The following is a 57,671-nucleotide window of genomic DNA, read 5'->3' on the forward strand; positions in this document are numbered from 1 at the left end:
CGGGGAGCCGGTGGCGGTGCCGGCATCGAAGAAGGTGACCTTCAGCGCCGCAAAGGGCTTCAAGTCCAGGCTTAGAGGCTGACAGACGTCCGATCTAAATCGACCCGATCCTTTTCACGGCACCTGGGTGAGCGCGAGAGCGCCCAGCCGAGCCTGGCGACGTCGCAACGCCTCGCCCCGCTCCGCTAAACGATCTCAGTTCATTGACGACTGAAGGAGCTTCTGCCTCACCATCGCCAGCGGCGTCGTCTCGGCCCGCGCCCTCTCGCGTTCCGCCTGCCTGCGGCAGAATACCGGATTGTCCAGCATCGTCGGATCCTCCCGATGCAGGAATGCGCGTCCCATGCTCCGGTTGCCATTCCCCAGATGGATTTGGAAAATTCCTGCGTGAACGACATCCGTCTTGCTCTTGAAGCACCGATCATGCTGTGGCGACGAGAAACGCTGACTCAGGCAGTTCCTCTTTCCTACCTATTCAGCAGCGCCCGCACCTGCTTCGCAAGACAAAGCGGATCGAACGGCTTCGCGATGACAGCCACCGCCCCGACGTCTCGATATCGGCGTTGATCATCCGCACGTACGGAGGCCGTGATGAATGCGATCAACGGGGTTGGCGACACTCGGCGTCCTACCGCCTCCGCGAGAGAGACCCCGTCCATGTCGGGCAGTTGATTGTCGATGAGCATGAGATCGGGAGGAGGAGCGCGTTCAAGCCTGCGCATCGCATCCCGCCCGCATCCGACTTCCATGATCTCGAGAGTTGGATCAAGCATCAGCGCGAGCATGGTGATCGCGCGGATGTCAGGATCATCCTCCACCAGCATGACGACAGCTCGACCGTTCGCGTCCGACATCCATCCCGCCTTTATGATCGAAGTCTTCCTCATGCTCCGCGCCGAAAGGGCATTTGGTCAATCATCTTGTCTTAGACTTGGATCAACTCCTCACTTTAGTATGGCGTCCTCGAGCGTCCCATGAGCCCCCGCATTCCGGATCGGCTCTTCTCCGCGGCCGCCTGCGTGAGCCTTCCTCGTCCATGTCGCGGCGAGGCGGGCAGCCATGCACTCAGCTTGAGCGCCGCCTTGCGCCGAGCGAGTAGTCGCGCGCAGGATGTTTTATGGCTCGTCACAATCGCGACACACGTCCATGACGCATGGCCGGCGTAATCAACCAGCGCTGACCCCAGGCCGCATGGCGGCTCGTCCGACGGCGTCGACTGATCGGCCGCGCTTCTACCGATCGGGTCGGCTCACCCCGGCGACAACTCTCGCGATCCGCGGTGCGGCGGTGCTGGCGCTCGTGGGAGTGGCGCTTGGCGGACACTGGATCGATCGCGCAGGTCTGAGGGACAACACGGACGGCGTGGTCAGCTTCCTCGACGTCGTGTACTTCACCGTCATCACGGTGACGACGGTGGGCTACGGGGACATCGTCCCGGTGAGCGACTCCGCCCGACTGTTCGACACGTTCATCGTCACACCCATCAGGATCTTCGTGTTCCTGATCTTCCTGGGAAGCGCGTACAGCTTCATGCTGAGGCAGGGATGGGAACGGTGGCGCATGGGGCTGATCAGGCACGGATTGAAGGACCACATCATCGTCTGTGGCTACGGACGTTCCGGATCAGCCGCAGTCGGCGAGCTGCTCGAACGCGGTCACCCGGCGGAGGACATCGTCGTCGTGGACGAGGATGCGGCGCGTCTCCGTTTGGCCGAGGAGCGGGGCGTTGCGACCGTCGAAGGTGACGCGACACACAACAAGGTGCTCGAGATCGCCAAGGTCGAGTTCGCCAGGAGCGTCATCATCTGCCCTGGCCGCGACGACACCGCCGTGCTCGTCATCCTCACCTGCCGGCGGCTCGCACCAGATGCCGCCATCGCCGTGTCGATCGCCGCGATCGAAAACGAGCTACTCGCCCGAGATGCAGGCGCGAGCGTCATCGTCAATCCGGTCAGCTTCGGCGGCCAGCTTCTCGCGCAATGCACGAACGGCCCACACGTCGCCGACTACGTGACAGATCTCGTGACCCGGGGTGGTCGGATCGAACTCCGCGAACGCGCGGTGAGACCCGAGGAGATAGGCTGTTCGCCCCGTGACGTCGTAGGATGCCAGATCCTGCGCATCTACCGCGGCAGCGGCTCCATCGAGGTGGCACGCTCGCTTGCGGAGCGTCTGCGGGAGGGGGACCGGGTCATTGAGCTTGTCGAGGACGATTCACCTTCGGGAGGTGCGGCTCCGGCCAGGGAGAGCCGCCGCTCACGATCGTGAACACGCCTTCGTGTAGGGCGTCGCCTTGCTGCGAAGCCCGATGACGGGACGAGGGACAGCGGCCGCGATGTCGATGGCGGGTCGTAGACCATGCGGCTCCCTCGCGTCCGCGGTGCAGGATCGCATCGAGTGGATCCATGCGCGTCGAGGCGGATGGTCGCCGATGGCGCGACATGCGGATGGGACCCATCCGCTGGTCCCGCCGACTCGCGTCTTCGCCGAGCCCGATAGCCTCTCCAACTTCAGCCAGGCCGACGCTCTGCGCGCGAGCGTCCGGCAACCGCCAGCATCACGCGCGTCATCTCCTTCCACAAGGCGGACCGGTCGCCATCTTGAGCGTAGAGCTGTGACATGCTGTGCGTCGCACCGGGAACGTAACGGACGTCGGCGCGCACGCCTGCCTCGCGCAACGCCGCCTCGAATCGACGAACCGATCCATCGAGATAGTAGGAGTCGGCATCCCCCACGATCACGTGCAGCTTGCCGTCGAGCGCTGCGCGTCGCCGCCGCGAGGCGCGCTCGATCTGTCGCGCGAGATCATGGTGTTCGATCCAGTAGCGCGCCACGTGCGGGTTCACGACGCCACTGGCGCGATCGAAGAGCGCCACCGGCAGGCCGTCGGCACCGCGCGGCGAGAAGACCCACTCGAACGAGCGCAACTGCCCGCCCTCATGGCCGAGCATCGCCTCGAGCTGCGCCGCCTGCTCCACGGTCTGCCGCACCGCGCCTCCCGCACGCTCCAGGGGCCGCGCTCGCCCGGTGTCGTCGCGGTAGAGTTCGGCATGTGCGGCATAGAGGTCGGCGCCGAGGAAATCGTGAAAGTCGACCGGGTCGGGCGCGCTCGCCCAACTCGCGCCGAACAGCGTCGGGTGGCGGATCATCGTCGCCAGCGCGAACCAACCGCCCGAACTGTGCCCAGTGAGAAAGCGTCCGCTCGGCCGGGCATCCATGCGATAGCGCGCCTCCAGCGTGGGGATCACCTCGCGCATCAGGGCCGCGTCCCACGGCCCATCGTTGGCACTGTCGACGAACTCGGTGGTGCCGGTCCGCGTCGCATAGTCCAACGCCACCCAGATCATCGGCGGGATCTCACCCGTCTCCATCAGGTGCCACTGTCGCGACAGCTGCTGGGCATCGAGCCGGTGCGTCGCTCCGAAGCCGCCCGCGGTGAAGACGGTCGGATAGGTTGTTCGTGCGCGCGGATCATAGCCGGGCGGCGTCAGCACCCAGGCACGCACCGCCCGCGGCGTGCCGTAGAAGCGGGACAGCAGAGGTGAGTCGATCACCTCGTCGTGCAGATGCAGCCGCGACGCCTGGATCTGTGCCGCCGCGACCGGCGGCAGACCCTCAGTGTCGAAGGGGCCGGTCGCGGGTGGCAGCATGTGGTCGAGCGCGATCTCGACCGGCGCGGTTAGCGGCAACCGCAGCGTCAGCGCGCGCGACACCAGATCGCCGCTGCCGCGACCGGCATAGCCGTAGTCGCCGTCCTGATCGAGCACCACCTGGACACCGTACGTCCCCGGCGGCAGGCTCTCGAGACCGACCGGCACCGCTTTCGCGGTGTCGATCTCGGCGCGGCGGTCACGACCGAAGCCCGCCACGTCACTCCCCGCCACAACGACCCCGGCCGCGTCCAGGTCTACCATGCTTGGCGCGTCCGCGCCGGCGCGCAGCGGCGCGGCGAACAACAGCAGGCGCCCGCCAGCGTCGGCTGCGAGTGCCCGCGGCAGCGTCACCGTCACGCGATCCGCGGGCTTCGTCGCACCGATGAGTGCCATCGCCGCCAGAACGAGCAATGATCGCAGCCGGGTCGGGATCATCGTGTCGCTCCCCAAAGCCGGCGAGGCACCACAGCGTCGCCGTCAGCGCGCGTTGGATCGCGCGAGACACGGCATACGTCGCTACGCTCGCTATACCAAGTGGACGCGCGGAATGGCTCCCCGTCCCGCGTACCTGGTCCGCCCCGAACGCCTTACGGCGCACGGCGGCGTTGGGATCGAATTCCCTCCCCAGCAGCAGCCCTACTGGCGCAACGGATGGACCGAGGTCCATGTGCATGTGACCTTGGGGCGGCATGGACACGACCCGACGAGGGACATGACGCCGCCTGTGCCGCTCACAGCATGCTTCATCGACTCATCAGGAAGCTGTCGCCGCCCCACTCTCGCCATTCGCTAACCTAATAGGTCAGCCGCGCGGTGATGCTGACGCGGCGGTCGTTGAGCACCGAGGACTGCGGGCGGCTGGCGACGCCGTAATAGGTGCGGTTCTCGGTGTTGGTCAGGTTGGTGCCGTCGACGGTCAGGCCGAAGTTGGGCGTCACGGTGAGGGTCACCGAGGCGTCGAGCTGCCCGCGCGCGTCGTTGAAGATCGGCAGGTTGCCCGATCCGTTGCCGCGCGTGGTGACAACATATTTCGAGCGCCAGTTATACGCGACCCGCGCCGACAGCGGGCCGCGATCGTAGAAGCCGATCAGATTGTAGCTGTACTTTGACAATTGCTCGAGCGGCACGGTGAGCTGCGCGCCGCTGGTGTCCTGCGCGTCGGGCGAGGGTGCCTTGCTGTCGACATAGGTGAAGTTCGCCTGCGCGCCGAAGCCCGACAGCCAGCCCGGCAGGAAATCGAGGAAGGTGTTGCCGCCGACTTCGAAGCCCTTGATCTTGCCGTCGTCACCGTTGACCGGACGGGTGACCTGATAGACGTAGTCGACCCCGTTGAACGAATAGGTCTCCGGTGCGGTGATGGTCGCGATGAAGCCGTCGACCTTCTTGTAGAAGCCCGCCGCGTAGATCGATCCGGTGCGCGAGAAGTAATATTCCAGGCTGGCGTCGAGCTGGTCCGCGGTGAGCGGGCGCAGGTCGGCGTTGCCCGAGGTAGCGGTGCGCTGGCCGTTGGTGGGATTGTTCTCGAAGATCGTGATGTTCGGATTGAGCTGGTCGAAGCCCGGCCGGGTCAGCGCCTTGGACGCGGCGAGGCGCAGCTGCAGCTTGTCGGTGAAGTGAAACGCCAGGTTCAGGCTCGGCAGCGCCTTGGTGTAGTCCGAGTCGACGTTCACCGGATTGAAGGTGATTGGGCCGTTGCCGTAGATCGGCGCGCCGGTGATCGCGTCGGTGCCGGTCTGCACCCGCGGCGACGAGCCGACGAAGCCCGCGGTGCTCACCTTGGTCTTGATCAGCCGCACGCCGATATTGCCGTCGATCGGCACCGCGCCCCCGCTGCCGAAGCGCGCCACGCCGTACGCGGTATAGGTCTTCTCGCCCTGCGTGTTGCGGTCGGACGGCGCGTAGCCGACGCCGGCGAGCAGCGCCGCCTGCTGCGACGGATCGACGAACGGGGCCAGCGCCTGCCGCGTCGCGCCATAGTCGAGCACGGTATCGCGGTTGAAGAACACCGCGCTGGTGGGCACGTCCTGGAAGCCGCGATAGAGGTCGCCGCGGAACAGCCGCTGCTCATAGAGGTCGGGCGAGAGCGCGCGGGTGAGGCCGTAATATTGATAGGTCGAGCTGTCGGTCACCGCCGAGCGATCGGTATAGCGCAGGCCGCCCGCGAGTGACTTCAGGAAGCCGCCGTCGATCTTGTACTCGGCGTCCAGGCGGCCGGCATATTCGGTGCCGACCGAATGCTCGATATGATCGAGGTAGCCCGCTCCCGAGGCGTAATTGGCCGGATCGCTGACCAGCCCGTTGCCGTTGGCAGGATCACTGTCAGGCGAGATGATCATCGACGGCACGCCGCTGCCGACCGAGGTGGTCAGCCGCTCGGCGGTGGACGCGAGGATGACGATCGAGCGCTGCCCGTCGGTGACGCCGCGGATATACTGGAAGTCGCCGTTGATCGTCAGCCGGTCGCTCGGCCGCCATTTGGCGTTGAGCGAATAGTCGTTGGTGACGGAATGGCGCTGTTCGAGGCTGGTGTTTGCGTTGATCGGCACGTTGACGAAGGTGCCGCTGCGGAAATTGCCCTCGCTGTCGTAGGTGAACGGCTGGGTGAAGTCCGGCGTGATCGGATTGTCGCCGGTGTAGGCGAAGAAGCTGTAGTCGCCGTAACGGAATTTGTAGTCCGAGCGAACATATTCGGCGGTGACGTCGATCGTGTCGGTCGGCCGCCACTGCACCGCGGCGTCGATGCCGAGGCGGCGGCGATCGCCGAGATATTGGCCGATGCCGACGCCGTGCGAGAGGTACGTCGGCTGGCCGAGCCGGCCTAGGCCCTGGGCGGTGGCATAGTCGGTCGCGTTGACCGGCTGGCCGCTCGCGTTCAGCTGGTCGTTGAGCAGGTAGAAGGGCTGGCTGGAGATCTGGTCCTGGCGGAACGCGGTCTCCTGATAGGCAACGTCGAGCAGCACGCCGATCTCGCCGACGCCGGTCTGCCAGCGATCCGACACGAGCAGGTTCGCCTGCGGCTTTGTGCCGTCGTACAGGTCGTAATAGTTGGCGGTCGCGCTCGCGGAGAGCTTGAAGCCGTCGAAGTCGAACGGCTTGCGCGTGCGCAGGTTGACGAGGCCGCCGATGCCGCCCTCGATCAGATTGGCCGAGGGATTCTTGTAGACGTCGACCCCGGCGAGCAACTCGGAGGGCACGTCCTCCAGGCTCAGCGTGCGACCGTTGTTGGCGGTGAACACGTCGCGCCCGTTGATCTCGGTGCGCACCTGACTGAGCCCGCGGATCGCGATCGAGCTGCCCTCGCCGAAGCTGCGCTGGATCTGGATGCCGGTGATCCGCTGCAGCGCTTCGGCGACGTTGCGATCGGGCAGCTTGCCGATGTCCTCGGCGACGATCGAGTCGACGATCTGGTCGGCGTTGCGCTTGATCCCCTGCGCGCTGCTGAGGCTGGCGCGGACGCCGGTGACGACGATGTCGCCGCCGCTTGCATCGCTGTTCCCGCTATTAGGATCGACGGTTCCTTGGTCGCCGCTCGGCGCGGTGACGCCGCTGCCCGTGCCCGGCTGCTGAGCCGTGGGAGGGGAGCCTTCCCGCGTCTGCGCGTGCGCGGGCGCGCCCGCGAGCAGCAGCGCCGTCGCCGATGCCGTCAGCGACAGCCGCGCGCGCGCGCCGCGCGCGATCAGACCGTTACCCGTCACCATCCTCATCCTCCCTACGCCGGCGGGAAGCTACGCCGGCCAGCCCTTGACCTGCGGACGTCTCGTTTCACCTCGGCGTCCTGAGAGCGTTCTCTACAGCAGTGCGTGCCACATTCATATATGAATTGCTTGCCTGAGGTGATCGGCCCATTGTGGCTCTGACGAGGGGAGAGGCGGAATGCGACGCATCGGAAAGTGCCTGCTCGGCGCTCTCGCCGTCACGGCGACGTCAGGGATCTCAGGAGCCGCGAGCCCCGCCGACGAACCGGTCCATCAGAGCTCGCCAGAGCGGCGTACCGTTCCGGAGAGAGACTGGGGACCGTGGCTGGGACCGTTCCGTACCCTGCTGGTGCCGAGTCTGATGCAGGATTTCGGCGAGCGGTATCTGTACGCCGACGCCAATCGCGTGCTCGGGCCGCCACGCACGGGCGAACGGAGGGTCGTCTTCCTAGGCGACTCGATAACCGACCGTTGGGATCTGGCACGCTCCTTCCCCGGGAAGCCGTACGTCAACCGCGGGATCGGCAGCCAGGTGACAAGCCAGCTGATCCTGCGCTTCCACCAGGACGTGATCGCGTTACGCCCAGCGGCAGTGGTGATCCTGGCCGGCGTGAATGACGTGCAGGGCTTCCTCCAGCAGGAGAGCGACGAACAGATCGAGTCCAACTGGGAGGCGCTCGGCGATCTGGCGGATCGTCACTCCATCAAGGTGGTCTTCGGTTCGCTCCTGCCCGTCAACGGCGACATGCCAGCGGCTCGCGATGTGCTGCGCGAGCGTGACCCGGCACGACTGCGACGTCTGAACGCGTGGCTGCGGGACCTCTGCAGGAGGCGGGGATACGCGTACGCCGACTACTACGCCGTGCTCGTGGACGCGCGCGGTCTGATGCGTCCCGAGATGACGATCGACGGCGTCCACCCTCTACGCGAAGGATATGCCCGCATGGCTCCGGTGGCGAGCGGCGCCATCTCGCAGGCACTCGCGGCGTCGCGCCCCGCCTCATGAAAGGAGGCCGGCCCGAGATCCTCGGATTGCCTCGCGGTTGCCGCTCCTTGCCGCCCGGCGACAGCGAACCCTCTACTTAATCTTTCGGTGACGTATCCAGTCGTAGCCACGGCGCATGAACGATCTTTGGCGCATGGCCGACGAGATGGCGGCGACGCTTGACACCTTCGAGCCTCTCGTCCTCGGGGAGGTACCGGCCGAAACCCAGATCCTCGTCAGGGCCCGGGTCACTCTCGTCAGATGCGTGAACGCGTACATCGGCTGCCTGTCGGACCGCGTGCGCGCAGCGGGTCCCGATCAAGGCACGTTGCGCCTGCGGCGCATGCATGACGACGTGGTCGAGCTGCGTGCCAGGTACTCCACTCACATCGGCAGGTTCGACGCTCGCACCATGCTCTCGGATTGGAGTGCCTACGGACATGCGTGCAGCGATCTCGTCGCCGCCATGCGCCGGCACCTGGCCGAAGTGCGCAATCATCTGTCGGAGGACGGGGGCCGCGTCATGGCGGCTCACGCATGGCGCCACGAACGCTCGGACAGGACCGGCTCCGATCAAGCACGCGCTCGACACGGTGATCAGGTCGTCATCAGCTGAGCGACGATGGACGATCGCCACACGGCACCGGACGCTCCTGCGCGATCACCCTGTCCCGTCACGCCATTCGCGACGGGCAGAAGACGATGCGCGCGGGTTCGCCGTCCTCCCGCGCGGATCACGACCATCCGATCGATGGGCAAGGCACCGACGCTCGTTCCCTGACCTGAACCGGAGCGAGCGAAATCGCGCGTCCTGAGTGATGGATGATTTCGGGCGCTCGTCCGCGACATACAGGGTGAAGCGCTCCGGGCAGCCCTAGTCACAAGAGCGAGATCACGAGCGTGCCGATGGCTGGCCATCCCGCCTCCTGTGCACATGCGCCGGCCATGCCCGACGCGTACGACCAGACGTCTATCCAAGCGACAAGCGACCCACTAACGAGCCGCGCGAGATCGGAGTTCACGTGCGCCTACCCTGGAATGGAGGATGCCCTCCGGTCATCATACACCGCGCTCGAGACGAGGTCTTCGGCCACTGGTGCTACAAGCTGGCCAAGCACCACGGCGACGAGAAGCGTGCGCTGCTTCTTTGTGAGAAGCTCCACCGCGAGGAGGCACTCGAGAGGATCTACGATCAGACGTTCGGAACGGATCCGCGCCCGTTCGTCGTGGCGCCCGCACGTCCCTTGGGCGGAACGAACAACGCGCTCGGCCGCACGTTCGCGCGCTACGTCGCGCAGGAACTCGGCCTTGGTGTCAGCAATGCCATCTTCCAGACCAATGCGGTCAGACGGGACTCGATCAGAAGTCCGTTCTTCAGACTGTCCCAGTCCCCGACTTTCGACGGCGAGGTGGCTGCGGGAGCCAACTACCTGCTCGTGGACGACGTCTTCACCCTTGGCGGAACGCTGGCCTGTCTGCGCGGGTTCATCGAGAGCGCTGGCGGTCGTGTGGTTGGAATGACGGCATTGGCGGAAAAGGGTGGACGGGATGTACAGGTTTCACTTGCAAAGGGCACGTTGGATGCGCTTAATGGAGCGCACGATGGCGCTCTTGCAGCTCTCATTCAACAGCGGGCGGGTTTCGCGCTCGACTGTCTCACTGAGCCTGAAGGTAGATACCTTCTCGAGCAGCCGTCCCTTGACGACATCAGAGCTGGCTTCGATCGCGCGGCAGACGGCCGACCTTGACGCCCGGCTAGACCGCCTGTTCGCCTCCCGCAAGCCGAGATCGGACTTCTCCTCCCGGCGCGGGTCCACCCAGCCTTCCACCTGATCGGTGCCGATCGCCGATCGGAAGGTGTTGGCAGCGCCGGGTCTTGGCGGCCGCATCGCCGGTTAGATGGATCCTGCACATGCCCTCTACGACCCGCGGCATGTGGCGACGGCAGATCCAGCGTCCCTCTCCCCTCAGATCGTCCTCAGGGTCTCGGCAGCGTCCCGGCTGGAACCCCTCCCTGTACCCGGCAGCCTAGGAGGCTGATCGGACCGGCTGGTCGAACGAAGGTGAAGAGGAGCTGAGCCGCCATCACCTTCGATGATGCCGACGACGCCGCTGCTGGTCGTGCGAGCCATCGATCAACTCCTCGTCGGCCGACCGACAGGCGCATGCTCGATTGATCATGCGGATCCTGCGCGAAAAGGCCGCACGTGGCTGGCAGGATCGCGATCCGCGTTGTCGATGCCCCGCACGCCGCGCGCCGCTCGCACGACGGCAGCTTGGCGAAAGCCATCATGGCCTCCCATTGCTGCGATCGCCGCCCTGATCGTCGTACGACGGACGGTCCGGAGGAGCGACGATGCGGCGACCTCCCGCAAGGCGACTTCCGCTGATGCGCTCATGGTGCGTCGTTTCCAGCGTCGTTCCATGGCCGGATTGGGCGGCGGCGAGAGTACTCCGTCCAGTCGGTGAGATCGAGGATCAACCTGTACTTGTCCCTGAGCCGCTCGAACATGAGCCGCTCCCTCCTCTCCGGTCTGCCATCAGGCACGGGAGGCGACCTGAGGTACCTTCCAAGCACACCCAACAGGAAGTCGGGAACACTGATCCCGAGGTGCGGCTTGTTCACGAACTCCACCCCGACCCCTACCGGCCGCCTGTCATCGCGGTCCTTCAGCCTACGCTGCGCCGTCGCGACGCATTCCTCGATCCCGCCCCGGCCGACCTTGTCGTTCGCCTCGCAGAACACGTAGGCGTACTGGCTCTCCGCCGCCATGAGCCTACGTTCAATCATGGCTCCGAGCAGACGCAGGTATGTTTCCTCGTAGGCAGCCGGATCCGGGAGGTCGGCGAAGGCGACGAAGCCTTCGAACCGCATCGACGCCAGTCTCGTGACATAGGCGAGGCGAAGATCCTCGGTGGCGTCGGCGAAGTGCAGCCCGCGGCGTCTGAGCGCGTCAACGTTCCCGTCGGAGAACGGGTCGGTCATCGCCGCAGCCAGGATGGCCGCACCCTCGCCGGCGATCAGAGGTCCGTGCTGAGTGATCGCGATGCACAGCGCGAGTATCCGCTCTCCATCACGGTCGAATTCGGCTTCGTCTATGAACATGTAGAAGGGTGCGCGGTGCTGTCCCCGCGGCACGAAGCTGGGGCTCATGCCGTTGTCTTTCAGCAGCGCCCGCCATTCCGTCCGAAGGCGCGGCGCGATGCGGGGTTCGTGATGAACGACGAATCGCACCATGCCATCCAGTCGATTGACCTGCTGCTGAATGACCCGATCGTCGTTGACGCCCAGATGACGCAGGTGATCGGCGAGACCGAACTTGCGGGCGTAGTGGAGCTCCTGCCGTAGCCGACGCTTGCGTTCCCGTGGGACATGGGGCCCGACCCCATCGCTGACGCTCAGTCCGGTCACATAATGAGCTTGGCCGATCCTCGAGCGACGCGTCTTGCGCTCCGACAACCCGAAGCCGTTCTCCGCCAGGATCCGACGCACGTCTTCCACATCGGGGAGTTCGTCATCGCTCGAGAAGCTCATGTCGTCGACGTAGCGGGTGTAGACAGCACCGCGCCGAGCGGCGAGCGCGTCACATGCTACGTCAATCGGCAGCGACACGGCGTTCGAAAGCACCGGACTGGTCGGTAGACCGAGCGGCAGCGATCCTCCAATCGTGACGAAGCGCGCCAGCAGCTCAGCCACCGATGTCTCCACGCCCACCTCCGTGAACAGCCGCTCGATCCGCGCGCGCGTGATCGTCGGAAAGAAATCCTGCACATCCACACCGAGCAGATGCCGATGACCGGAATGAACGGTCGCGTTCTCGCGAATGTTTCTGCCTGGCAGGAAGCCGAAGGCGCAATCGTGGGTGAAGCCGGCAAGCGTCAGCCGGAAGAAGGAGTCCAGCCTGCGCGCGAGTGCCTTGTACTCCGATTTGGCGAGAACAGGCTCCCAAGCCGTCCGGAACTCGCCCTTGCGCCTACGCTTCGGTATGTCGTGGCGGAGGAACACGGGAATCTCGAGGACCTGGACCTTCTCCGTCTCGGGCGCTTCCGACCCGACACGCCGAGGAGGCGGCACGAAGTCCAGAACCGCGTCGAAGGTGGCGAGATCGGTGCCGATCGCCGCGATCAGCGCCTCACGGTTCGTCACGCGTCGAAGATCGTATCTGAACGCCACAATCCCATCCATGGAGAGGGCCGGCCGGCTGCAGGAAGCAAGTGGTACTTCAACAAGCAGGCGCGACTCGCGCCTTGAACCTTGTGGACGACCGACCCTCCAGGCAGGAGGGTAGCGTCGGGCCCGTCGAGTGCAATCCCAATCACAGGTGACCGCAAACGCGCCATCTGCGGTCCGCACGTCCGAGCCTGCCATGTTCGACGACGCAATGGCTTTGCAGTTCGGGAGGAGCAGCCGCCATTGCGCAAGCGGTACGGTCGCGAGCCGAGCAGGTCGCACCGCGCAGGCGTGACGTGCCCCCACCCGTCGTGCGTTGACCCAACTCAAGCTGGACGTCGCAGACCTGAGGATGGACCGTACGAGGCGGTGACGCCTTGAGGAAGAGCAGACCATCGCCCCACTGACGCACACCGTCGCGGGCGCGCGGCGAAGAGCCTCCCGCCGGGTTTGGTCCAGCATGCGCCACAGCTGATCGGTTGCGGCGAGCGTCAGGCCTTCATCATTTTCGGCATGGAAACGGCCGCCTGTCGAGATGCTGCCGCGTAGCGATGATGACGCCGTGCGCGCGGCTGCGCGAGCTTGCATCGGATCACCACCGCCTCGAGTACCCCCGCCTCCGCCCTTTCTGGCTCCGAGTGCCACTCGTGAACCGCACGAAGCGGCATCTCGCGCGCGAGAAATTGCAGCGCCGGCCCGCCATCGTCTTCAGCCAGGCCCTTTCATCAATCTTGCAGCCACGCCCATCGTCCATGATCTCGGTGAGCCACTCACCTCTCTGCAAGGGCGTCCGGCCGGGTCGGTCGCAACCGACCGCCGCCGCCGTAGCAACGACTGCATGGCAGCATCACGCGCTGCCTCGCGCGGCCTCGGCGATCAACGCTCTCCATGTCGACGACGGGATCGCCTCCGACTCCGGCCCGAGGTCCCCGGCCTGCCCCGTGTCCGTTTCCTCGAAGGCCTTCCATGTCGCCAGGACATGGTCCGGCTTCGAAGGCCGTCACGGATGATGCCTGCAGCCTCGGCGATCGACCGTCGAATACGCATGCGACCAGCGAAGAAAGGGGCTAAGGGGCACTTCATGGACAGCGCGGTGAAAAGAGACGAGTTCCACTTCCTCGAACTCACGCTCAGCAACGTCCGATCGTTCGGCAGCGAGCAGCGGTTCGACTTCCGCGCAGAGGACGGGGGCGCGGCCCGGTGGTGCGTCATCCTCGGAGAGAACGGCGTTGGCAAGACGACCGTCGTGCAGGCCCTCGCCATGATGCGGCCGGTGCCCGCCTTCGAACGGGGAGCGGATGGCCAGGTCATCCCCCTTCCCGCGAAGAACGACGAGCTGCCGGATCCGGACTGGGTGGAACCCGACGTCTTCGACTACCAGAATCCGCAGATCCTCGATCTCATCAGGCAGGGCGACGGCGACGTGTCCGCCAGCATGGCCGTTTCACTCGTGAGCGCGACGGGTCACCAGATCTCGATTGGCTTCAACAGCGCCTCGCGCGGCGGCAAGCTGACATCCGCCAGCCCACGCCCTCAGAAGAGCGCCCTCACCGGCAAGGGCCCACTCATAATCGGCTACGGTGCATCGAGGCATACCGGATCGCGCAACCTCGAAGACATAGGTGACCAGCGTCCAACCGACGGGCTCTTCGACGACCTCATCGAACTTGCCGATGCGGAGGAGGTCCTCGAGACGCTCTACCGCGATCAGCTCGTCGCCCTCGCGTCGGGGCAACCTGAGAAGGCCGGGAGGATGCAGGCGCTGCGTGACAGGATGGAGGCGGCGATCCAGTCCATGATGCCGGACGTCGACTACGTGGACGCATCCTCCAGCACCAGGAGACGCGGCGGCGTCGCGCCTTCCAATGCGGCGTTCCAGACTCCCTCCGCAACGGTGCCGCTGTCCGGGCTCAGTCTAGGGTACAGGGTCATGGTCTCATGGATCATCGATCTAGCTTGGCGGCTCCACCGATTGCGTCCCGACGACAGGTCGCCGTTCGACGAACACGCCATCGTCATCGTCGACGAGGTGGATCTGCATCTTCATCCGCGATGGCAGCGCAGGATCAGGGAGAGGCTTCTCGAGCACTTCCCGAACGTGCAGTTCATCGTGACCGCCCACAGCCCGATCGTGGCGCAGGAGGCCATCGCCAACGGTGATCCGGTCGCGGTGGTGAGATGGAATGGAAGCTCCGCCGAGGTGATCAACGATCCGCTCCTGCCTCGGCCGTGGCGATACGACGAGATCCTAGGGAGCGTCGCATTCGGGCTCGAGACCGGGGTCGATCTGAAATCGTCCGACATCCTGATCGAACGGGATCAGCTTCTGCGAAAGCGCGACCTCTCCGAGCAGGAGAGAGCGCGCCTCAAGACGCTGAACAGGGTGGTTCACGCCATCGAGGGCGGCGATGCGCCCTACGACGCCGCGTTCGACAAGCTGATGGAGCGCGTGGTGGAGCTCGAGAGGCAGCTCGCGGAACGGGCATGATCAGGATCCACAAGGGGGCGGCGCCGGAGATCCTCACCAGGCTCGGTCCGGGCCACGTCGAGGCGCACAGGCAGTTCTACGATCTGAACGCGACCGAGATCGCCGCTGGCACCAAGAAGATCCCCGTCGCCGAGCACGTCTACGGAGCACCGGAGGTCCGAGACGCCCTCGCTCAGGCGCAACACGGCAAGTGCTGCTTCTGCGAAGTGGAGATCGAGCACCCCTACATGCATAGGCATGTGGAGCACTGGCGTCCCAAGGGTGGTGTCAGCCCGGTCGGCGGTGGACGGGCCACCCCACCCGGCTACTACTGGCTGGCCTACGACTGGGAAAATCTCCTGCTCGCCTGCGTCGTGTGCAACAGCTCGAACAAGGGAACCTCATTCCCTCTCGTCGACGAAGCCGACAGGGCTAGGACCCATCACGATCCGATCGCGGCCGAGCGCCCCCTGCTCATCAAACCGGATGAGGAGGATCCAGCCGGTCATATGGAATGGATCGACGATCAACCTCGCGGAACGACGGACGCCGGTTGGACCACGATTGAGGTGCTCGGCCTCATCCGGCCCGAGGACGTCAAGCGCACCCGCAGGTTCCTCGAGATAGCGCAGGCCTACCGTCGACTCTGGAAGATACACGACGTGGACGATCCAACCGTCCGCGAGATCGCCGCCGACTTGAGGCGGCTGCTCGAGGCCGCCCCTCGCCCCGAAAGCCCGTTCAGCGCCATGGCGACGGCCTTTCTGGAGAGCAGGACACTGCCGCCTGAGGCCTGAAGCCGAGCGAGCCGTATCGATGACGGAATCCCGGACGGCGATGAGGCCGTTGCGGCGCAGTCCGACGTTCAGCCGCTCTCTACAGGGGGCGGGTTCGTTCCCGACCTCGCCGCCTAGGCTTCGAGCCGGACCTCACGCTCGAGCGCCCGGATGTCATGCACCTTCGAGATCCGTCCGCAGCCGCTCGGACATGGACGTGCGATAGGATTCCACCTCGACGGCAAGCGCCTCCAGCGCCGCGGCGGCGTCCTCCAGCGCGTCCCTCATCGATGAAATCTCATATGCGCGCGCGAGTTCGCGATAGGCAGCCGCTTCGGATATGAGGCTCTCGGGATCTCGCTGCATCCGAGCACCGTAGTATCGCCGCGGGTCCACCGCCATCCTCGCGGACGATGCCGGACCTCGGCCTCGCTCAGCCGTAAAGCGTGGCCGTGCGCTGGAGACCGGCTTCTCCAAGGCTGCAGCCACGCAGCATTCGGGACAATCGGCACCGGAGGATCGCCGCACCTGCCGATCGGCGAGGAGGTCAGGGGGTGATGATCGAACCGGATGGGCGTTCCAGATCCCGCACCGGACGTCATCGAGGTACGTTGGCACTCACGTGATTTTCACGCGCTCATGGCTTTCCCGCTTCACCTAAATTTCCGATTGCTCAGGCTCCTATTTCAGCCTTTTGCAATATGTCGATCTGTGTCGAGCCCAAGAGGATCCACCGCCATGAACTAAATCATTCCGGTGCGAACCTGAGTAAGTAGTGTTGTTGCTGCTCAGCGCGCCCGTCCCTCGGGGGCGATACATATTAATTTAGGTAACGTCCGAACCTACCATCCAGTGGCACTAAATCGACGGTAAATCGCCCGTGAACAGCGGAAGCCGCATGGCGGTGCGACCACCACCGGAGCGCGCCATCGCTATCACCCTGCAGCCACGACCCAGCGCGCATCGTGTACCGGAAGATCCGGAACGGCTCCACGTCCTCACCCATCCGATGGCACGCCTCGCAAAGAGCCGCTCGCACCACCCCTGGCATTAATTGCCACTATCTGGTAGATAGGTCGGATTGCTGTAGGAGCGACATGACCCTGCTCATCGAGAAATTGCCTGGTTGGCAGGTGCTCGGCACGGAGGACACGGCGACGCGCGTGCTTGTCCGGGTGCTTGCACCCGAGTCGGAGCACGCCTGTCCGAGATGCGCCGCCGACCACGACGCGCTCATCCGACACGGGTCGCGCGATCAGCAGTTCGTGGAGGCTCCGCTCGCCGGCCGCCGCGCCTCGCTGGTCGTCAAACGGCGGCGTCACAGGTGCGCCGCATGCGACGCGATTGTCGCGCAGCCGCTCCCGCTCGCGCTCGAGGAGCATCGCATCACGGTACGGTGCCGCGATCAGATCGTCGAGCAGGCCACGACGATCCCGCTGCTGCAGGTCGCCGAGCAGGTCGGCGTCCATCGCATGGTGGTGCAGCGTCTCGTCGGCACCGGCCGCAAGCCGGCCGGCCGTGCACGGAACGCCGACACGGCGCACCTCGACGAATGCCAGTTCTGCCGTCGCCGGTTCGAAGAGGTCGGTCTGGAACACCACCATCCCGCGCCGATGAATGCGGCCGCCATCAGCCTTCCGACGATGCGGCTCTGTCGAGAATGCCACCGCCTTGGCTGCGCAACGTGGACCATGGAGAAGACGGGTGAGTGAGGGACACCTCAGGAAGCCGGTGCGGCGTACGCTCAGCATCGTACGACCTCTGCGCAACGACCAGGCAACCGATTGTACCGCGGAGTGGCAGCGCGAAAAGAAGGGCGGCGCCGGCAAGGCTTCGACCATCGAGCAATTCGACGACACGCCGGCGCGCGGCCGGCTTCCACCTCGCACCGGCTCGATGAACGCCGAAAGCGTCGCGGAAGCCGTCGGCATCGTGATCGGGCCGCTCTCTTGGAGCCCGCGATCCTTCCGGCACAATCTCATCGGCGGGACCGACTGAGCGCACGGAACGTCAACAGAGATCGGGACGCGAAGAACATGGCGACGGTAGTTGGAGAGATGGAAGCTGGGTGGGGCGAGGACGCCTCGGAGGCGGTGGTCATCGACCTGGAGCTGGTCGCGGACCTGACTACCGACGTGGCGGCGTCGGAAGGTGAGCGCCGCCGACTCTTCGACTTCCTGCTCGGCAAGGCGATGCTTGGAAAGGGCATCTCCTACAAGGGGGACCGCGCCTGCTACAGCAGGATCTGCGAGCAGGCGAAGATCCCGCGCGGCTGGCGCAATCGCAAGCACGTCGACATCATCGAGAAGTACGGGCCGCGCTTCAAGCCGTCCCGCTACGTCTACCGCAACGCCATGCGGGACGCGCTGCCCGACATACCGCAGCGTGGCGTGGCGGTGCCGACGCGCAAGCTCGTGGCTGAGATGGAGCGGGCGGCGGCCGCGATGAAGGAGGGAGCGCCACTCACGGTCATTCGCCATCTCGTCAAGGTCGCTCAAGGCGACCGGACGCTTCCGCAGTGGAACGGCGGGCCCAACAAGCGCGAGATCATGCGGCAGTCGGGCGCGGACAAGGCGGCCGTGATCAAGTTGACGGCCTGCCATGAGGTCATCACGGCGTGGGCCGGTTTCTTCCGTCTCGCCGACATGCTGACCAAGAACCGGAACGGCACCGTGGTGACCCAGCGCGTGGGCCACATCGCGGTGGCGGAGTACATCGCGGGGCTGAAGGGAGAGAAGCCGCCGCGGAAGCTCTATGCCAACAAGCGGGGCGGCGTCTCGTACGTGGCGCTCAGCGCCGAAACTAACCTTCCCCATACGACCGTCACGAACAAGGCGTGCAAGGACCTGGCGGAGGCGGACGTGGCGGCACGCGGCCTCGGCCCCGTGTGGAAGGGCAAGTCGAGGGCGGAGCGCGACGCCATAGCGGCTCGCAGAGACGAGCTCATGGAACACGTCAAGAAGTGCGTGACGGCCGGTATTCCCCTGCCTGCCAAGTCGACTAGGCGGGACTCGATCGACTTCGACGAGCTCGTCCGGCGCTCCGGCAAGCCCGGGCCATCGCTCGCGGAGGACATCCAGTTCAAGCGGCTCATCTGGAAGGCAGGTGCCAAGGTGGCTCCACTGGACGAGCCCGCCATGGACCTCTACGACTACGACTACCTCATCCAGACGGCGCCCAGCGAACGAAGCGCCCATCTCTCCGGCAACTCGAAGTCGTCATTCAAAACCACGACGAAGAAGGCCATTCAGCTGATCCGCGACTACGTCGCGGAGCGCGATGGTCTGCCCAGGGGCGAGAACCGCCTGGTGCGCGACGATTTCGGCACGACCGGCGAGGAGTTCGAGATGCTCCTGGACGCCATGCTTGAGGATGACGCGTGCGGCAGAACGCCTTCCACCTTCCTGGGTGCGGCCAGATGGGTCAGGAACTGGCTGATCGAGCGGCGTGAGGACGATGGCCTCGGCGACGAGTTCCACGCAGCACTCGCCGAGGCGCTGGAGCGTGATGGCCGACTACCCGAGGTCGTGGCTCAGAAGGCAGGCGTGAACCTGGAGAAGCTCCGATCCTGGATCGAAGGCGAGCATTGGCCCAAGCGGGGTGATCGCAAGGTCATAAGCGCGCTGGAGAGCGTGCTCGAGCTCAAGGACACGCGGCTCACCGAAATCCTCGACCGGGACGACAGCTGGCAGAGGGCCGCACGCCACGCCCGCAGACTACCGCGTAGATGCGGCCCGCACGCCGCCGACAACTGGCGGCAGATGGACGAGGCCGAGTTCCTCGCGATGATCGACTTCATCAGCACCAGGCTGCTGCAGCGCGACACCGCCCATGGGGCCGCCATGCGCGAGAGTGCAGCGCGCCGGGTCAGCGAGGAGATCAGGCGGCAGGAGCTCGGCGAGGACCTCGGCCGCATCAGCGAAACCCTCGAGGAGGAGCTCGCCTATCTCGCCGATCACATGACGAAGCCGTTCGGCACCGACCTGCTGCGGCGCGGCGGCAAGCGGTGGAGGGAGAACACCACCGCACCGATGCGCCTGTCCTCGCTCGTGCAGTTCCTGCGCTGGCAGATCAAGCCGAAGTCAGCCGGTGGCCTGGGGCGGGACCCCGCGCATCTCACCATCGCCGACCTCATCCATCCGCCGCTCGTGTTCGCCTACATCGACCACAAGGCCGGTGAGCTCGCCGACGTGGAATGGGAGGGTCGGAAACGCGGCAAGGTGTTCACCGCGACGCAGGTCGACTTCCTGCGGACCAGCGCCGCGCTCGTGGCGCAGGATTTCGGCTTCATCACCCAGCAGTTCGACCTTGCCGGACGTATCGTTCCCGACGCGCGCGCCCTACCGACGTACGCCTACATCGACGACGAAGGGCGGACCTTCGATGACGACGAGGAGGAGGACGCTCCCGCTGACAGCGGTGTGCCGATCATGCCCGGGCACCTCGCCTCCCTCAACAGTTCCGAGTTCCTGACGTCGATGCGGGCTGCCGAACTCAGGTATCGGCAGGCCGGCGACGACCTCGACCTAATCGCGGACTCCACCCGCGATCCCATGGAGTCGATCTCGGTCGTGCTCGACAGCGAGGAGCCGCTGGAGCTGATCCTGCGCCATCTGGCGTTGGGAGCCGAACGCGAGCCCAACAAGGCCAGGGATCCCCTCGCCTGGCACACCCACTGGCGAAACGTGCTCGTGAACGATCTGTTCGCGCTGACGAGCCTGAGATCGACCAACGTTCGCGAAATCATGATCGATGGCCCCACGCCCAACCTCGTCTTCGACAACGAAAGAGGCATGTGGATGCTGCAGATCCATTGGCGGCAGTTCAAGAACTTCCGCAGCGCCCCCCTCTTCGGGCGCAAGCGAAATCGCGAATACTACCGCAAGTACCTACCCGACTATGGCGGACTTTACGAGAAGATCGACAAGGTCAAGAACGAGTGCCGCCCCTACTTCCTCAACCGTCTCGCGACGGGGTTGGCGGTTCCCAACGAGTTCTTCCTTCAGACGTCGGGTGTCCCGATACCCAAATCTGACATGTGGCGCCTCGTGTTCAAGCACACGGCGCTTCACGTCGCCGGCAACCCCTACCGCGGCACCGGCATCATCAACTGCCAGCCGTTCGGCCCGCACGCGTACCGCGACATCCGGGCGACGGACATCCTGCTTCACCCGACCGATGGCAAGGACCCGTACCTCGAGGCCGCCATGGCGCTCCAGACGAGCCGCAGGATGATCCAGGACCACTATGGTCGCGTCCGCAGCGAGGTCCGGAACGCGGAGGCGGACCTCCGCTTCCTCAAGGTCTACGGCCGCGTGGCGGCACAACTCGGTCTGCATGCATGATCTGCGTGCGGACACGCTGGATGCGTACCGGACGCCTGAACGCCTCTGCGGCTCCGACCGGCGAATGGATCCGCTCGGCGCCAGCATCATGGTCCCTCGCCGCGTGCATGGTTGCGTACGGCGAACCGCTCCCGCGCAGCCTGCACGCAGGGTCCCGCAGGTTCGTCTCAGGCAGGCATCGTCATCGCACCATTGGCGCAACCGGACGTGCGGAGGCGTTCAGCCTGCCACCCTCAGGCGGCACGTTCTCGCGCATTCTTGCGTTCCCGCAGTCCCGGCGCGGTGGCATCGCACACAGGATCGTAGGGACATTCGGCGCATCTCCGCCCGGTGCAGAACGCGAAGGGATCAGGCTCCGCCGGCGAGTCGGCTACCCGGCGTTCGGTGACGTAGTCGTCGGCGAGACGGTAGATGCGGACGACCTCCCCGTGCAGACGACGTCGTTCGACCGTGTCCGCTTCGCGACGCGCTCCGGCGCCGAGCAGCATCCGCCCCAACGTCTCGGCGCTCGGCAGCGGGGCCACAGGCGAAGCCAGTGCCATCTCGAGCCTGAGATGCGGCATCGCCAGTGCGCGAGCCCCGCCCTCGGCAACGAGCCGGCGCAACGCCCGTTCGAGCAGGGCGTCCAGCGGCTCCGCCATGATCGTTTGAGCCGAGTCCAGCGACTCCTCCAGCCGGATCGCCCAGCTTCCGCCTGCGAGCACCGCCATGGCGCGGAGGGGCGCCGCGATCTCATCCGAGCGGCTTCCGACCGCGCTGGAGAGAGGACGGTAGGCGGCTTCCACATCGGGTGCGGAGCACATCGCCCAGACATGCGCCTCGTCGCGAAGGGCCGCGACGTCGATGCCTCCATCACAGGACAGCGACTGCCCCGCGGGTAGCGGGCGGGTGGAGACCGCGATCATGCGCGAGAGCAGGACGGGATCGCCGCCGCTGATGTTCGAGACGATCTTCGGCGAGAAGAAGTCCTGGATCTCCACGCGTCCGTCACGGCCCGGGCAGACCCGCGTTGCCGTCGCCTGCTTGTAGCTGACCTTCAGGATCTGCGAGATGTCGTCGGTTCCTCCCCGGCCGGCACCGACCTTCTCGAGATCGTCGAGAACGACAGTGCCGCGGCTCTCCGCCAGCAATCTCACCAGCCCCGGTCCGGTGATCCTCCCCACCAGCAATCCATTCAGGGCCATGGCCGCGATCGCACCGCCAAGCTCCGACTTGCCCGAGCCACGCGGGCCGTTCACGAGCAGGATGGGGAATGCGTCGAACACACGGTGGACGAAGGTCGCCATGACATAGAGCGCCAGAGTGGCGAAGTCGGCCTGCCGCGGCAGCCAGACCGCCGACCGGAGGTGCTCCTCGACGTCCGACAGCAGGCGTGGAAGGTCGCGGTGTGCAGGATCCCTCCCCGATGCCCGATCCGCGACGAACCGCATCATGGACGCATGGCGCCAACCATTGAAGCGACCGGGGGCGGGAGCCGACGTGATCCGCGTGCCGTCGCTCAGCGCAAGCACGCGAGCATGCCGCGGCGTGCCCGGCGGCGCGGGCAGCACCTCGACGTCGAGCAGCCGCCCGTCCGACCGGAGCACCCGCGTCTCATAGCGCTGCACCAACACCGCTCCGCGTCTTCCACGGTCCTGGAAGCATCGTCTCTCCACGGTGACCACGTGATGGAGTCGTCCACCCACGTAGGCACCCTCCACGCTGATTGGCTCCGCGTGGAACTCGCCTGCCATGGACGACTCCTCGGGCACCGGCGAAGGCAGCGGCTCCGGCGCCCAGGGCACGGCGCTGCGGACCAGGGCGCGAACCTCCTGCGCGGAGGCACCCATGCGGACCAGGTCCGTCCAGGTCTCGTCACGAGGCATGACGGCCCGGCGCAAGTCGATGGTGCTTCTCGCGGCGGCGGCGGATGCCAGCTCGGTCTCGTCCAGGCGATCGCCGAGGCCGAGCACGACGGCATCCCACAGCCGCCAGTACCCCGGCTCGGACCACTCCGCCGGTTCGCCACCAGGATGACTTGGACAGGAGACGACGATGCTGTCGTATGCCTCGCCGAACACCTGTGACAGCAACCACAGATCAAGGACGTTCGGTACCACCAGAAGTGTCGAACCCCGCGTAACCGCCCGGGAGTGGCAGGCGTGCGGCCGACCCGCCCCCCACCCGAAGGGGTGTGCGGGATGCCGCGTCACACCCGGCAGGTTGAGGAACGCCCACCGCGACGACGCGGACCCGTCGGGCAGAGGCACGGGGATGGCGAGCGCCCGCTCCGTCGTCAGTCCGGTCACGCGCGACAGGTACGGCTCCTTGAGGCCCAGGCGGAAACGCCGGACAGTCGCATCCCTGAGGCCCATGTCCCGAAGAGCGGCGAGCGCACCGGCATCGCCCCAGAGACGACGCCGCAGACGCTCGCCGTTCTCTTCGCCCCGTGCACGCGGCCGGAAACCGGGGGGAACGGGGAACGACGTGAGCGCGCTCGCCCCGCCACCCCGCTTGGCGGCACCCGCCGGTGCCGCTTCGTCGCCAGGCCCCTTCAATGCAGCACCGCGCGATCCGGCGGCCACGCGATCGAACGCAGATGGAGTTCGGCGCTCGTGCGCGCGCAGGGCGGAGCCCGGCGCAAAGGCTCGAGCCGCGAACCGTCGGCCTCGATGCAGGCCTTCATAGGTCCGGGCGAGCACGAGCCCGCCGGGGTCCCGGCGGACGTGTCGTCGGTCTGGGCCCCGAAGGAAAGTGCGGAGAATAGCCGATGCCGCGGCACTGCCAGCGGAGGGGGCAGAAGAAGCGCGTCTGGCGTCTCGCTCCCCAGTCGCGTCAAAGCCGGATGGCGCTGGCTCGGACGACCATTTCCGTCGCACGGGCGATCACGGTGCACATCGTCGTGACGACGGCGACGAGCCCGCGACCGTCGTGTCGGAGGATCGCACCGCACAACCCGCAGGCCGCTGCCGACCATGGCCAGGGAGATCCCGACGACGACTGCAGGCAGCTCAGCCGAGATCATGTCGGCCTCCGCAGAGCCCGGGCCAGGGCATCTCGAACGGCGCCAGACCGGTCTCCACGACCATCCACATGCCGGTGCCGGCGCGTCGCGACCGGAGCACCCTCCATGAGGAATCGGAGAGCCAGCGATGCGCCAGCACGTCGGAGACCGGCCGCCCCTCCGCCGCGACCGCCACGCTCTCCGGCAACCCGGTCGGCAGCCGGATGTACAGGCCACCGTACAAGGTGCGCAGAAGGCAACCGCCCATCTCGAGGGAGATCTCGACGGAGGCCGTCGTGATCTGCAGCTGCAGTGGTGCGTCGAGTGATGGAAGATCCTCGAAAGAAAGGACGTGGCGGACGTCGCTTGGGCGCCGAGTGATGCGGCGCACCGCGCTCCACCGGAACGACTCGACGTCACGCCGCCTTCGGAGAAAGGGCCAGTCCGGATCCGGCCGCAGGGAGGCCATGGCACGGGAAAGGTCCAGGTCGCAGTCCGCTGCGACGCGGGGGAGCAGCGGCGTGGCCGATCGTACGGCAATCTGCAGGCACTTGCGGAACAGGCGCAGGCGGTGCAGCTCCCAGCCCTCCGACCAGGCGGAAGCGGGCGGGCACTGTGGGGCGTCGGTCCGGTCAGACATCGGCCACCGGAATGGTCGCGCCGAACAGAGTGTCACCGAACCGCACGCCTCTGACCAGACTTCCACCGACCGATGCGACCAGCCTTTCGACGCGGGCAAGCGCACGAGCGCCGGCGAGGTTCAGCACCGCCGCATCAGACGACACGTCCACCGCCACGGCGATCACCAGTTGGCCATCGTCCGGATGCACGGCTATCCTGACGTCCGGGGGTTCGCGGATCGCCATCGTCTCGATGACCGCCACCAGATCGCACAGAATGTAGCCGATCGACCGGGCCAGCGCGGCGTCGGCCTCCACGTCCGCGACGCTGACGCGGAAAACGCCTCGGCGAGCCACGATCGCGCGCAAACCGACGAACCGGTTGACGAACGAATCCAGCCGAATCAGCCGCCCTGCACCTCGCGCGAGCAGCTTCTCGATGGCCGCAAGTGCCCGCGCGACTTCGGCGACCGACGATCCACCGGCCGGTGCCTCGGAGATGACGGCGGCCATGCGCGCCGTGAGCAGCGCCGCACGCTCCGCCCCCGCCCGATCGAGGGAGATGGCGACCAGGATGTCGGCATCCTCCGCATGTCGTTCACAGCCTGCCGGACGGATCCTCATCGGACGCCTCCTCTCAGTAGCGTGTTTACTACTTATAGGTAGTAATTAGGTTCCCTGCCCCGTGTCGGTGCCACGGGCGGAGTCCCGACGCGGGCGCGGACGTTGATAGGTCCGCTTCAAGGTGGTGGTCTGGATCGGCGTGGCCTCCTACAATGGCGCATGTCCCCCGCCGCCGAACCCGTCTTCCCCGCCTACGCCAATGCGCTGGGCTTCCGCATCGAGCAGGAGCGATTGGGCCGGGAGATGAGCAAGGAGGAACTGGCGCAGCGCGCCGGGCTCGCGTCGCGCTACCTCTGGCGTGTCGAAGAGGGAAAGCAGAACCTCACCTTCAAGAGCCTCGTCGCCATAGCATTGGGCCTCGACGTGCCTCTCGCCGTCCTCCTTCAGGACGTCGAGGATCTAGCCGCGCACCCGCCCGACCGCGCCGTGAAGAAGCCGAGGGGCAAGGCAGGCGCACGCGCGCGAACGAAGTCGTCCGATGGCACGGCACGATGATGGTTACGATCCTCACCTGTGCTCGACGATGCACGGGTCGCCCATTCACTACGGACCGCCGGGCTTCGGGTCGGAAGAGGCGCCTGTGAACGCGACATCGTCAGCGTCGCCTTCGTGTTGCCGCGGCGTGCCAAAGGGCTATGATGGCGACGTCGCGTCGGCGATGCCCACCTTCAAGTTACCGAGAACGTAAATGACTGAGACCAGCACTACCGTCGAGCTTGCGACGGAGTTGACGATCGCCTGGCTGGCGAATCCCAACACGCGCACATCGACGGCCGACGTGCCAGCGTTCCTGAAGTCCATGCACGAGGCGGTGTCCGGACTCGGCGAGCCGGACGATACGGACAGCGCGGTTCCGGCGGCGGAACACACGCCGGCCGTTTCGGCTCGCAAGTCGCTTGCGAACAAGGATCACATCCTCAGCATGATCGATGGCAAGCCTTACAAATCCCTGCGCCGCCATCTTAACAGCCACGGGCTGAGCCCGGATCAGTACCGTGCTCGGTACAATCTCAAGGCCGACTATCCGATGGTGGCGGAATCGTACAGCGAGGCGCGGCGTGCCATGGCCAAGAGGATCGGCCTCGGACGCAAGCCCGCGCCGAGGACCGATGATCCCGGACAGGCGTCTGCGCCCAAGCGCGGCAGATCCAAGACCAAGCATGGCGAGGCATCCAGAGCCTGATCGACACGGCCGATCCGCTCGACCTGCCGAGTGGATCGTCTCATCTGGCTCCACCAGTTCGCATGCGAACACCCGTTCCGCAATCCGGCACGCAGAGGTACTTCGGATCCTCGCCAATCAGACGGTGCGGACGCTTCCCGCCTTCACCCAGCATGCCAGCCCGATCGCTCCGGGTCGCATCGGTCCGCGATCAGCGGATTCCGCGGTGGCGTCGCAAGGAACCGCACGAGGGAGATCCGCCCTCGGGAAGATCGCGCGTCCTAGGAAGCTGACCCGCATCCGTCCGCGATCGCGGCTCGACGGGCAGTCGCGGCTGATCGGCCGCATCGGCTATCGCGTGGTTCGGTTCTCTCCCTGCCGGAGGAGCCGATCCGCAGGCATCTCTTAATCGACGGAGTGTAGAAGGGTCGCGAAGGAGTTCCCCATGGAAGTCGCGGTCACTTCGCCTGGACACACCGCCGCCTGGATGGCCCTTCGGTTCGCGCGCGACCGAGAGGCGTCGTTCGGCAAGCTGCTACCGGTAGCCGGGGAATCCCAGCAATCGATCGGGAGGGATCTGACGGGATCCGCCACTGATCGGATTCAGGCCGGGTCCATGCCGAAGGTGCCTGCCGACGCCCCCGTCGATACCGCCGCGAAGTTGCGGGCGGCGGTGGAGGCATTCAAGAAGGAGGCCTCCATGACGCCGAGCCAGAGGGCGCGTCGCGACGTCCTCAAGGCCATGAAGCTCACCGAGAAGGATCTCGAGGCCATGAGCGCGGACGAGCGCAAGGCGACCGAGAAGCGCATCGCCGAGGAAGTGGTCTTCCTCCTGAGGCGCCGCGGCCAGGCAGTGCCTGCGAACCTGCCGGACACCGAAACGCCGATCCCACGGTCGGACGATTGGCGTCGACCCACGACGGATACCAGGGCGGGAGCCATGACTTCTGCAATCGACGCAGACTGACATGCCTCCGATCGTCGTCTGCAAGCCGGCCTCGTATCCGGAGCGCGACCGATGATCCAACCGCCGGATGGACGCGCATCAGATGAGTGGCCGTCGTGGCTCCATCCTGGCGCTAGTGAAGTTGGCGCGTCCGGAGGCGTGCCGAAGCCGCGACCGCACCAGCAGAAACGCCAGAATCTCCGCGATCGGCTTCGCGCCTCTCCACTCTAAGCACGGGGCGACCGCCGGCTTCGACAGCGCGACCGCTCAGAACTCCGTCATGAGCCACGACGCGCCCGGCTGCACCAGGGCTCGCCTGAAGCACCTGTGGCACGTCGTGGCAGCGCACACCGTCCCGGCGAAGGCCTCGACCTCTCTCCGATGCGTCGGCTCCGAGAAAACCTCCGGATACACGCCTGGTCGACCTCTCGGCATGACGCTCCGCGTCTCACACGAGGACCTGGGACGGCGGCAGTCGCCTTCCTCCGCAAAGCCGGTCGCCTGATGGCCCGTCGCTCCCACAGGCGCATTCTCCGACGCGCTGAACGACCGGGAGGACAGGATCCGTTGTGCGAAGGAGCCGCAATCCTGATGTTGTTCGCCGGGAGGAACTGCGGTAATGTCGGACAAAACAAAGTCGACTAGCGGCTTCTGGGGGAGAGGAAGGATGACCTTCGTGCGTGTGTTCCGCATGCTCGGGACGAGCTCGATGCTCGCGATGACGGTGATCACGGCGTCTGCCGACGCGCAGGATGCCAGCGGCACTCCAGCATCGCGACCGGGCGCCTCGCAGTCCACGACGGCCCAGGAACAGGACGCCACCGTCTCCGATGACGCATCCGTCACGCCGCAGACCGTTTCCACTTCGGACGGAGCGAGCGACCGTGACATCGTCGTGACGGGCGTGAGGGCGAGTCTGGCTTCGGCGCAGTCGATCAAGCAGAACGCCACGCAGATAGTGGACTCGATCGTGGCCGAGGACATCGGCAAGCTGCCCGACAACACCGTCGCCGACGCCCTGCAACGAGTGACCGGCGTGCAGGTGACCCGTGCGGCAGGTGAGGCCGGCACCGTGCTGATCCGCGGACTGCCCAATTTCGCCACGGTGCTGAACGGCCGCGAGGCCTTCACCGGCGTCACTCGAGGCTTCGCCCTGCAGGACATCCCGGCCGAGCTGATCGCCGGCGTCGACGTGTACAAGACGAGCACGCCTGACCTCGTCGAAGGCGGGGTGGCCGGCCTGATCGACGTGCGACTGCGGCGCCCCTTCGACTTCAGGGACGGCCAGATCGCCGCAAGCGGGCGCGCGGTCTACAGCGATCAGTCCGACAAGTGGGGCTACATCGGTTCGGGTCTGGTGAGCCAGCGCTGGCAGACCGGCATAGGCGAGATGGGGCTGCTGCTGGCGGGATCCTACAACAAGCGACTGTATCAGGATCAGACGGCATTCGACTTCGTGTCGTCGGGATCGCCGATAGCGACCCCCGATACGGTCGGCGGCCTCTACACGTCCGGTGATCGTCGTCGCACCGCGTTGAACGCTTCGTTCCAGTGGCGACCGTCCCCCGAGGTCGAGTTCTACGCCGATGGCGTCTTCACGCGCTACGACAACCAGATCGCCGTGGACTTCTTCATCGGACTTCCCAAGGCCGGCATGCTGTCGAGCGTCACGCCGAACGGGGAGTTCCCGATCCTGGCGGACGACAGCAGCACGGTGGACGCCTTCACGTTGACCAGCAAGCAGGCCTTCCGCAACCGGACCGACAACTATCAGGGAGTAGTCGGCGGCAAGTGGACGCTCGGACGCGCGGTGTTGAACACCGAGGTCACCTACAACTACAGCAAGGTGCCCAACCGCAATGCGATCCTGGACACCTCGTTCAACGTGCCGCGGCTCGACGTGGACTACGATGTCGGCGGCACCCCTCGGGTGGCGCTCGGTGGTGCGGATCCGACCGATCCCGGCATCTTCACGATCCGCACTCTCTTCGACAACAACGGCCTGGATACGAGCGAACAGGTCGCCTGGCGCAACGATCTCACGATCAGGCCGGAGGGAGGCATCGTCGAGACGTTGAAGATCGGAACACGCTACACCCACCGCAACGTCGACTCGCAGGCGACCGCTTCCATCCCCCTCGCCTTCCCGAGCGCCGAAGGCGCACCCCTGGGATCGATCCCCGGATTTGCCACGCTGTCGCCGGGCGGACTGGTGAAGGGCGCGCTCGGCATCGACCGCTTCATCACCGCCGACACCGACCTGCTGCTCGACGACACGGACCGCATCCGCACCCTGTTCGGTCGTCCGACGGGTCCGCGCGCCTACGAACCGAACCTCGCCTTCTTCAACCGGGAGGACACCTACGCCTTCTACGGTCAAGCGGGGTATCGCGTCGATGTCGGTTCGATGCCGCTCGACGGCGTCGTGGGCGCCCGCGTCGTGAACACGGTGGAGCAGCTGAACGGCAACAACGTCTCCAGCAGGCAGAACTATCTCAACGTGCTGCCCAGCATCAATGCGCGCCTCGGCCTGACCGGCAGGCTGTTCCTACGTGCCGCAGCGGGAAAGACGATCACGAGGCCCGAGTTCGCCGCCCTGAACCCGCTCGTGACACTGGTGCCCAGCGGAAACACCGGGACGCAGCAGTATGCGGGAACTGGAAGCGGCGGCAATCCGGCGTTGCAGCCGATCAAATCCGTCGCCTATGATGCGTCGTTGGAGTGGTACGTGGCGCGCAGCACCTCGCTCACGGCCGCCGGCTTCTACCGCGATCTGTCGGGGTACATCCAGACCTACTCCCAGCCCGAGCAGTTCGCGGGGGGAACCTACCTGGTCAGCCGCCCGCGCAATGCCGGCGATGGCTATCTGGCCGGCGCCGAGGTGGCGTACCAGCAGTTCTTCGACTTCCTGCCGGGCGCGCTCAGCGGCTTCGGCGTGCAGCTGAACGGCACGTACATGGACGGGAAGACCGACGATCCGATCAACGGCGGCAAGCAGCGGATCGTCAACGTCTCGCATTGGGCTTTCAACACGGTGGCCATATACGAGAAGTACGGCGTATCCGCCCGTCTCGCCTACAACTGGCGCTCGAGCTACGTGGACAGCTACAATTCGGGGGGCGTGCAGGCGAGCACGATCATCGCGGCTCCCGTCAGCCGGCTGGACTTCTCCGGCAGCTACTCGCCCACGGACTGGCTGACGTTCACCTTCGACGCGACCAACATACTCGACGACGTGTACCAGGACCGGTTCACAGGAAGGAACTCCGTGACGGGCATCTACTACGACACGCCGCGCGACACCCGGACCTACGATCGGACCATTCAGATCGGCGCGCGGGTGAAGTTCTGATGCCGGCCTCGCACCTGGTCGCGCTGGCGCTGGCGCTGTCGACGACCCCGGTCTCGCCACAGATGACCCGCGACGTCGGAGAGGCCCGCCGCGAGCCTCCGGCGACCTTGAACGACCGGCTCGAGGGCGACATCGCGCCGACGCACGATCCGGTCATCATCCGCGAGGGCGACACATACCACGTGTTCTCCACCGGCCTCGGTGATGGACCGGACCGCATCATCGCGCACCGGGTCTCGCGCGACCTGATCCACTGGCGGAAGGCTCCGCCGCCGCTGGCGGCGCTCCCCGATTGGGCGGCCCGCGCCATCCCGGGAGCCAGCAATGCGTGCGCTCCCGACATCTCCCATGTCGGCGGCCGTTACAGATTGTACTACTCGGTCTCGACCTTCGGCTCGAACCGCTCGGCGATCGGCCTGCTGACCAGCCCGACGCTCGATCCGTCGAGGGCGGACTACGCCTGGCGCGACGAAGGCATGGTCGTCATGTCGCGCCCCGCAGACGACTTCAATGCGATCGATCCAAATTTCATTCTGGATCGACGCGGCAGGCAGTGGCTGGCGCTCGGCAGCTTCTGGAGTGGATTGAAGCTCATCGCGCTCGAACCGGCCACGGGGAAGCCGAGGCAGGCGGCGCAAGTGCCGATATCGATCGCCCGACGTCCTGTCCCGATCGGGGCGCCGGACCCCGTGGAAGCGCCCTTCGTGATCGATCACGGCGGCTGGTACTGGCTGATCGCCTCGTACGACTACTGCTGCAAGGGCAATGCCAGCACCTACTACACCGTCATCGGACGATCGCGGGAGGTGACGGGATCCTACCTCGGCAGGGACGGCAGCGCGATGATGCAGGGCGGCGGCACCGTCCTGCTGCGTGCCGACCTGCCGGAGAAGGATCGGTTCCGTGGTCCCGGTCACGTCGGGCATCTCCGCGACGCGGACGGAACCGACTACCTCGTCCATCACGCCTATGATCGCGAGAACAAGGGTGCACCGACGTTGCGGATCGTGCGTCTTCGTTGGGGCTCGGACGGGTGGCCGATCGCCGACTGAGAACATGGCGATCGCCGCCAGCCGCAGCGTAGCGATGGCGGCCAACGGTGCGATCAGGGTGTGGATGGCTGGCCCTTCGTTGGCGACATGCCGTACAAGGAAAGCTCGGCTCGGACGGTCCCATGGCCGTCGGTCCGATCGGTCTGCCAAGGGAGAGCGCCATGGAATACGTCACCGCGACCGAGCCCGCCACCGCCGGCTCTACGGATGAAGGCGTAGGCCTGCGAACCGCCGCAGCCGGTCTGCCGGCGACGCTGCGGGACGAACTGGCACTGGCGTTCGGGGAGCGCTTCTCCCAGGTTCCGGTCGTACGAGAGCAGCACGGCCGTGGAGAGTCGCCCTTCCCCGCAATGCCGCCCGATGCGGTGATCTTCGCTGAGAGCGCGGATGATGTCGCCCGCGTCCTCGCCCGATGCAACGACCACGAGGTCCCGGTGATCGCCTTCGGCGCGGGCTCGTCGCTCGAGGGGCAGGTCCTCGCGACACGCGGGGGGGGTCTGCGTCGATCTCTCGCGCATGAACGCGATCCTGGACGTGAGCCCGGACGACTTCACCGCCACCGTCGAGCCAGGTGTCACCAAGGAGGCGCTGAATGCGGCCTTGCGGCCGCATGGATTGTTCTTCTCGGTCGATCCGGGCGCCCATGCCACTATCGGCGGCATGGCCGCGACGCGCGCGTCGGGCACCAACACTGTACGGTACGGCTCGATGCGCGAGAACGTGCTCGCCTGCACGACGGTTCTGGCGGACGGACGGGTGGTGTGCGCGGGTTCGAGGACGATGAAGTCGGCCGCCGGTCTGGACCTGGCTCGACTGTTCGTCGGGTCCGAGGGCACCCTCGGCATCATCACCGAACTGACGGTCAAGCTACACCCGCTGCCCGAGGCCGTCAGTGCCGCCATCGTCTCGTTCCCCGACGCGGCGGGCGCGGTCACGACCGTCATCCAGGGCGTTCAGGTCGGCCTGCCGTTGGCACGGGCAGAGTACCTCTGTCCGAACACGATCCGGGTCGTCAATGCGACCAACCCCGGCCTCTCGCTCCAGGAGCGGCACACGTTGTTCCTGGAGTTCCATGGGAGTTCGCAGGTCGGCCTCGACGAGCAGGCGGGCCTCATGGGCCGGATCGCCGCCGAGAACGGCGGTGGGGACTTCGCATGGGCGTCGCATCCCGAGGACCGCACGCGGCTCTGGCATGCTCGGCACAACGCCTATTTCAGCTGCCAACGATCCCGTCCCGGATCGATCATCCTGACCACCGACACATGCGTGCCGCGCTCGAGGCTCGCCGAGTCGCTTGCGGGCGCCATGCGGATCATGGCGGATGCCGTCTTCCCGCACATGATCTTCGGCCATGTCGGCGACGGCAACTTCCATGTGCTGATGGCGATAGATCCGTCGAGCGAGAGCGAACATTCGGAAGCGGAGACGCTCAACACCGCCATCGTCGATCTGGCCCTGTCACTCGGAGGGACGTGCTCGGGCGAGCACGGGATCGGCTTCCACAAGAAGGCCTTCCTGCGTCGCGAGGCCGGCGAAGACGCCACAGAGGTCATGCGCCAGATCAAGTCGCTTCTGGACCCCAGGAACATCATGAACCCGGACAAGATCTTCTAGAAGGCGCGACTTGATGCGTCCGCGCGGCCGCCATCCGGAATGACACTCGTCCTTCGATGATCGGCGTTCATCATACTGCCGCCTGCTCGTGGTGTGATGATCGCTCGACCGTGTCGCCCGGCCGTCGCGCGGACGCACCCGCGGAGCGCGGCGGCGGCGTGGGCGAAGCCGAACTGATGCCGGCCGAATCGTGTGCCTGCGTCGAAGAGCATGCTCGAGCGTCAGCCCGTTGGAACGACGAGGCTTGATCGGCGATGAGACGGCTGTCGCCACGATGGGCGATCTGACGCATACTTCTTCAGGTGAGGCTTGCGACGCCGCTTCCACTCCGACCGCGGCATGCGCCAGTCGACGGTCGGGTAGACCATACTGGATCGAGGAAGCCGGGGGTTTGGGGACGGATATGCCGAAGAACATCGTCATCTTCTCGGACGGTACCGGTCAGGACGGAGGCGTCCGGCCGGAGCAGCGCATGAGCAACATCTTCAAGATGTATCGTGCGACCAGGCCCGGCCCTGACAGTCTGGTCGATCCTCTGGAGCAGGTGGTGTTCTACGATCCAGGGCTCGGTACCGAGGCCGGAGCGACCGGCCTGATGTCCGCCTGGCGGTGGCTCTCCAAGTTGCTGTCCTCTGTCACCGGCCGCGGCATCACCACGAACATCGCGGACTGCTACGAGTTCATCATCAACCATCACCGCCCAGGCGACCGGATCTGGCTCTTCGGGTTCAGTCGTGGCGCGTACACCGCCCGCAGCGTCGCCACCGTCATCCGCCTGTGCGGCGTTCCCACGAAGGACCGGAACGGTGAGCTCCCCCGCTTCCGCCATGGCGTCCGCGAAATCGCCGAGCGGGCGGTGTTCCGAGTTGCGGAGCATGGCTCCGGCCATCCACGCGGCAAGTACGAACACGAGCGCGAGGAGCTCGGCCGTCGCTTCCGCCTCGAGTACGGGGCCGACGTCGCCGGCGAACCCAACGCGGCACCCTACTTCATCGGCGTGTTCGACACCGTCGCCTCGCTCGGGGTCAAGGGACCGCTGAAGTACGCGCTTGGCGTACTGCTGATCGCCTCAGTGCTCGTGCTCGCCGCGGGGATCGCGTTGCTGGCGCACCGGCTGACCGGCTTGGACTGGCTGGCGTCGTTCCTCGTCGCCACCCTCGGGCTCGCGGGCGTCGCGCTCTGGTTCTTTCTGCGGACGGCGATCAAGGTCTTCAAGCCTGCGGTGCCGGGTCAGCGCCGACGCTTCCATCTCGCGCAATGGAGCGGGCGTGACTACGACAAGCTGCTGGGTGAGGCCGTGCCGTATGCACGACACGCGTTGTCGATCGATGAGAACCGTGCCGACTTCCCGAGGGTGGAATGGGGACCCGGCAAGGGTGTCGAGCGTCGACCCGAGATCGATGGCGAGCCGAAGCCGTTCGTCCAGCTGTGGTTCGCCGGAAACCATTCCGATATCGGTGGAAGCTATCCGGAGGCCGAGTCCAGGCTCTCGGACATCGCGCTCGACTGGATGTTGAGCGAGGCGCGTTCAGTCGAGAACCCGCTCCTGGTCGACGAGAGCCGTCTTCGCCTGTTCCCGGCAGCGGATGGTCTGCAGCACGACGAGGTCGCTGGCATGTCCGACACGGTCAGGCGGAACACGCCCGCCTGGCTGCGAAGACTCACTTCTTCCATCACCTGGAAGGTGGCACTCCGCGATCCTCCGAGAGACGCCACGGTGCATGAGAGTGTGGTCGACCGGTTCGGCGCGACCAGTGTGCCGCATCAGGGCGGAGAGGGTCCGTACAGGCCCGTTGCCTTGCGCGACCATGACATGTTCAGGCACCTCTATCGATGAGCACCTGTGCCGACCGCGAGAAGTTCATGTTCCTGTACAATGGCCGATCGCTCGACCCGCCGTCGTACGCAGCTCCCGGGGAACGGCATGGCCTGCCGATTGCCGAGTTGTCGCAGGCGGAAGGCGGCCGCGTCAAAGGTCGGTAGATCTCGTTCAAGGCCACCCCCTCCGCCTCAGCTCACCCCTTCCTCGAAAGAACCGCTGAGACAGAGGGCCGCCCAGGTCCGCATCGAAGCCACTGCCGGATTGGCCCGAAGTCCATCCTCTCGAACAGGTGCTGAAGAACCTCCATGATGCCGGACCGTGTAGCCATGCGGCTCTGTCGCCGCTTGCGCCTGCAAGGAGCCGACCGAGCATCGGCTTTCCGCCGTCTGCCGCCCCTATCCGGCTGCAGCCAGGTCCGACCTCCGCGACTGCGACATCGTCTTGGTGAAGGAGATGCCGATCTGACCGCCCCACTCCTCCCGAACCAGATCGATGTCGACACCTTGGCGGGTCACCATGTTCACCATGATGGGATCTGCCTTGAAGGTCATGGTGGAGACAAGTTCGTGGACCGCTTCCATGATGCGGGCGCGCGTCTGAAAGCGGACCTGCTCATCCTCTGCGCCCAGGGTGACGCGGTTGGCGAATGCGTCCAGCTTGTCGCGAAGGGCGAAGATTCGCCTCCGGTGCTCCTCCGGTGAAACGGCGCCCCGCGCCACTGCGACCCTCCTCTGCAGCTCGGCGATCGCCACGTCATGCTCGTCGACGGACCCGGCCAGCTCCAGCCACAGCGCCTTGACCTCGGGCCGACTCGTCTGAACGTAGAGCGCGAGCGCGGTCTCCGCCTGATTCCGGTCGGCCGCCCGCCTCCTCGTGCGCTCGGCCAACTCGATCTCGATCGTGCGCACCTCGTCGGGTGAGGAGAAGTGCCTGTCCTCCATCGCGTCCAACAGGATCGCGTCGAGGATGCCGCCCTCCCATTCCCGGTAGTTGAAGTGCCGCCCGGAACCGCAGCCCCGGCCACGCTGATAGCTGTCGCAGATCAGATAGTCCTCGTTGACCATCGTCCCGTCGGCGCGGCTCTTGAGACCCTTGGCGCGAAAGGTCATGCGGGAGCCGCACTCGGCGCAAACGGCAAGTCCCGCGAAGAGGTTCACGAGACGCCTTCCCCGCCCGGCGACGCGTCGGCACCGGGTTGCCATGCTGCGCATGGCGTTCGCGTGGAGGTCGGCGTCGACGACGGGCGGGTAGTAGTCAGGGACCGCATCGCCGACGATCCGGCGCGCCTCTCCCCGCGGTTTCTGCCCGGGCTGGTACTCACCGAGGACCGCCGGATTGTTCAGAATCTTCTGGATGTAGGAGGCGTGCCAACCTGACGCCCTTCCGAACGTCGGCACCCCATCGCGGTTCAGGTTTCGCGCGATGTGATGCTTGCCAAGGCCCGCTACGGTCTCCTCGAAGATCCGACGCACGATGGCGGCCCGCTCCGGCATCAGCACGAACCGCGGCGGTTCGCCCTCCACGGCGAGCCACGCGGGTGCCCTGCGCGTCAGCACCTTGCGCTCGCCGCGCGCCAGTTGCGCACGCTTCGCCGCCCACGCACCGGACAGCCGAGACGCCTTCTTCTCCGACTCCTCGTTGGCGAGCTGCGCCTTCACGACCACCTCGATGATCGCCGCCATGTCGAGGTTGTCGCGATCGTAGCGCCTGTCACCCTCCACCGTAGCGACCACGACGCCCAGTTCGGTCATCTTGAGCAGCCAAACGAAGACCTTCTTGGCGCTCTCCCGGGAGAGACGGTCCAACTTCTCCGTGAGCAGGATGACACCGTCCGGGAAGGCTCCCGCCTCGACCATGGCGACGAAGCGTCCCAGCTTCCCTTCCGCGGCGTGCCGGCCACGAAAGGCCGAGATGCCGTCGTCTATCAACTCGTCGCGGACGAGCCAGCCCTTCCGCTGTGCATGCGCTCTGCAGTCTGACATCTGCCTTTCCAGGCTGCTGCCTTTGCCCTGCTCCGCGCTGGACCAGCGGATGTAGATGTACGCTTCCATGTTCCGCCTCGTGAGGTGTGGCGCCATCGTATCCCGATCCACTTCGCACTGCGAGAGCGTCGGCAGCCGCAGGGGAGAAGCGTCTTCCTGCAGACCATGCGTGATCGATCTACGGCACTCGCACGCTTACCGATGAACCCGTCGAGAGATTCGACGCTCATTGAAGCCGCTTTCGGTGGAAGCACGCTGCCACGATGGGGGCGGACGCTCGTCAGCCGTCTTCCACTAGGGCACTATGAAGCACGCATCTGGTCGCTTGGCCAAGGTGGCGATAAGCTGCGGCATCCCTGATCCCTCGACTCAGACCAAGGCTACCACAAGTTCGATCGTGCACGATCGGCATCGTGTGTAAGGCCCAGCTCGAATCGACTCGAGGGAAGCCTTCGCCGCCGCAGGAGAGGTGAGGAAGGCGACCTCTCGCGATGATCGCATCCTACGTCTACGCGTGGATGCTGGCAGACGCCCGACCCAGCGGGAATGCAGCCAGCTTCGAACTGCTTTGTTAATGCTCGCCGATTGAGGACGCAGCTCGATTGAGCCTTGTCAACCACACGAGCTTAGAACGGGGTGTACCTTGACCAAACCTTAGCAGGTTGTGCGCGCCCGCCGCGGCGACCTCGAGCGCGCGCTTGGCGGTCTCCTGCCCGCGCACCTGGCGCAGGTCCGGCCCATCGCGCCGCTCGATCACGTCGCCCGGGCGCGGCGCGGCGAGCAGCTGGCGGCCCTTGAGATGGTTGAGCAGCGCGATGAGGTCGGGCGCGGCGATCACCTCCAGCTCGCCCGCCCACGCCGCCTCGCTGCCCTGGGCCGCGGGGCAGATCAGCCCCCTGCCCGCCGCGCCGGCGTGGAGCGCGGCGAGCAACACGCCCGGCGAGGGCGCCAGCCGCCCGTCGAGCCCGAGCTCGCCGACCACGACGTAGCGCTCCAGCGCGGCGGCATCGACCAGCCCCATCGCGGCGAGCAGCGCCAGCGCGACGGGCAGGTCGAAATGCGACCCCTCCTTGGGCAGGTCCGCGGGCGACAGGTTCACCGCAATCCGCTTGGGCGGGAGCGACAGGCCCATCGCGGCGATCGCGCCGCGCACGCGCTCGCGGCTCTCGCCCACCGCCTTGTCCGCCAGGCCGACGAGGTTGAACGCGGGCAGGCCCGGGATCAGCTGGACCTGCACCTCGACCGGGCGCGCCTCCAGCCCGAGATACGCCAGCGTGGAGACGATCGCGACCATGTCGCCCGCGGGAAGACCGCGCACGCCCCCGGCTTGTCAACGCGTCCGCCCTGCCCCACCTGACCCGCCATGGCCGATCGCGCCGTCCGCCCCCGCGCGCGTTGACTTTCGCGCGCCGTTCGCTTAGCGGCCCGGATCGTTCGGGCCGTCCGCGTGGCGGCCCTTTGCCATTCGAATTCGGGAAATGACTCATGAAGCGGACCTTTCAGCCGAGCAATCTGGTGCGCGCCCGCCGTCACGGCTTCCGCGCGCGGATGGCCACGGTCGGCGGCCGGTCGGTGATCCGGGCGCGTCGTTCGCGCGGCCGCAAGAAGCTGTCGGCGTAATCGAGCGCTCCGCCGGCCCGGAGCCAGATATGGCTGTGGGCCGGATGACGAAGCGGTCGGACTATCTGGCCGCCAACGCCGGGCGTCGCGCGCCGATGCCCGGCTTCGTGCTTCTGGTGAAGCCGCGCGATGACGGCGACATCACCATGCGGCTCGGCATCACCGTCACCAAGAAGGTGGGTAACGCCGTGGTGCGCAACCGCATCAAGCGGCGTTTCCGCGCACTGGCACGCGAGGTCCTCCCCCGGCACGGGACGGCGGGTGCCGACCACGTCCTGATCGGCCGGCTGGCGGCCAAGGACCGCGACTGGGCGCAGCTCGGCGCCGACCTCGCCCGCGCGCTGGCGAAGACCCGCAAGTGATCGCGCGCGCGCTGATCCTGATCGCGCGCGCCTGGCAGCTGGGGCCGTCGCTGGTGCTGCCGCCCTCGTGCCGCTTCCAGCCGTCATGTTCCGCCTATGCAATCGAGGCGCTTGGCCGCTATGGCGCGGTGAAGGGCGGGTGGCTGGCGGTGCGGCGGATCGCGCGCTGTCACCCCTGGGGCGGGCACGGCCATGATCCGGTGCCATAAGGAAAGCTTGGGACGCCTGTGAAGGACGAGAGCAAGAACTTCGTGCTGTTCGCGGTCATCGCCGCGCTCATCCTGTTCGGATGGCCGCTGGTGCAGAGCCGCTTCTTCCCGACGGCGAACCCGCCCGCGACCAAGGTCGTGGAGGGCAAGTCGCGCGCGCTGCCGCAGCCCGGTGCCGACCCGACCGCCGACTCACCCGCCGCGCTGCGTGATCGCCGGCAGGTGCTGGCGGAGAGTCCGCGCGTCCGTATCGAGACGCCCGCGCTGAAGGGGTCGATCAGCCTCAAGGGCGCTCGGCTCGATGACCTGGTGCTGACGCGCTACAACGAGACGGTGGCCGCCAACTCGCCGCCGATCCGCCTGTTCTCGCCCGCCGGGACGCAGGACGCCTATTTCGCCGCCTTCGGCTGGCGCGACGAGGGGCTCCGCCCACCCGCGGCCGACGCTCTGTGGACCGCCTCGGCGCCGGTGCTGACGCCGGGCAAGCCGGTGACGCTCACCGCCAGCAACGCGCAGGGCCAGCGCTTCGCGATCGAGCTGGCGGTGGACAACGACTATCTCTTCACGGTCAAGCAGACCGTCGCCAACGCCGGGAGCGGCGCGGTGCCGGTCGCGGCCTATGGCCTCGTCAACCGCATCGGCGTGTCCAAGGACCCCGACAGCTGGACGATCCACACCGGGCCGATGTCGGTCAACAACGGCGCGGCGCACTATAACCCTAACTTCAAGGACCTCGCCTCGGGTCCGGCGCGCTTCACCAGCACCGGCGGCTGGCTCGGCTTCACCGACAAATATTGGCTCGCGGCAATGGTGCCCGACCAGGGCCGCGCCTTCGATGGCCAGTTCCGCGCCGGGCCGAACGACAGCTTCCAGGCGGATTTCACCACCGCGCCGCAGCTGCTTCCGCCCGGCCGTCAGCTGAGCCAGACCGCCAAGCTGTTCGCCGGCGCGAAGGAGGTGAAGCTGCTCGACCGCTACACCGACACCGGCGCGGTGACGAAGCTGGACTATGCGATCGACTGGGGCTGGTTCCGCCTCGTCGAGAAGCCGATCTTCTACTATCTCGACCTGCTGTTCCGCCTGATCGGCAATTTCGGCGTCGCGATCATCATGCTGACGCTGACGATCCGCCTGCTGGTCTTCCCGATCGCGCAGCGCCAGTTCGCCAGCATGGCGGCGATGCGCGCGCTCCAGCCCAAGATGAAGGCGATCCAGGAGCGCTATAAGGACGACAAGCAGCGCCAGCAGCAGGAGATCATGGCGCTGTACAAGGCCGAGAAGGTCAACCCGCTGGCGGGCTGCCTGCCGACGGTGATCCAGATCCCGATCTTCTACGCGCTGTACAAGGCACTGTTGCTGACGATCGAGATGCGCCACCAGCCGTTCGCGCTGTGGATCAAGGACCTGTCCGCCCCCGACCCGGCGACGATCCTCAACCTGTTCGGCTATATCCCGATCACGCTGCCGCATTTCCTCGCGATCGGCGTGGTGCCGGTGCTGCTGGGCATCTCGATGTTCTTCCAGTTCCGGCTCAACCCGACGCCCATGGACGACGCGCAGAAGCAGGTGTTCGCGATCCTGCCCTGGGTATTGATGTTCGTGATGGCACCGTTCGCGGTCGGGCTGCAGATCTACTGGATTACCACGAACTGCATCTCGATCGTCCAGCAGAAGTGGCTCTACAGCCGCCACCCGCAGCTCAAGCAGGCGCCGGCGAAGTGAGCGACGACGCGGCCGCCTTCGACGAGGACATGATCGAGGCGGCGCGGCGGCGCTTCGCCGGGCCGGTGGCGTTCCTCAAGTCGGCGCCGGCGCTCGAGTTCCTGCCGCCGGCGGAGATGCCCGAGGTGGCGTTCGCGGGTCGCTCGAACGTCGGCAAGTCGTCGCTGCTCAACGCGCTGGTCGGCCGCAAGGCGCTGGCGCGCACCTCGGTGACGCCGGGGCGGACGCAGGAGCTCAACTTCTTCGACGTCGGCGAGCCGGCGGCGTTCCGGCTGGTCGACATGCCCGGCTACGGCTTCGCCAAGGCGCCCAAGGACGTCGTCAAGAAGTGGCGCTTCCTGGTGAACGACTATCTGCGCGGGCGGCAGGCGCTGAAGCGCGCGCTGGTGCTGATCGACAGCCGCCACGGCATCAAGGAGGTCGATCGCGAGGTGCTCGCGATGCTCGACAAGGCGGCGGTGAGCTACCGCTTGGTGCTGACCAAGGCGGACAAGGTGAAGGCCAGCGACCTCGCCGAGGTGCTCGCGCGCACCGAGGAGGAGGCGCGCAAGCGCCCCGCGGCGCACCCGCAGATCCTGCAGACCTCGAGCGAGACGGGGATGGGGATCGCCGAGCTGCGCGCGGCGGTGATCGAGTCGATCGGGTAGGTTGGAGCGGCGGCGCGGGGCGGACCGACGACGAGACCGGGGAGAGCGCGGCCGGGCGGTCGTGAACGACGCGCCCGCTCACCTGTCTTCCTCCCGACTGCGAAGGCGGAGATCCAGACACGCCGACATCCGCGAGGGAGTCGCACCGCTCGCGCGTCTGGATCCGCGCCTGCGCGGGGATGACGAGAGTGGGCGTGGCAGACTAGGCTCGCCGGCATCAGGACGAGCGCCGACGGATCACGTCCGCGCTCCCCTGTCCTCCGGCCTTGACCCACCCGCGTCCGCGCCGATCCGCCCCGCCTCAATGCGCCCGTGCGCGCTCCCGTGCCGCGGCGATCTGGCGGCGCAGCAGCTCGGAGCGGCTCGGCGGCGTGGTGGGCGAGTCGAACACCAGTCTCGGCGCCTGGACGAAAGCGGGCGCGCGCGAGGACAGGACGGCGGTGCACGACGGTGAGGCGAGCGGCTCAGAAGTCATCGACGTTACCCTCCGGCCAACTGTGGCCGCCACGACGCTACGCCCACCATCGCTGCCGCCGACTCTACGAGCGCGGTTAATCGCGCACTCACCCGGCCGCCCCGACGCACGCGCGATTGCCCTGCCGCGCCCGCGCGCCTAACCAACGGGCATGAAGCTGATCATCGGCAACAAGGCCTATTCCTCCTGGTCGCTGCGCGGCTGGCTCGCCTGCCGCCAGTCGGAGCTCGCCTTCGAGGAAGTCGTCGTCCCCCTCTACGACGAGGCGTGGGACAAGCGCCGCGAGGGCGACGAGTTCGCCCCCTCCTCGGGCAAGGTACCGATCCTGTGGGACGGCGAGGCGGTGGTCTGGGACAGTCTCGCCATCGTCGACTATCTCGCCGACAAGGTCGGGCGCGCGCGCTTCTGGCCCGAGGACGAGGCGGCGCGCGCGATGGCGCGCTCGATGGCGGCGGAGATGCATTCCAGCTTCGCGGCGCTGCGCCGTCAGCACAGCATGAACGTGCGCCAGATCTACGCCCCCGCCCCGCTCGACGACGCGGTGGCCGCCGACCTCACGCGCGTGTTCGAGCTGTGGGCGCAGGCGCGCGCGCGCTTCGGCGGCGGTGGCGAGGGCGACTTCCTGTTCGGCGCGTTCGGCGCGGCGGACATCATGTTCGCGCCGGTGTGCACGCGGATCGTCACCTACTCGCTGCCCGCGCCGCGCTTCGCCGCCGCCTATATCGGCGCGGTACTGCGCCACCCCTTCCTCCAGGACTGGATCGCGGGCGCGCAGGAGGAGGAATGGGTGATCGAGAAATTCGAGCAGCCCGCCGCCTAATGCGCCCCCCCGCCGTCCGGCGCCGGCTCGGCCTCGTAGCCGAGGCGCGGGTGCCAGCGCATCGCGATGTCGGGATAATGGACCGTCGACGCCTCGGGCAGGCTCACCGCGAACAGCACGCAGGGCGAGTCGCTCTCGTTGCGGAGATGGTGCGCGTTGGCGTCGCCCTTGCGGAAGGTGGCGACATCGCCCGCGCGCATCGTGTGACGACCGCGGTCGTCGACCAGCACCGCCTCGCCGCTGAGCACGACCACCACCTCGTCCTCCCCCTCGTGCCAGTGGCGCTGCGACGACCAGCCGCCCGGCGGCAAGGTGACGTGCGTCGCGACGAAGTCGGTCAGCCCCGTCGCCTCGGAGAGCACACGCACCGTGCGATCCGACGCCGCGGCCTGGAACGGCTCGGGATAGTCGCTGCCCTCGTGCGACGGCAGGTGCTGAACATCAACCTTGGGCATGAGGGACTCCTCGCGTGATCGACGTGGTTCAACTCGCGGGCGCGCTGATCGCTGCCGAGAGCGTGACGCCGGCGCGCGGCGCGGTGTTCGACGTGCTCGAGACGGCGCTGCGGCCGCTCGGCTTCGCGGTCGAGCGCTTCGTCGCGGGCGCGGCGCCCGACGGCCCGGTCGAGAACCTGCTCGCCACGCGCGGGAGCGGGCGGCACCTCGCCTTCGCCGGCCACGTCGACGTCGTGCCGCCGGGGCCGGGCTGGAGCGCGGGCGCGTTCGAGCCGGTGATCGCCGACGGGCTGCTGCGCGGGCGCGGCGCGGTCGACATGAAGGGCGCGGTGGCCGCCTTCGTCGCCGCCGCGGCACGCGTGTCGCCCGGGGCGGGGCGGCTGACGCTGGTGATCACCGGCGACGAGGAGGGGCCGGCGACCTACGGCACGGTCGCGCTGATCGAGCGGATGCGTGAGCGCGGGCTGCTGCCCGACCTGTGCCTGGTCGGCGAGCCCACCTCGGTCGCGGCGCTCGGCGACATGGTCAAGATCGGTCGGCGCGGCTCGGTCAACGTCTGGATCGACGTGCCGGGGCGGCAGGGCCATGTCGCTTACCCGCACCTCGCCGACAATCCGATCCCGCGGCTGGTGGCGGCTCTGGCGGAGCTCGACTCGCTGGTGCTCGACGCGGGTAGCGAGTGGTTCCAGGCCTCCCACCTCGAGATCACCGACGTGACGGTCGGCAATCCCGCGACCAACGTCATCCCCGCGCACGCCAGCGCGCGGCTGAGCATCCGCTTCAACGACCTCCAGCGCGGCGCCGACCTGTCGGCACGGGTCGAGGCGATCGTGCGCGCGCACGCCCCCGCGGCGCAGGTGGCGGCGCGGGTGTCGGGCGAGGCGTTCCTGACCGAGCCGGGCGCGCTGTCGGCGCTCGTCTCGGCGGCGATCCTGGAGGTGACGGGGCGAACCCCCGAGCTGTCCACCACCGGCGGCACGTCGGACGCGCGGTTCCTGCGCTCGCTGTGCCCGGTGGTCGAGTTCGGGCTGCTCAACGCGACGATGCACAAGGCTGACGAGGCGGTGGCGCTGGAGGACCTGGCGCAGCTGACCGACATCTACGCGCGCGTGATCGAGCGAGCGCTGGCGGGGTGAGGCGCGGGTCGGACCCGCGCGCGTCAGGTCCCCATAGCTACGTCATGGAAGCACCGCCGTCGGCAGAGTCTGATCCACCTCCATCGATCCGTGCGCCGGCGAACGCAGGAGCCCGGGGCCGCAGGTGTGCCACTCGTGGCTCTGGGCTCCTGCGTCCGCCGGCGCACCCCGCTGGCTCACCTCAGATGGATCAGCCGCTCGTGCCCGCGGACGCGTGCCCTCATCGCTTTCGCCGCAGGATCACGTAGAGCGCCCCCGCCCCACCATGGCGCGGGTGGGCGTTGCGGACCGCGGCGATCATGCCGGCGTGACGCGAGAGCTGGAGCCAGTCGAACACCGCGGCGCGGATCACACCGCGCGCGTGCGGGCGCTGGCTCTCGGGGCGGGGCGGCTTGCCCGTCACCAGCAGCACCACGCGCTCGCCGCGCGCGATCGCCGCGCCCAGGCCGAGGTCGAGCGCGGCGTGCGCCGAGGCGAGCGTGTGGCCGTGCAGGTCGATCGTCCGCTCGGGCGCGACATGGCCGGTGGCGAGCCGCCGGTCCCAGCCGCGGTCGAGCGTCTCGCCCGGCCCGCGCGGCGCGGGTCGCACGGGCGCGCTGACCGGGGTCACCGCGACCTCACGAGCCGGCGCGTTCGCCTCCGGCCTCACCGGCGCCGCCGCGGCAGGCTCGACGCGCCGCCCGGGCAGCGCGCGCACCGTGGCGCGCACCCGCGCCCACAGCGCCTCCTCGTCAGCGCCGAGGCGTCGCCCCGCCACCCACGCCTCCCGCGGCGCGACGCGCCACCCAGCGGTCGTAGCTGCCGACCGGGAGCAGCAGGAAGGCGGTGCCCCGCGCGCTCATCCCGCCCGCGGTGGCGCGCGCCTCCTCGCCCGCGCCCCAGAAGGTGTCGACGCGGTTGGCACCCTTGATCGCCCCGCCGGTGTCCTGCGCGATCCACACGCCGTTGGCGTCGGTGCGGTCCATCGAGAGGAAGATCGGCGCGCCGAGCGGTACGAAGCGCGGGTCGGCGGCGACCGTGACTCCGCCGGTGACCGGCAGGCCCAGCGCGCCCAGCGGCGGTCCGTCGAGCTCGCGGAAGAACACGTAGCTCTTGTTCTCGCGCATGATCGCGCGGCCTTCCTCGGGATGGGCGTGGAGCCAGGCGACGATCCCCTGCATCGAGGACTGACCCGGGCCGAGCAGCCCGCGGTTCTTCATCAGCGCGCCAATCCCCGTGTACTCGCGCCCGTTCTGCGTCTCGTAGCCGATGCGCAGCACCTCGCCGTCGCGCATCCGCACCAGCCCCGAGCCCTGCACCTGGAGGAAGAACAGCTCGACCGGGTCGACGGCGTAGCCGAGCACGCGCGCGCGCCCGTCCAGGGCACCCTGCTCGATCGCGGTGCGATCGTAATAGGGCACCAGCTTGCTGCCATCGACCCGGCCGCGGATCTTCTTGCCCGCGAGCGTGTCGACGAAGCTGCCGAGGTCAACGTCGATCAGATCGGTCGGGCGGGCGTAGATCGGCGCATAGCCCGGGCGCGGCTCGCGCGCGCCGGCGATCTCGGGGATGAAATAGCCGGTGGCGAAGGCCCGGCCGTCTCCGACCTGCACCGCCTCGAACCACCGCTGGAAGAAGGAAGCGGCGTCGCGATCGGCGACGGTCGCCGCCGCGGTGCACGCCGCCTGCCAGTCGCTCCCGATCGTCAGCCCGCTGGAGTCGGTGCGACGGACGAGGCTGGGACAGCTCAGCCGGAAGGCGGCGAGCGCCGCGACCGCCTGGTCGCGCTCGAGCGGCAGCGCGGTCACCGCCGGCCCGCGGACGATCCCGTTGGCGGAGGCGCTGACCGCCCCGGGGACGGTGATGCCCGCCACCGGCGCGACCGGGGTGGCGGCGACGGGCTGGCGCGCGGGACGATCGAGCGGGTGGCTGGTCCGCGCGGGCGCGCGTGCCGGACGCGGGGCGGAGGGAGCGGTGACCGGACGGCTGGCAGTGCCACGCGGCGGTGTCGGTCGCTCGCCGGGTCCGACGCACGCCGCGACCACCATCGCGCCCGCCACCGCGAGCGCCCCCCTCATCCGCATTCCGCCCCTTTCCCTATCGTGCCGTCGCTCGCGACGGTGTCACGCCTCGTCGGTGTCCGCGAGGATCCAGTTCGGGTCGGCGGTCTTCACCTGACGCACGAAGGTCCACACGTCGTGGGTCTCGACCGCGTCGCTGGTCGAACCCGCGACCACGTGGTCCTCGCCGTCGCGCGTCACCGCGGCGATGTCAGCGTCGAACCGCACCGTGACGCGCGCCTCGCCGCCACCCACCGACGCCGAGGCGATGCTGGCACGCTCGATCGAGATCAGCCGATTGTCGAGCACGTGGCCGGCGGCCTGACGGGTCTCGATGGCCTCCTGGAAGGCGGCGAGCACGTCGGGCGCGACGAGGGCGCGCAGCGCCTCGACATCGCCGCGCCAATAGGCCTCCAGGATCATGCGATAGGCCGACTTGGCCCCCTCGATGAACCGGTTGACGTCGAACTGCGGCTCGGCGGCGACCAGGGCGCGCAGCCCCGGCTCGGTGCCGCTGTCGAACGGCCGCATCACCGGCTCGCGCACCTCGGGCGTGACGTCAACGGTCCGCGGCAGCGCGGCGGGACCGACCCGCTCCTCGGCGGGTTTGGGCAGCGGCTGCTCGTGGCCCGAGCGTTTGCCGAGCACAGAGTAGAGTCGCAGGGCGAGGAAGCCGGCGACCATGGCGAGCAGGACTACGTAGAACACGGCAACTCCAGACGGCTGGTCTGCGAAAACTTGACGTCGTACATAGGCATGCCGGCGCCGAACATCAAACGCCCTAGGTCAAATCGCCGGGGCGGCGATTGTATCCCGCCGACCGCGCTGCTAACCGCCGCTGACTCCTGCGCCTGGGCCACACCGGCGGGCGCGGCACAAGCTCTGTGAAGGGACGGACGATGGACAGCCAGGACAATCTCGGCGGCGAGCCGCTCGCCAACGGCGCGGACACGGGCCCCGCGGCGGGCTTGATCTCGCAGTACGTCAAGGACCTGTCGTTCGAGAACCCGAACGCGCCGGCGGTCTACCAGGAGCCCAACCCGCCCGAGATCAACGTCCAGTTCGACATCGGCGCGGCGCAGGTGGGCGAGGAAGTCCACGAGGTGACGCTCAAGATCGAGGTGCGCGCCACCACCGGCGGCAAGACGGCCTTCATCGCCGAGCTCTCCTATGCCGGCCTGTTCGGGCTGCGCAACGTGCCGGCCGAGCACGTCCAGCCGTTCCTGCTGGGCGAGGGCCCGCGGCTGCTGTTCCCCTTCGCGCGCCGCGTCGTCGCCGACGCCATCCGCGACGGCGGCTTCCCGCCGCTACTGCTCGAGCCGATCGACTTCAACGCCTTGTTCCTCCAGCAGGCGCAGGCGCAGGGCGTGTCGTTCGGCGGCGAGATCGGCCAGGCCTGAGGTCGTAGCGGTGCTCCTGCGGTCGCGGGAGCCCGGGGCGGCGAGCGTGGCTCGCGTGACCCTGGGTTCCCGCGTCCGCGGGAACACGGGCGGCCGATGACGTCATGAACCTCGCCAGAGCGCTCGGATCGGTCGGCGGGCTGACGCTCGCCAGCCGCGTGCTCGCGCTGGTGCGCGACACGCTGCAGGCGAGCTATGTCGGCGCGGGCTTCGCCTCCGACGCCTTCTTCGTCGCCTTCCGCCTGCCCAACATGTTCCGCGCCCTCTTCGCGGAGGGCGCCTTCTCCGCCGCCTTCATCCCCTTGTTCAACCGCAAGGTGGCCGAGGACGGGGGCACCGCGGCGGGCGTCGACTTCGCCGAGCGGGCGCTGGCGGTGCTGTTCCCGGTGCTGCTGGTCTTCACCGCGGCGATGCTGATCGCGGCCTGGCCGCTGACATGGGCGCTGTCGCTCGGCTTCGAGCGCCAGAACCCGAGCGCGGACCAGTTCGCCTTCGCGGTGACGCTGTCGCGCTTCACCATCCCCTATCTGCTGCTGATCTCCTTGGTCTCGCTGCTGGGGAGCATCCTCAACTCGCTCGACCGCTTCTGGGTCAATGCCGCGGCGCCGATCCTGCTCAACGTGGCCATGGTGGGCGCGCTGCTCTTCTTCCACGGCGGCGACGCCTATGCGACCGCGCGGGTGCAGGCGATCTCGGTCACGGTCGGCGGCGCGTTCCAGCTCGCCTGGCTGTGGTGGGCGTGCCGTCGCGCCGGCGTGTCGCTCAGGCTGCGGCGGCCGCGCGTCGACGACGACGTCAGACGGCTGCTCAAGCTGATCGTGCCGGCCGCGGCGGGCGCCGGCGCGGCGCAGGTCAATCTCGCCATCTCGACCGCGCTGGCGGGCGGACTCCTCTCCGCCGGCTCGATCTCGGCGATCTATTACGCCGACCGGCTCAACCAGCTGCCGCTCGGCATGATCGGCATCGGGCTCGGCACGATCCTGCTGCCGGTGGTGTCGCGGCTGCTGAGCGAGGGGCACGAGGCCGAGGCGATGGAGACGCAGAACCGGGGGCTCGAGCTCGCGCTGTTCCTCACCCTGCCCGCCACCGCCGCCTTCGTCTTCGCCGCCGAACCGATCGTGCGCGGGCTGTTCCAGCACGGCGCCTTCACCGCCGCGGACAGCGTCCGCTCGGCACAGGCGCTCGCGGCCTTCTCGCTCGGGCTGCCGAGCTACGTGCTGGTGAAGGTGCTCACCCCCGGCTTCTACGCGCGCGCCGACACGCGGACGCCGGTGCGGCTGGCGCTCTACTCGGTCGCGCTCAACCTGATCGGCAACCTCGTGCTTATCCCGACGCTGGCGCACTGGAACATCGGGCAGATCGGCCCGCCGCTCGCCACCGCGCTGGCCTCGACGGTCAACGTCGCCTCGCTCTATGTCGTGCTGGCGCGGCGCGGCCACTTCGCGCTCGACCCGCAGCTCAAGCGCAAGGTGCCGCGGCTCGCGCTCGCCGCGCTGCTGATGGGGGGCGCGCTGCTGCTGGTGACCCCGCTGGTCGACCCGTATCTCACCGGCAGCCTCGTCGTGCGCGGCGCCGCGCTGGCGGTGCTGGTCGGCGCGGGCGTGGCGATCTACGCGCTCGCCTGTTTCGCCACCGGCGCGTTCCGCGTCGCCGACCTCCGATCCCTCCTCCGTCGCAGAGCCTCGTCCCGATGACCAAGATGCGCGTCGTCTCCGGTATCAAGCCCACCGGCAACCTCCACCTCGGCAACTATCTGGGGGCGGTGAAGCAGTGGGTGGCGATGCAGGACCAGATCCAGGCGCAGGGCGGGGAGACGATGTACTTCATCGCCGACCTGCACGGCCTCACCGAGTTCATCGCGCCCGCCGAGCTGACCGCCAACACGATCGAGATGACCGCCACGCTGGTCGCCGCCGGGATCGATCCCGCGCGCTCGATCCTGTTCAACCAGGCGCGCGTGCCGGCGCACAGCGAGCTCGCCTGGCTGCTCAACAATGTCGCGCGGGTCGGCTGGCTCAACCGCATGACCCAGTTCAAGGACAAGGCGGGAAAGAACCGCGAGGGCGCCAGCGTCGGGCTCTACGATTATCCCGTGCTGATGGCGGCCGACGTGCTGCTCTACGACGGCACGCACGTCCCCGTCGGCGAGGACCAGAAGCAGCATCTCGAGCTGGCGCGCGACATCGCGACCAAGTTCAACACTGATTATGGCAGCGAGCTGTTCACTTTGCCCGAGCCGCTGATCAGCGCCGCGGCGCCGCGGATCATGTCGCTGCGCGACGCCGCGGCGAAGATGAGCAAGTCCAACCCGTCGGAACAGTCGCTGGTCAAGCTGATCGACAGCGACGAGGTGATCGCCGACAAGTTCCGCAAGGCCAAGACCGACCCGGACCTGTTGCCCGCGACGGTGGAGGAGCTGGAGGGCCGACCCGAGGCGCGCAACCTGCTGACGATCTTCGCCGCGCTCGCCGACCGCGCGCCGCAGGACGTGCTCGGCGAGTTCGCCGGCAAGGGCTTCGGCGCGTTCAAGCCGGCGCTGGCGGACCTGGCGGTGGCCAAGCTCGCGCCGATCCGCGACGAGATGGTGCGGCTGCTCGACGACCGGGCCGCGATCGACTCGATCCTGGAGAGAGGCGCGGAGAAAGCGCGCGCGCTGGCGGCACCGAGGCTGCGCGCGGCGCAGCGCGCGATGGGGTTGTTGGCGTAAAGCGCGCATGTTGGCGGACCATACCAAATGCTAGCGCTTCTTCCCTCCCGCTCGGGGTGGGGGTCGTCGGCGGGGAGTTTCCGCGAACGGCGCGCTTGAGCCTGATCCACCTCCATCGATCCGTGCTCCGGCGGACGCAGGAGCCCAGGGCCGCAGGCGTGACGCTCGTAACTCGGGGCTGACTCATTACCAGATGGGCCAGCCTCCAGCGGCCATGCCCTACCCCGTTCCTCCCCTGAAGAGGAGGGGCTCGGCAGTTGGCACTAGTCTTGCTCAGCATCTCGCGACCCGCGGCGACCGCCGCCATACCAGCGAGAGCGCGCATGACCGACACCGCCACTCCACCCGCCCCGCGCGACAACCTCTTCGGCGTGTGCGCCGCCGTCGGTGAGGACCTCGGCTTCAACCCGCTGTGGCTCCGCGCCGCCTTCGCCGGCGCGCTGCTGTTCAGCCTGGAGGCGGTGCTGGCGACCTATGCCGCCCTGGGCGTGGTCGTGCTCGCCAGCCGGCTGCTCTTCCCTGATCGCAGGCGCGCTTCCGCCACCGCGGAGGTCGCCCCGCTACCCACGGCACCTCAGTCGATCGCGGAGGAGCCGCTGCGCCGCGCGGCCTGAGCGGCGCTCAGCCGCCGAGCTGGCCGAGCAGCAGCCGCACCGCGCCGTCCACCTCGCGGTCGCTGTCGCGCAGCGCCTCGATCCGCTTCACCGCGTGGATCACGGTGGAATGGTCGCGGCCGCCGAACTTCCGCCCGATCTCGGGAAGCGAGCGCGTGGTCAGCCGCTTGGCGAGGTACATGGCGATCTGCCGCGGCCGCGCCACCGCGCGCGCGCGGCGCGCCGAGATCAGGTCGAGCGGCTTGAGCTCGAAATGGTCCGAGACGAGTTTCTGGATCTGGTCGATCGTCACGCGACGCTGGTGGCCGCGCAGCATGTCGCCGAGCGTCTGGGTCGCGAAGTCGAGGTCGATCGTCGCGCCGGTCAGCATCGCATAAGCGGTGACACGGGTGAGCGCGCCTTCCAGCTCGCGGATGCTCGCGGTGATCCGAGTCGCGAGCAGATCAAGCACCTCGGCCGGGACACGCACGTCGGGCATGTCCGCGACGCGGCGCGCGATCACCTCGCGGCGCAGCGCCAGCGTCGACGGGCGGATGTCCGCCACCAGCCCCCCGCCGAGGCGGCCGAGGATGCGCGGCTCGATCCCCTCGAGCGCCTGGGGCGCGCGATCGGCGGCGATCACCAGCCGCTTACCCGCGGCCATGATCTCGTTGACGGTGTGGAAGAACTCCTCCTGCGTGGAGTCCTTGCCGGCGATGAACTGGAGGTCGTCGATCAGCAGCAGGTCGGACCCGCGCAGCTTCATCTTGAAGGCGAAGGTGTCGCGCGCGCGCACCGCGGCGACGAACTCGAACATGAAACGCTCGGCCGACATCAGCATCACGCGCGCGCCCGGGTGCGCCGCCAGGAAGGCGTGCGCCACCGCGTTCATCAGGTGGGTCTTGCCCTGCCCGGTCGCGCCGTGAAGGAACAACGGGCTGAACCGCACCGGGCCGGGTTCGGCGAGCGCGCGCGCGGCGTTCACCGCGACCAGATTGGACTCATCGACGACGAAACGGTCGAAGGTGAGCCGCGGGTCGAGCTGCGGGCGCTCACCCGCCTCGCCGACCTCCTCCGCGACCGGCGCGTTCGGCGTCGCGGCCGCGGGCGCGGTCAGCACCGCGGCGACCGGCGCGCGCGGCGCGGTCTCGACCTCGACGCTGCGCACCCCCGGGAGCACCGCGCGGAACTCGTGCACCAGCCGCTCGGCATAGTGGCTGCGCACCCAGTTGGTCATGAAGGGCGACGGCAGCGTCAGGCGGACGTCGAGCGGGTCGGTCGCGTCCCCCAGCGCGATCGGCGCGAGCCACTGGTCGAACAGCCGCGCCCCGGCGGACTGGCGCAGGTTGGCGCGCACCCGGGTCCAGGCCCGTGCCACGTCGCTCATCCCGTCCACTCGTTCCGCCACTTGCGCCACGCACGACTCTCCCGTTGCCGCGAACGCAGGCGCTCGCGGATACCACTGCCGCAAAGTCAAACGTCCCCCTGCCCGCGGCCCCTCGCGCGTCGGCTATCAGACGGTGTCTCTGTGCCGCGCCGGACGAACGCCGGTGCGGTTCGACAGGATTAGGAACAGCCGGCTGAGTCGATCAAGACCGGTCGCGGACACAAAATCGAAATAAAGAAGGTTGACTCCCCACCAGCCACGCAAATGCGTCGAATTTCTCACAACACTTTGAGATTGCAGGCTTTATTTGGCGGCGTCGCGATCCCGCCGGGTGCGAATCGCAGGATTTCCGAGGCTTTTGGAAAGAAGCGCCGACCCAGTCTGGCGACCGCCGACCACGCATACGAAAACGCCCGCCGGGACAGTCCCGACGGGCGTTTTTCGTAGCGCTGAGAGCGTATTAGATCAGGCGAGCCCGGCCACGCGCTTGGTCAGGCGCGAGAACTTCCGCGCCGCCGCGTTCTTGTGGAGTACGCCCTTGGCGACGCCGCGCGCCAGCTCGGGCTGCGCCGCCTGCAGCGCGGTCGCCGCCGCGGCCTTGTCGCCGGCCGCCAGCGCCGCCTCGACCTTCTTCACGAAGGTGCGGATCCGGCCGACGCGGTTACCGTTGACTTCGGCCCGACGCTCGTTGCGGCGGATGCGCTTCTTGGCTTGCGGCGTGTTCGCCATGAACGTCCTCTGATTGTTTCGAATCGATGGAAGAAGGGCGGTCGGCAACGCCGTCACCCTCGAAGGCGCGGCCCATAGCGCGGGGGGCCCGCAGCGTCAACCGCGCTGGCACGCCGGGCACCAGAAGGTGGAGCGCCCACCCTCGGCGTAGCGATGCACCGTGCCGCCGCAGCCGCAGGCTTGGCCCTCCCGGCCGTAGACCGCGAACTGCTTGGAGAAATACCCCAGCTCGCCGTTTGGCCGGGCATAGTCGCGCAGGCTCGACCCGCCCGCCGCGATCGCCGACTCGAGCACCGCGTGCACCGCCTCGACCAGCCGCTGGAGCCGCGACCGCGCGATCCGCCCGGCGGCGCGGCGCGGGTTGATCCGCGCGTGGTACAGCGCCTCGCACACGTAGATGTTGCCCAGCCCGGCGACGACCCGCTGGTCGAGCAGCGCGAGCTTGATCGAGGTCGTCTTGCCGGCCAGGGCACCGCGCAGATAGTCGGCGGTGAGATCGCCGCCGAGCGGCTCGGGGCCGAGCGGGCCGAACGCCGGGAAGCGGGCCAGCTCGGCGGTGGGCCAGAGGTCGACCGAGCCGAAGCGGCGGGGGTCGTTGAGCGCGAGCCGACGCCCCGTCGCGGTCTCGATCAGCAAATGGTCGTGTGGCAGCAGCTCGGCGGGATCGACCCGCCAGCGCCCCGACATGCCGAGATGGAAGATCAGCGTGTCGCCGCGATCGGTGTCGATCAGGCCGTATTTGGCGCGACGCGACAGTGCGGTGACCCGCGCGCCGGTGAGCCGCTGGCGCAGCTCGGGCGGGAACGGGCGGCGCAGGTCACCGCGGCGCGGCTCGACGCGCGCGAGCGTGGCGCCGAGCAGCACCGGCGTCAGCCCGCGCACGGTGGTCTCGACCTCGGGAAGTTCTGGCATGGCGGCGGCTTAGCTCGACGCCGCCGGCGCGACTAGGGATCGATCGTCGGCTCATCCCGCTTGTTCGGCGCGGCGTGCCCGGCGACCGCCCCCGGTCAGCTCTCCGCGACGGCGCGTCGTGCCGCACGCTCGGACCACCACCAGAACGCCAGCATGCCGGCACCGATCACCGCCAGCACGGCCGCTACCTGGAACATCTGCGCGCGCTCGTTCCCCTCGCTGGAGGCTCCGAGCGCCCCGACCGCGATCGACGCGACGATACAGGCCCACCCGCCCGGCGCGCCGACGTGGCGCGGGCGCGGCTCCACTTTGCCGATGAGCAATCGCGCGCTGTCCGCGTCGGTCGCTGCCACCCGCACGATCGTGCGATATAGCAGCGCATCGGTGATCAGGCGGCGCAGCTGAACCACGCACGCCACCAACATCCACATGGCGGCGACGGGAACCACGATCTCTACCATCGGCCATCCTCAACGGCGGGTCTGGGGGGCAGACGCTATCACAGAAGCGACGCGGCCGGCGAGATCAGCGTGCTCGCCCCTTCCCTCCCCCTGGCGCACGCCCTAGAGCGGCGGGCATGAGCGATACCCCCGGCAGCGCCGCCAGCGAGCGCGTGGTCTCCTTCGGTTACGAGGACGTCACCCCGGTCGAGAAGACCGCGCGCGTGCGCGGCGTCTTCTCCAACGTGGCGGGGCGCTACGACCTGATGAACGACGCCATGTCCGGGGGCATGCACCGGCTGTGGAAGGACCGCTTCGTCCGCCGCGCGAAGCCGCGTGCGGGCGAGCAGATCCTCGACATGGCGGGCGGCACAGGCGACATCGCCTTCCGCCTCGCCCAGCACGGCGCCGCGGTGACCGTCGCCGACATCAACCCCGAGATGCTCGAGGTCGGCATGCGCCGGGCGCAGCAGCGCGGCATCGACGGCTTGGTCTGGACCGAGGCCAACGCCGAGACGCTGGCCTTCCCGGACCGCTTCTTCGACGCCTATACGATCGCCTTCGGCATCCGCAACGTCACCGACATCCCCGCCGCGCTGCGTGAGGCGCATCGCGTGCTGCGCCGCGGCGGCCGCTTCTACTGCCTCGAGTTCTCGACCACGCAATGGCCCGGCTTCGCGGAGGTGTACGACGCTTACTCGCACCGCATGGTGCCCCGGCTGGGCCAGCTGCTCGCCGGCGACTCGGACAGCTACCGCTATCTCATCGAGTCGATCCGCCGCTTCCCCGACATGCCCGCGTTCGAGCGGATGATCGCCGAGGCGGGGTTCGTGCAGACGCGTGTCGAGGCGGTGCTGGGCGGACTGGTCGCGATCCACAGCGGCTGGAAGATGTGACCTCGTCCATCGTCCACACCTGGCGGCTGCTCACCTGGGGACGCACGCTGGCGCGCCACGGCGCGCTGCGCGGGCTGGAGCGTGACGCCAACACGCCGCCGCGGCTGCGCCGGCTGCTGCGGCTCGCCCGGCTGGGCGCGCGCGTGCCCGCCACGCCGCGCTATGCCGACGCGTTCGAGTCGCTCGGGCCGGCCGCGATCAAGTTCGGACAGACGCTCGCCACGCGCCCCGACCTGGTCGGCGAGGAGGCCGCGTCCGACCTGCTGCGGCTCCAGGACTCGATCCCGCCGGTGCCCTATGCCGCGATCTCGCAGGTGATGCGGAGCAGCTTCGGTCGCCCGCTCGACACCTTGTTCCGCGAGATCGAGGAGGTGCCGGTCGGCTCGGCCTCGATCGCGCAGGTCCACCGCGCCATCACCACCGACGGCAAGCGCGTCGCGGTGAAGGTGCTGCGCCCCGGCGTCGAGGAGGATTTCGCCCGCGCGATCGATACCTATGAGTGGGCCGCGGCGCAGATCGAGCCGATGGGCGGCGAGATCGCGCGGCTCCAGCCGCGACTGGTCATAGAGACGTTCAAGCGCTGGACCGCGCGGGAGCTGAACTTCACGCGCGAGGCGGCGTCCGCGTCCGAGCTCGCGGAGACGATGACCGCCGAGCCCAAGTTCATCGTCCCCGCGGTCGACTGGGCGCGCACCACCGGCAAGGTGCTGACGATCGAGTGGGTCGACGGCATCAAATTGTCCGATCGCGCCGCGCTGATCGCGGCGGGTTACGATCTGCCCGAGCTGGCGCGCGTGCTGGTCCACGCCTTCCTGCGCCAGGCGATCGCCGACGGCTTCTTCCACGCCGACCTGCACCAGGGCAACCTCTTCGCCCTGCCCGGCGATCAGGTCGCCGCGATCGATTTCGGCATCATGGGCCGGATCGACCGGCGCGCGCGCGTCTGGCTCGCCGAGATCCTGTACGGCCTGATCACGGGCAATTACCGCCGCGTCGCCGAGATCCACTTCGAGGCGCAATATGTGCCCTCGCACCATAGCGTGGAGGAGTTCGCCACCGCGCTGCGCGCGGTCGGCGAGCCGATGCGCGGGCTGCCGGTGAAGGACATGTCGATCGGCATGATGCTCGACGGGCTGTTCGGCATCACGCGCGACTTCGACATGGTCACCCAGCCGCACCTGCTGCTGCTGCAGAAGACGATGGTGATGGTGGAGGGGGTCGCGACCGCGCTCGACCCCGAGATCAACCTGTGGGTCACCGCCGCGCCCCTGGTCGAGGACTGGATCCGCACCGAGCTCGGCCCGGAGGCCGCGATCGCCGACCGGCTCGTCGCCGACGTGCGCACGCTGGCGCGGCTGCCCGAGCTGGTGCGGCGGATCGAGGCGCGCTTCCCCGCCCCCGGCGGCGCGCCGCCGCGCCCGCCGCTCAAGGAGATCCAGGTGATGCGCGTGGGCGGCGGCTGGCGCTACGCCCTGGTGGGGGCGCTCGGGCTCGCCGCCGGCGCGGGTGCGATGCTGCTGGCGGCGCCGTGGTGACGTCGGCGCCGCTGCTGCTCGTGGCCCCCACGCGCCTGGGCGCGATGGGGCGCGGTGCGGCGCGGTGGTGGGGCGCGGCGCTGCTGCTGTCCCTGGTCGCCGCGGTCGGCCTCAGCGAGACGAGCGCGCGGCCGGCGGCCGAGCTGCTCCACGACTCGATCGTCGCGGCGATGCGCCATGGCGCCCGCTATTACGAGACCTTCCGCGACCTCGCGCGCGCCGCGCCCGACGCCAGCGACGCGCGCGCGCTGCCGCCGACGCTCGCCGCGGTGAGCGCCGCCGTGCCGAACTGGGCGATGCTGCTGCTGGTCGGCGCCGCGCTCGCCGGGCTGGTCGCG

49 protein-coding genes and 2 pseudogenes (2 of these 51 cut by a window edge) are annotated in these 57,671 nt (G+C 67.9%); 32 read left to right on the forward strand and 19 right to left on the reverse strand.

Going from position 1 to position 57,671, the window contains the following annotated elements; translation table 11 throughout:
- On the forward strand, positions 1-82 hold the 3' end of the coding sequence (locus tag KZ813_RS16910; RefSeq protein WP_219756164.1) for an HU family DNA-binding protein. The gene continues 194 nt to the left of window position 1, outside the view; 82 of the gene's 276 nt are visible here — the last part of the coding sequence; its start codon lies beyond the left edge, outside the window; the stop codon is at positions 80-82.
- A gap of 385 nt (positions 83-467) precedes the next feature.
- Here the strand turns inward: KZ813_RS16910 and KZ813_RS16915 are convergent, their stop codons facing one another.
- Entirely contained in the window at positions 468-854 is a 387-nt protein-coding gene (locus tag KZ813_RS16915; RefSeq protein ID WP_219756165.1) for a response regulator, read from the reverse strand.
- Positions 855-1,191: 337 nt separating this feature from the next.
- Here KZ813_RS16915 and KZ813_RS16920 point away from each other — a divergent pair, with 337 nt between their 5' ends.
- Positions 1,192-2,268 (forward strand): potassium channel family protein, encoded by a 1,077-nt coding sequence (locus KZ813_RS16920; protein ID WP_219756166.1) that lies wholly within the window; start codon positions 1,192-1,194, stop codon positions 2,266-2,268.
- 242 nt (positions 2,269-2,510) lie between these two features.
- Here KZ813_RS16920 and KZ813_RS16925 read toward each other — a convergent pair whose 3' ends face one another.
- Entirely contained in the window at positions 2,511-4,088 is a 1,578-nt protein-coding gene (locus tag KZ813_RS16925; RefSeq protein ID WP_219756167.1) for an alpha/beta hydrolase-fold protein, read from the reverse strand.
- Positions 4,089-4,447: 359 nt separating this feature from the next.
- Positions 4,448-7,351, reverse strand: coding sequence for a TonB-dependent receptor (locus KZ813_RS16930; RefSeq protein ID WP_219756168.1), 2,904 nt, complete (start codon positions 7,349-7,351; stop codon positions 4,448-4,450).
- Positions 7,352-7,526: 175 nt separating this feature from the next.
- Between KZ813_RS16930 and KZ813_RS16935 the strand changes: the two genes are divergently transcribed.
- The 3 genes from KZ813_RS16935 to KZ813_RS16945 all read left to right on the forward strand — a co-directional run bounded on the left by KZ813_RS16935 (position 7,527) and on the right by KZ813_RS16945 (position 10,081).
- Positions 7,527-8,354, forward strand: a complete 828-nt coding sequence (locus tag KZ813_RS16935) for a GDSL-type esterase/lipase family protein (RefSeq protein WP_258046900.1) — start codon at positions 7,527-7,529, stop codon at positions 8,352-8,354.
- 133 nt (positions 8,355-8,487) lie between these two features.
- Positions 8,488-8,949, forward strand: coding sequence for a hypothetical protein (locus tag KZ813_RS16940; protein ID WP_219756169.1), 462 nt, complete (start codon positions 8,488-8,490; stop codon positions 8,947-8,949).
- Between the two features lie 406 nt (positions 8,950-9,355).
- Positions 9,356-10,081, forward strand: a complete 726-nt coding sequence (locus tag KZ813_RS16945; RefSeq protein ID WP_219756170.1) for a phosphoribosyltransferase — start codon at positions 9,356-9,358, stop codon at positions 10,079-10,081.
- A gap of 647 nt (positions 10,082-10,728) precedes the next feature.
- Here KZ813_RS16945 and KZ813_RS16950 read toward each other — a convergent pair.
- Entirely contained in the window at positions 10,729-12,480 is a 1,752-nt protein-coding gene (locus KZ813_RS16950) for a reverse transcriptase family protein (RefSeq protein WP_219756171.1), read from the reverse strand.
- Positions 12,481-13,585: 1,105 nt separating this feature from the next.
- Between KZ813_RS16950 and KZ813_RS16955 the strand changes: the two genes are divergently transcribed.
- Positions 13,586-14,992, forward strand: coding sequence for an AAA family ATPase (locus tag KZ813_RS16955; RefSeq protein WP_219756172.1), 1,407 nt, complete (start codon positions 13,586-13,588; stop codon positions 14,990-14,992).
- Positions 14,989-15,768, forward strand: coding sequence for an HNH endonuclease family protein (locus KZ813_RS16960; RefSeq protein WP_219756173.1), 780 nt, complete (start codon positions 14,989-14,991; stop codon positions 15,766-15,768). Before KZ813_RS16955 ends, KZ813_RS16960 begins: the two co-directional genes overlap by 4 nt.
- Positions 15,769-15,921: 153 nt before the next feature.
- Here KZ813_RS16960 and KZ813_RS16965 read toward each other — a convergent pair whose 3' ends face one another.
- On the reverse strand, positions 15,922-16,113 hold the full coding sequence (locus KZ813_RS16965; protein WP_219756174.1) for a hypothetical protein: 192 nt from the start codon (positions 16,111-16,113) through the stop codon (positions 15,922-15,924).
- A gap of 731 nt (positions 16,114-16,844) precedes the next feature.
- Here KZ813_RS16965 and KZ813_RS16970 point away from each other — a divergent pair.
- Genes KZ813_RS16970 through KZ813_RS16980 form a run of 3 tightly spaced genes read left to right on the forward strand, consistent with a single transcriptional unit; the run spans position 16,845 to position 21,092 of the window.
- On the forward strand, positions 16,845-17,459 hold the full coding sequence (locus KZ813_RS16970) for a transposase family protein (RefSeq protein WP_219756175.1): 615 nt from the start codon (positions 16,845-16,847) through the stop codon (positions 17,457-17,459).
- Entirely contained in the window at positions 17,452-17,745 is a 294-nt protein-coding gene (locus tag KZ813_RS16975; protein ID WP_219756176.1) for a hypothetical protein, read from the forward strand. The genes KZ813_RS16970 and KZ813_RS16975 overlap by 8 nt, the downstream gene beginning before the upstream one ends.
- Positions 17,746-17,783: 38 nt before the next feature.
- Positions 17,784-21,092 carry a hypothetical protein gene (locus KZ813_RS16980; RefSeq protein ID WP_219756177.1) on the forward strand — a complete coding sequence of 1,103 codons (3,309 nt, stop codon included), beginning with the start codon at positions 17,784-17,786 and terminating at the stop codon, positions 21,090-21,092.
- Between the two features lie 233 nt (positions 21,093-21,325).
- On the opposite strand, the gene KZ813_RS16985 is transcribed toward KZ813_RS16980, so the two are convergent.
- From KZ813_RS16985 to KZ813_RS16995, 3 genes are all read right to left on the reverse strand, one after another.
- The gene (locus tag KZ813_RS16985) at positions 21,326-23,656 is read right to left on the reverse strand and encodes a DUF3631 domain-containing protein (protein WP_219756178.1); all 2,331 of its coding nucleotides are present in this window, start codon (positions 23,654-23,656) and stop codon (positions 21,326-21,328) included.
- 426 nt (positions 23,657-24,082) lie between these two features.
- A complete protein-coding gene (locus KZ813_RS16990; RefSeq protein WP_219756179.1) occupies positions 24,083-24,715 on the reverse strand; it encodes a hypothetical protein in 633 nt (210 codons plus the stop codon).
- Positions 24,708-25,319 carry a hypothetical protein gene (locus tag KZ813_RS16995; protein ID WP_219756180.1) on the reverse strand — a complete coding sequence of 204 codons (612 nt, stop codon included), beginning with the start codon at positions 25,317-25,319 and terminating at the stop codon, positions 24,708-24,710. Before KZ813_RS16995 ends, KZ813_RS16990 begins: the two co-directional genes overlap by 8 nt.
- A 159-nt stretch (positions 25,320-25,478) precedes the next feature.
- Here KZ813_RS16995 and KZ813_RS17000 point away from each other — a divergent pair, with 159 nt between their 5' ends.
- From KZ813_RS17000 to KZ813_RS17035, 8 genes and pseudogenes are all read left to right on the forward strand, one after another.
- Positions 25,479-25,814, forward strand: coding sequence for a helix-turn-helix domain-containing protein (locus KZ813_RS17000; protein WP_219756181.1), 336 nt, complete (start codon positions 25,479-25,481; stop codon positions 25,812-25,814).
- A 193-nt stretch (positions 25,815-26,007) separates the two neighbouring features.
- A complete protein-coding gene (locus tag KZ813_RS17005) occupies positions 26,008-26,502 on the forward strand; it encodes a Ros/MucR family transcriptional regulator (protein ID WP_219756182.1) in 495 nt (164 codons plus the stop codon).
- A gap of 424 nt (positions 26,503-26,926) precedes the next feature.
- The gene (locus KZ813_RS17010) at positions 26,927-27,448 is read left to right on the forward strand and encodes a hypothetical protein (RefSeq protein WP_219756183.1); all 522 of its coding nucleotides are present in this window, start codon (positions 26,927-26,929) and stop codon (positions 27,446-27,448) included.
- Between the two features lie 646 nt (positions 27,449-28,094).
- Positions 28,095-30,779 carry a TonB-dependent receptor gene (locus tag KZ813_RS17015; RefSeq protein ID WP_219756184.1) on the forward strand — a complete coding sequence of 895 codons (2,685 nt, stop codon included), beginning with the start codon at positions 28,095-28,097 and terminating at the stop codon, positions 30,777-30,779.
- 62 nt (positions 30,780-30,841) lie between these two features.
- Positions 30,842-31,831, forward strand: a complete 990-nt coding sequence (locus tag KZ813_RS17020; protein ID WP_258046908.1) for an arabinan endo-1,5-alpha-L-arabinosidase — start codon at positions 30,842-30,844, stop codon at positions 31,829-31,831.
- Between the two features lie 350 nt (positions 31,832-32,181).
- Positions 32,182-32,253: pseudogene (locus KZ813_RS20510) on the forward strand (hypothetical protein); the annotation flags it as partial.
- A gap of 94 nt (positions 32,254-32,347) precedes the next feature.
- Positions 32,348-33,445: an FAD-binding oxidoreductase gene (locus tag KZ813_RS17030; protein ID WP_219756186.1), complete on the forward strand. Its 1,098-nt coding sequence runs from the start codon at positions 32,348-32,350 to the stop codon at positions 33,443-33,445.
- Between the two features lie 403 nt (positions 33,446-33,848).
- Positions 33,849-35,282 (forward strand): T6SS phospholipase effector Tle1-like catalytic domain-containing protein, encoded by a 1,434-nt coding sequence (locus KZ813_RS17035; RefSeq protein ID WP_219756187.1) that lies wholly within the window; start codon positions 33,849-33,851, stop codon positions 35,280-35,282.
- A gap of 380 nt (positions 35,283-35,662) precedes the next feature.
- Here KZ813_RS17035 and KZ813_RS17040 read toward each other — a convergent pair whose 3' ends face one another.
- Both KZ813_RS17040 and KZ813_RS17045 read right to left on the reverse strand, forming a co-directional pair.
- On the reverse strand, positions 35,663-37,318 hold the full coding sequence (locus KZ813_RS17040; protein WP_219756188.1) for a recombinase family protein: 1,656 nt from the start codon (positions 37,316-37,318) through the stop codon (positions 35,663-35,665).
- Between the two features lie 577 nt (positions 37,319-37,895).
- Positions 37,896-38,543, reverse strand: a pseudogene (locus tag KZ813_RS17045) (magnesium chelatase domain-containing protein); the annotation flags it as partial.
- Positions 38,544-38,734: 191 nt separating this feature from the next.
- Here KZ813_RS17045 and rpmH point away from each other — a divergent pair.
- Genes rpmH through yihA form a run of 5 tightly spaced genes read left to right on the forward strand, consistent with a single transcriptional unit; the run spans position 38,735 to position 41,809 of the window.
- Positions 38,735-38,869 carry a 50S ribosomal protein L34 gene (gene rpmH / locus KZ813_RS17050; protein WP_183929404.1) on the forward strand — a complete coding sequence of 45 codons (135 nt, stop codon included), beginning with the start codon at positions 38,735-38,737 and terminating at the stop codon, positions 38,867-38,869.
- A 29-nt stretch (positions 38,870-38,898) separates the two neighbouring features.
- A complete protein-coding gene (gene rnpA, locus KZ813_RS17055; protein ID WP_258046903.1) occupies positions 38,899-39,231 on the forward strand; it encodes a ribonuclease P protein component in 333 nt (110 codons plus the stop codon).
- Complete coding sequence (yidD, locus tag KZ813_RS17060; RefSeq protein WP_219756189.1) at positions 39,228-39,440, forward strand: membrane protein insertion efficiency factor YidD; 213 nt, start codon at positions 39,228-39,230, stop codon at positions 39,438-39,440. The genes rnpA and yidD overlap by 4 nt, the downstream gene beginning before the upstream one ends.
- 18 nt (positions 39,441-39,458) lie before the next feature.
- Positions 39,459-41,162, forward strand: coding sequence for a membrane protein insertase YidC (yidC, locus tag KZ813_RS17065; RefSeq protein WP_219756190.1), 1,704 nt, complete (start codon positions 39,459-39,461; stop codon positions 41,160-41,162).
- A gap of 29 nt (positions 41,163-41,191) precedes the next feature.
- On the forward strand, positions 41,192-41,809 hold the full coding sequence (yihA, locus tag KZ813_RS17070) for a ribosome biogenesis GTP-binding protein YihA/YsxC (RefSeq protein WP_219756264.1): 618 nt from the start codon (positions 41,192-41,194) through the stop codon (positions 41,807-41,809).
- Positions 41,810-42,110: 301 nt separating this feature from the next.
- Here yihA and KZ813_RS17075 read toward each other — a convergent pair whose 3' ends face one another.
- Complete coding sequence (locus tag KZ813_RS17075) at positions 42,111-42,284, reverse strand: hypothetical protein (RefSeq protein WP_219756191.1); 174 nt, start codon at positions 42,282-42,284, stop codon at positions 42,111-42,113.
- 151 nt (positions 42,285-42,435) lie between these two features.
- On the opposite strand from KZ813_RS17075, the gene KZ813_RS17080 reads away from it, so the two are divergent.
- Entirely contained in the window at positions 42,436-43,104 is a 669-nt protein-coding gene (locus KZ813_RS17080; protein ID WP_219756192.1) for a glutathione S-transferase family protein, read from the forward strand.
- Here KZ813_RS17080 and KZ813_RS17085 read toward each other — a convergent pair.
- Positions 43,101-43,559, reverse strand: a complete 459-nt coding sequence (locus KZ813_RS17085) for a cupin domain-containing protein (protein ID WP_219756193.1) — start codon at positions 43,557-43,559, stop codon at positions 43,101-43,103. The two genes, KZ813_RS17080 and KZ813_RS17085, sit on opposite strands and share 4 nt — an antisense overlap.
- A gap of 14 nt (positions 43,560-43,573) precedes the next feature.
- On the opposite strand from KZ813_RS17085, the gene dapE reads away from it, so the two are divergent.
- Positions 43,574-44,695 (forward strand): succinyl-diaminopimelate desuccinylase, encoded by a 1,122-nt coding sequence (dapE, locus tag KZ813_RS17090; RefSeq protein ID WP_219756194.1) that lies wholly within the window; start codon positions 43,574-43,576, stop codon positions 44,693-44,695.
- Between the two features lie 220 nt (positions 44,696-44,915).
- On the opposite strand, the gene KZ813_RS17095 is transcribed toward dapE, so the two are convergent.
- From KZ813_RS17095 to KZ813_RS17105, 3 genes are read right to left on the reverse strand one after another with little or no spacing between them, the layout of a single operon-like run.
- Positions 44,916-45,452, reverse strand: coding sequence for a Smr/MutS family protein (locus KZ813_RS17095; protein ID WP_219756195.1), 537 nt, complete (start codon positions 45,450-45,452; stop codon positions 44,916-44,918).
- Entirely contained in the window at positions 45,427-46,758 is a 1,332-nt protein-coding gene (gene mltA, locus KZ813_RS17100) for a murein transglycosylase A (RefSeq protein WP_219756196.1), read from the reverse strand. Before mltA ends, KZ813_RS17095 begins: the two co-directional genes overlap by 26 nt.
- Positions 46,759-46,797: 39 nt before the next feature.
- Positions 46,798-47,442: a Tim44/TimA family putative adaptor protein gene (locus tag KZ813_RS17105; protein WP_219756197.1), complete on the reverse strand. Its 645-nt coding sequence runs from the start codon at positions 47,440-47,442 to the stop codon at positions 46,798-46,800.
- Between the two features lie 191 nt (positions 47,443-47,633).
- Here KZ813_RS17105 and secB point away from each other — a divergent pair, with 191 nt between their 5' ends.
- The 4 genes from secB (at position 47,634) to KZ813_RS17125 (ending at position 51,455) form a co-directional block, all read left to right on the forward strand.
- Positions 47,634-48,134, forward strand: coding sequence for a protein-export chaperone SecB (gene secB / locus KZ813_RS17110; protein ID WP_219756198.1), 501 nt, complete (start codon positions 47,634-47,636; stop codon positions 48,132-48,134).
- A 104-nt stretch (positions 48,135-48,238) separates the two neighbouring features.
- Positions 48,239-49,828 carry a murein biosynthesis integral membrane protein MurJ gene (gene murJ, locus KZ813_RS17115; protein WP_219756199.1) on the forward strand — a complete coding sequence of 530 codons (1,590 nt, stop codon included), beginning with the start codon at positions 48,239-48,241 and terminating at the stop codon, positions 49,826-49,828.
- A 5-nt stretch (positions 49,829-49,833) separates the two neighbouring features.
- The gene (gene trpS, locus KZ813_RS17120; protein ID WP_219756265.1) at positions 49,834-50,841 is read left to right on the forward strand and encodes a tryptophan--tRNA ligase; all 1,008 of its coding nucleotides are present in this window, start codon (positions 49,834-49,836) and stop codon (positions 50,839-50,841) included.
- A gap of 323 nt (positions 50,842-51,164) precedes the next feature.
- Positions 51,165-51,455 (forward strand): PspC domain-containing protein, encoded by a 291-nt coding sequence (locus KZ813_RS17125; RefSeq protein WP_219756200.1) that lies wholly within the window; start codon positions 51,165-51,167, stop codon positions 51,453-51,455.
- Positions 51,456-51,462: 7 nt separating this feature from the next.
- Here KZ813_RS17125 and dnaA read toward each other — a convergent pair whose 3' ends face one another.
- The 4 genes from dnaA to KZ813_RS17145 form a co-directional block, all read right to left on the reverse strand.
- Positions 51,463-52,821, reverse strand: coding sequence for a chromosomal replication initiator protein DnaA (dnaA, locus tag KZ813_RS17130; RefSeq protein ID WP_219756201.1), 1,359 nt, complete (start codon positions 52,819-52,821; stop codon positions 51,463-51,465).
- A gap of 465 nt (positions 52,822-53,286) precedes the next feature.
- Positions 53,287-53,550: a 30S ribosomal protein S20 gene (gene rpsT, locus KZ813_RS17135; protein ID WP_219756266.1), complete on the reverse strand. Its 264-nt coding sequence runs from the start codon at positions 53,548-53,550 to the stop codon at positions 53,287-53,289.
- A gap of 96 nt (positions 53,551-53,646) precedes the next feature.
- Entirely contained in the window at positions 53,647-54,462 is an 816-nt protein-coding gene (gene mutM / locus KZ813_RS17140; RefSeq protein WP_219756202.1) for a bifunctional DNA-formamidopyrimidine glycosylase/DNA-(apurinic or apyrimidinic site) lyase, read from the reverse strand.
- A gap of 95 nt (positions 54,463-54,557) precedes the next feature.
- Entirely contained in the window at positions 54,558-54,923 is a 366-nt protein-coding gene (locus tag KZ813_RS17145) for a hypothetical protein (protein ID WP_219756203.1), read from the reverse strand.
- Between the two features lie 116 nt (positions 54,924-55,039).
- Here KZ813_RS17145 and KZ813_RS17150 point away from each other — a divergent pair, with 116 nt between their 5' ends.
- The 3 genes in view from KZ813_RS17150 to KZ813_RS17160 are tightly spaced (each overlapping or abutting the next) and all read left to right on the forward strand, a layout consistent with a single transcriptional unit that may run on beyond the window.
- Positions 55,040-55,798, forward strand: coding sequence for a class I SAM-dependent methyltransferase (locus KZ813_RS17150; RefSeq protein ID WP_219756204.1), 759 nt, complete (start codon positions 55,040-55,042; stop codon positions 55,796-55,798).
- Positions 55,795-57,333, forward strand: a complete 1,539-nt coding sequence (gene ubiB, locus KZ813_RS17155; RefSeq protein ID WP_219756205.1) for a 2-polyprenylphenol 6-hydroxylase — start codon at positions 55,795-55,797, stop codon at positions 57,331-57,333. Before KZ813_RS17150 ends, ubiB begins: the two co-directional genes overlap by 4 nt.
- Positions 57,330-57,671, forward strand: the 5' portion of a protein-coding gene (locus KZ813_RS17160) for a hypothetical protein (protein ID WP_219756206.1). 705 nt of this gene lie beyond the right edge of the window; 342 of the gene's 1,047 nt are visible here — the first part of the coding sequence; the start codon lies at positions 57,330-57,332; its stop codon lies off the right edge, out of view. The genes ubiB and KZ813_RS17160 overlap by 4 nt, the downstream gene beginning before the upstream one ends.

It is taken from the genome of Sphingomonas folli, from assembly GCF_019429525.1.
Taxonomy (GTDB): domain Bacteria; phylum Pseudomonadota; class Alphaproteobacteria; order Sphingomonadales; family Sphingomonadaceae; genus Sphingomonas; species Sphingomonas folii.

Bases quoted from the DNA above. Each gene is read 5' to 3' on its own strand.
- rnpA (WP_258046903.1), top strand. From the start codon at position 38,899: ATGGCTGTGGGCCGGATGACGAAGCGGTCGGACTATCTGGCCGCCAAC.
- mltA (WP_219756196.1), bottom strand. From the start codon at position 46,758: ATGCGGATGAGGGGGGCGCTCGCGGTGGCGGGCGCGATGGTGGTCGCG.
- KZ813_RS16925 (WP_219756167.1), bottom strand. From the start codon at position 4,088: ATGATCCCGACCCGGCTGCGATCATTGCTCGTTCTGGCGGCGATGGCA.
- KZ813_RS17085 (WP_219756193.1), bottom strand. From the start codon at position 43,559: ATGCCCAAGGTTGATGTTCAGCACCTGCCGTCGCACGAGGGCAGCGAC.
- rpsT (WP_219756266.1), bottom strand. From the start codon at position 53,550: ATGGCGAACACGCCGCAAGCCAAGAAGCGCATCCGCCGCAACGAGCGT.
- secB (WP_219756198.1), top strand. From the start codon at position 47,634: ATGGACAGCCAGGACAATCTCGGCGGCGAGCCGCTCGCCAACGGCGCG.
- KZ813_RS17150 (WP_219756204.1), top strand. From the start codon at position 55,040: ATGAGCGATACCCCCGGCAGCGCCGCCAGCGAGCGCGTGGTCTCCTTC.
- yihA (WP_219756264.1), top strand. From the start codon at position 41,192: ATGATCGAGGCGGCGCGGCGGCGCTTCGCCGGGCCGGTGGCGTTCCTC.
- KZ813_RS16935 (WP_258046900.1), top strand. From the start codon at position 7,527: ATGCGACGCATCGGAAAGTGCCTGCTCGGCGCTCTCGCCGTCACGGCG.
- murJ (WP_219756199.1), top strand. From the start codon at position 48,239: ATGAACCTCGCCAGAGCGCTCGGATCGGTCGGCGGGCTGACGCTCGCC.
- KZ813_RS17020 (WP_258046908.1), top strand. From the start codon at position 30,842: ATGACCCGCGACGTCGGAGAGGCCCGCCGCGAGCCTCCGGCGACCTTG.
- KZ813_RS17035 (WP_219756187.1), top strand. From the start codon at position 33,849: ATGCCGAAGAACATCGTCATCTTCTCGGACGGTACCGGTCAGGACGGA.
- KZ813_RS17000 (WP_219756181.1), top strand. From the start codon at position 25,479: ATGTCCCCCGCCGCCGAACCCGTCTTCCCCGCCTACGCCAATGCGCTG.
- KZ813_RS16915 (WP_219756165.1), bottom strand. From the start codon at position 854: ATGTCGGACGCGAACGGTCGAGCTGTCGTCATGCTGGTGGAGGATGAT.
- KZ813_RS17080 (WP_219756192.1), top strand. From the start codon at position 42,436: ATGAAGCTGATCATCGGCAACAAGGCCTATTCCTCCTGGTCGCTGCGC.
- KZ813_RS16955 (WP_219756172.1), top strand. From the start codon at position 13,586: ATGGACAGCGCGGTGAAAAGAGACGAGTTCCACTTCCTCGAACTCACG.
- rpmH (WP_183929404.1), top strand. From the start codon at position 38,735: ATGAAGCGGACCTTTCAGCCGAGCAATCTGGTGCGCGCCCGCCGTCAC.
- KZ813_RS16970 (WP_219756175.1), top strand. From the start codon at position 16,845: ATGACCCTGCTCATCGAGAAATTGCCTGGTTGGCAGGTGCTCGGCACG.
- KZ813_RS17075 (WP_219756191.1), bottom strand. From the start codon at position 42,284: ATGACTTCTGAGCCGCTCGCCTCACCGTCGTGCACCGCCGTCCTGTCC.
- KZ813_RS17015 (WP_219756184.1), top strand. From the start codon at position 28,095: ATGACCTTCGTGCGTGTGTTCCGCATGCTCGGGACGAGCTCGATGCTC.
- dnaA (WP_219756201.1), bottom strand. From the start codon at position 52,821: ATGAGCGACGTGGCACGGGCCTGGACCCGGGTGCGCGCCAACCTGCGC.
- KZ813_RS16930 (WP_219756168.1), bottom strand. From the start codon at position 7,351: ATGGTGACGGGTAACGGTCTGATCGCGCGCGGCGCGCGCGCGCGGCTG.
- KZ813_RS17125 (WP_219756200.1), top strand. From the start codon at position 51,165: ATGACCGACACCGCCACTCCACCCGCCCCGCGCGACAACCTCTTCGGC.
- KZ813_RS16940 (WP_219756169.1), top strand. From the start codon at position 8,488: ATGGCCGACGAGATGGCGGCGACGCTTGACACCTTCGAGCCTCTCGTC.
- KZ813_RS16960 (WP_219756173.1), top strand. From the start codon at position 14,989: ATGATCAGGATCCACAAGGGGGCGGCGCCGGAGATCCTCACCAGGCTC.
- KZ813_RS16995 (WP_219756180.1), bottom strand. From the start codon at position 25,319: ATGAGGATCCGTCCGGCAGGCTGTGAACGACATGCGGAGGATGCCGAC.
- KZ813_RS17040 (WP_219756188.1), bottom strand. From the start codon at position 37,318: ATGGAAGCGTACATCTACATCCGCTGGTCCAGCGCGGAGCAGGGCAAA.
- KZ813_RS17010 (WP_219756183.1), top strand. From the start codon at position 26,927: ATGGAAGTCGCGGTCACTTCGCCTGGACACACCGCCGCCTGGATGGCC.
- KZ813_RS16990 (WP_219756179.1), bottom strand. From the start codon at position 24,715: ATGTCTGACCGGACCGACGCCCCACAGTGCCCGCCCGCTTCCGCCTGG.
- KZ813_RS17145 (WP_219756203.1), bottom strand. From the start codon at position 54,923: ATGGTAGAGATCGTGGTTCCCGTCGCCGCCATGTGGATGTTGGTGGCG.
- mutM (WP_219756202.1), bottom strand. From the start codon at position 54,462: ATGCCAGAACTTCCCGAGGTCGAGACCACCGTGCGCGGGCTGACGCCG.
- KZ813_RS17030 (WP_219756186.1), top strand. From the start codon at position 32,348: ATGAACGCGATCCTGGACGTGAGCCCGGACGACTTCACCGCCACCGTC.
- KZ813_RS17005 (WP_219756182.1), top strand. From the start codon at position 26,008: ATGACTGAGACCAGCACTACCGTCGAGCTTGCGACGGAGTTGACGATC.
- KZ813_RS16965 (WP_219756174.1), bottom strand. From the start codon at position 16,113: ATGCAGCGAGATCCCGAGAGCCTCATATCCGAAGCGGCTGCCTATCGC.
- trpS (WP_219756265.1), top strand. From the start codon at position 49,834: ATGCGCGTCGTCTCCGGTATCAAGCCCACCGGCAACCTCCACCTCGGC.
- KZ813_RS16980 (WP_219756177.1), top strand. From the start codon at position 17,784: ATGGCGACGGTAGTTGGAGAGATGGAAGCTGGGTGGGGCGAGGACGCC.
- KZ813_RS16920 (WP_219756166.1), top strand. From the start codon at position 1,192: ATGGCGGCTCGTCCGACGGCGTCGACTGATCGGCCGCGCTTCTACCGA.